This window comes from Kribbella yunnanensis (assembly GCF_039529655.1).
Taxonomy (GTDB): Bacteria; Actinomycetota; Actinomycetes; order Propionibacteriales; family Kribbellaceae; genus Kribbella; species Kribbella yunnanensis.
In genome coordinates, this window is the sequence record NZ_BAAANF010000005.1 from 72,672 (window position 1) to 118,042 (window position 45,371).

A 45,371-nucleotide genomic window follows, 5' to 3' on the forward strand; every position below is an offset into this window, starting at 1 on the left:
CCAGATGTCCGCAGACCTGACCTCAGTACTGCAGATCCACGGAGCCCCCGCTGCCACCCAGCGACAGTGATCATCCGCGAACCGGCATTTGGCTGGCTGACCCACGAAATGGTGGGTGGGCTAACCGCCGTGCGAGGGGCCCACCCACCATGAGATGGGCTGACCCACGAGCTGCGATCCCCTACCCCAGGAATCTGGCGGGCAGCGACCACCTGATGGGCTGCCCACCTCCTTGTGCAGGCTCGCGTAAGCACGAAGACCGTGCCCGAAGGTGGTGAGCGGGAACGGTTTGACGGATCACCTGTGCACGAACACCATGCACAGGTTGGGCGATCACCTGTGGACGAAGGCCGTGCGGGGTCGGCGGATCGGCGACCCACGAAGATCAGCACGGTGGGGTTCACAAGTGATGAAGATCGTTCACGGGCTGGCGGGGTCGGCGCCCCTTGAGGATCGTGCACGAGTTGGAGATCACCTGTGCACCAAGACCATGCACGGGGCGGCGGGATCGGCGAGGCATGAAGATCGTGCTGGCCGACAGGATCGGCGACTCACGAAGATCGTGCACAGGTTGGGGATCAGTTGTGTGCAACCCGAGCAGGGGTGGGGGTGATCGCCGGGGCACTGGTGTTGGTGCACGGGTGGCGTGGACGAGCTGAGTGTGAAAGGCCCCGGCGTACCGGGGCCTTTGGTCAGCGGACGGTGAAGCCGGCTTTGCGGAAGGCGTCGGCTAGGGAGCCTTCGTCCATGGGGGTGTCGGCTTTGGGGGTGGTCTTGGGGCGTGCGCCCTGGCCGCCGCGGCCGCCACCGCCGGGACCACGGCCGCCACCGCCTGGTCCGCGACCGCCCTGACCGCCGCCGCTGCGGCCGCCGCCACCAGCACCGCCGCGGTTCTGGTTGCCGGTCGACGGGCGGGCGCCGCCTACCTCGTCGTCCAGGCGGAGGGTGAGGGAGATGCGCTGGCGGGGGATGTCGACCTCGAGGACCTTGACGGTGACGATGTCGCCGACCTTGACGACCTCGCTGGGGTCTTTGACGAAGTTCTTCGACAGAGCCGACACGTGCGCCAGGCCGTCCTGGTGGACGCCGACGTCGATGAAGGCTCCGAAGGCGGCGACGTTGGTGACCTGTCCTTCCAGCTTCATCCCGGGCTTCAGGTCGGCGATCTTGTCGACGCCCTCGGCGAAGACTGCGGTCTTGAACGCCGGCCGCGGGTCCCGGCCGGGCTTCTCGAGCTCAGCCAGGATGTCGGTGACCGTCGGCAGACCGAACATGTCGTCGACGAAGTCGGCCGCCTTCAGCCGCTTCAACTCGGCCGATCCGATCAGCGACTTCACGTCGGAACCGGTCGCGTCCAGGATTCGCCGTACGACGGGGTAGGCCTCGGGGTGCACGCTGGAGGAGTCGAGCGGGTCGTCGCCACCGGGGATCCGGAGGAACCCGGCCGCCTGCTCGAAGGCCTTCGGTCCGAGTCGTGCCACGTCCTTCAACGCCGAGCGCGAAGCGAACGGACCGTTGACGTCGCGGTGCTGCACGATGTTGTCGGCCAGGCCCTGCGTGATCCCGGAGACCCGGGTCAGCAGCGGCGCGGAGGCCGTGTTGAGGTCGACGCCGACCGCGTTCACACAGTCCTCGACGACCGCGTCCAGCGAACGGGACAACAGGTTCTCGGCGAGGTCGTGCTGGTACTGCCCGACGCCGATCGACTTCGGGTCGATCTTCACCAGCTCGGCCAGCGGGTCCTGCAGGCGGCGCGCGATCGAGACCGCGCCACGCAGCGACACGTCCATCCCGGGCAGCTCCGCCGAGGCGAACGCGGACGCGGAGTAGACCGAAGCGCCGGCCTCGGAGACGACGGCCTTGGTGAGCTTGAGTTCCGGGTGCTTGGCGATCAGCTCCGCGGCCAGCTTGTCCGTCTCGCGCGACGCCGTACCGTTGCCGATGGCAATCAATTCGACGTTGTGCGCGGCGGCCAGTGCGGCCAGGGTGGCGATCGACTTGTCCCACTGGTTCTGCGGGACGTGCGGGTAGATGACGCCGGTGTTGACGACCTTGCCGGTCGCGTCCACGACGGCGACCTTCACGCCGGTCCGGAAGCCCGGGTCGAGGCCCATCGTCGCGCGGGTGCCGGCCGGGGCGGCGAGCAGCAGGTCGCGCAGGTTCGACGCGAAGACCCGGATCGCCTCTTCCTCGGCGAGCTGACGCAGCCGCATCCGCAGGTCGATGCCGAGGTGCACGAGGATCTTCGTCCGCCAGGCCCAGCGAACCGTGTCGACCAGCCACTTGTCGGCTGCGCGGCCCGCGTTCTCCACGCCGACCTTGCGGGCGATGGTGGTCTCGTACTCGGTCGGGCCGTCGGCCTCGACACCGGCCGGCAGCGGCTCGATGTTCAGCGTCAGCACGTCCTCCTTCTCACCACGGAACATGGCGAGAATCCGGTGCGACGGCATCTTCGTGAACGGCTCGTCGAACTCGAAGTAGTCCGAGAACTTCGCCCCGTCGGTCTCTTTACCCTCGCGGACGACCGAGGCCAGCCGGCCTTGCGTCCACAGTCGCTCGCGCAGCGCGCCGATCAGGTCCGCGTCCTCCGCGAACCGCTCGACCAGGATCGCCCGCGCGCCGTCGAGGGCGGCCTGCGCATCCGGTACTTCGGCGTTCACGAACACCGCCGCGGCCGCCAGCGGCTCCACGGTCGGATCGGCCATCAGCCCGTCGGCCAGCGGCTCGAGGCCGTTCTCCCGGGCGATCATCGCCTTGGTACGGCGTTTCGGCTTGAACGGCAGGTAGATGTCCTCGAGCCGCGACTTCGTGTCCGCCGCCAGGATCGACGCCTTCAGCGCGTCGTCCAGCTTGCCCTGGCTCTCGATCGACTCCAGCACGGTCTGCCGGCGCTCCTCCAGCTCCCGCAGATACCGCAGGCGCTCCTCGAGCGTGCGCAGCTGCGCATCGTCGAGCTCTCCGGTGACCTCCTTGCGGTACCGCGCGATGAACGGGACCGTCGAGCCCTCGTCCAGCAGCGCCACCGCTGCCCGCACCTGGTTCTCGCGGACCTCCAGCTCTTCGGCGATCCGCTGCTCGATCGACTGCACCACCACGTTGCTTCCCCTTCACCGACAACCGAACCAGCGAGCCCAAGACCCGCACCCCCATATCCTTCCCCATCCCACCCCCCACCCCGAAACCCGCCACCCCACCCTGTGGACAACCCGGACGCAGAACTCCCCGTGACCGTGGTGGGTCACGGGGAGTGTCGTACTCAGTTGGTCTTGGCGGGGCGCATGAAGAAGTAGGCGATCAGGACCGAGACGGCGACGATGCCGGCGGCTACGGCGAAGGAGAAGTGGTAGCCGTTGGTGAGGGCCTGGAGGGGGGTGCTGCCGGTGGTGTTGGTGGCGGCGAGGGTGGCGAGGACGGCGAGGCCGAGGGCGGCGCCTACCTCGCCCATGGTGCCGATCAGGCCGGAGGCGAGGCCGGCGTCCTCGGGCTGTACGTCGGCCATCGACAGACCCATCAGGGCGGGGAAGGCGATGCCGCCGCCCAGGCCGAGCAGGGTGAGTACGGGCAGGACGTGTACGACGTAGCTGCCGCCGACCGGGGCCTGGGTGAAGAGGACGAGTCCGGCGGTTACGAGCAGCAGTCCGGCGATCAGGGGGCGGCGGGGGCCGAAGCGGGTGACCAGCTTCTCGGAGTACCGGACCGAGAGGAGGCCCATCACCACAGTGGTCGGCAGGAACGCCAGTCCGATCTCCAGAGCGTCGTACCCGAGCACTCGCTGGAGGTAGAGCGAGCCGAGGAAGAAGATGCCGAACATGCCCGAGGCGGACAGTGCCTGCACCAGGTTGGCGCCGGACAGGTTGCGTGAGCGGAAGATGCGCAGCGGCACCAGTGGGTTGGCTGCGGTTGCCTCACGGACCACGAAGCAGATCAGCAGAGTGATCGTCAGGAGTGCCAGTGCGACGGTCCGTCCGGCAGTCCAGCCCAGCTCGGCGGCCGGCTTCACGATGGTGAACACTCCGAGCATCAGCGCCGCAGTGATCAGCACTGCGCCCGGTACGTCGGTTCCGCGGCCCATCCCGAGGCCCTTGTCCTTCTCGATCAGCTTCACGGCCAGGGCGACGGTCAGGATGCCGATGGGCAGGTTCACGAAGAAGATCCAGTGCCAGCTGATCGCCTGGGTCAGTACGCCACCCGCGAGCAGACCGATCGAGCCGCCGGCCGAGGCGACGAAGGCGTACATGCCGATCGCCTTGGCCTGCTCACGCGGCTCGGGGAACAGGGTGACGATCATGCCGAGGATCACTGCGGAGGTGAGCGCGCCACCGATGCCCTGGATGAACCGGGCGATGACCAGCACCTCCTGCGAGGACGCCAGCCCGCACAGCACCGAGGCGGCGGTGAAAACGACCAGTCCGGCGATGAAGATGTTCCGGCGGCCGAGCAGGTCGCCGAGTCGCCCGGCCAGCAGCAGCAGGCCGCCGAACGCGATCAGGTAGGAGTTCACCACCCACGCCAGCGAGGAGCTGGTGAAGCCGAGGTCGTCCTGGATGGCCGGCAGCGCCACGTTCACCACGGTGACGTCGAGCACGATCATCAACATGCCCGCGCACAGCGTGTAGAGAGCGAGCCAACGCGAGCGGCCGCCCTGCGTGGCCGGCGTGGTCGCCAGGGTGTCGGTCGTCGCGTACATCTGAGTCTCCTTGAGTCCTTCGAGAGGGCCTTTACACCCTTACGTCGAACCAAAGGGGCTCAGATTGACACGTCGCCCGAATCTTTTTCTGCAGACTCCGTACGGCGCTGTCCGCCGCTCAGCCAGTAGGCGATGAGTGCCGGGACCAGTCCGGACCCGATCACGAGCAGTGTCGGCACTGTCGCCGCCAGCGCGAACCAGGTGAGCAGGCCGATCACACCGCCCGCCACAGCCAGTGACCGCCGGAGCAGGAACAGATTGGCTTGCCGGAACAGGAGCTTCATCGTCGCGTCGGTACCCGCATCCCGCAGTACCGCGAGTCCGCTCAGATAGAGCCCGACGATCATTCCGGTCAGCGGAATCAGGATCGCGAGCGCGAAAATCCGCGCCGGCCCGCTAGCATTTGCCCAGAACGCGAGTCCGAAGGCGAGCATCACACCGCCGACGTACAGGGCGAACCCGGACATCCAGAACCGCTTGAACGCCCAGCTGAACTCGCGGAAGTACAGCCGCATCATCCCGGTCCGCTCCTGGCTGATCGCCTCGGGGAGGACCCGCTGCAGGGCGAACGCGGCCGGGAAGAGGGTGATGATTCCGGCGCTCAGCACCAGGAAGGTCAACTGCAGCAGGAGCAGATCGCCGACCACTGTCAGTTTCGCCAACACTGCGTTGGTCCGGCCGCCGGCCTGTTCCACGGGTTCGCCTCTCGTTGTTCACACGCATTACGGATAAGCCCAGGATGATCGTATGATCACAAACAATCATTCGAAACCACGGATCGACCAACGAATCGGGAACCGCACATGCTTGCACCGGAGCGCCACGAGCTGATCCTGCGGAGCCTGCGCCGCCACGGCCGGCTCCGGGTGGGCGAACTGGTCGCCGAGCTGGGCGTTTCCGCGATCACAGTACGCCGCGATCTCGCCGAGCTCGATGGTGCCGGGCTGCTCCGCCGAGTGCACGGCGGCGCGATCGGCACCAGCCCGACCGGCCAGAACACCGCCGGTGATCGGTTGACCATCGGCATCATCGTCCCGAGCGCCTCGACGTACTACACCGACGTGATCCGCGGCGCCGAGGCGACCGCAGCCCGGTACGGCGCCCGCCTCGTCCTCGGCGTCTCCGGCTACGACGCCGACACCGAGCTGGAGCGGATCGAGAAGGTGCTCGGCGTCGGCGTAGCCGGCCTGCTCATCAGCACCGCGTACGGCGACCGTGATGGACACCTTCTCGGCACCCGCCTCGACGACATCGACGTACCGGTGGTCCTGATGGAACGCGCCTTCGGATTCCCCGACGTCGCCCGCGAGTACGACCACGTCCGCACCGACCACGCGTACGGCGCGATGCTCGCCCTCCGCCATTTGGCCCAGCTCGGCCACCGCCGGATCGCCGTCAGCATGCAGCCGACCGTCACGGCCTACTGGCTCCGCCGCGGCCTCGAAGAAGCGGTCAGCACGCTCGGCATCGACATCTACGTGTCGGAGCTGGAGCTCCCGCAAACCGGCGACGACCCCGCCTCCCTCGCCCAGCTGGACGCCTTCCTGATCGAGTGCGAGGCGTTCAGATCCCGAGCCGTCCTCGTCCACTCCGACGAACACGCCGCCCGCCTCATGGAACGCGCCATGGAACGCGGCCTCCGCATCCCCGAAGACCTCGCCGTCGTCGCCTACAACGACGTCACCGCAGCCCTGGCCGTAGTCCCCCTGACCGCCATCTGCCCACCGAAATTCGCCCTCGGCGAGACGGCGTGCGACCTCCTCCTCCGCAAACTCCAGTCCACGCCGGGCCCGGTGCAGCATTTGTCACTGCTTCCGACGCTCAATCTCCGGTCCTCCTGCGGTGCCCAGAAGGTAAATTCAGCCCATGGACTACGAGCAGTTCAGGGTTGAGAGCGACAAGGTTCTTGAGGTTCTCGGCGACACGACCCTTCCGGCGACGCTGCCCGACGACATCGCCCGGCTGAAGGAACTGGCCGCCACGATCGACGACCCCAAAGACCGCTGGGACGCCGACGGCGACATCGAGAACATCGAGGCCATCATCCGCGCCGGCGAGGGTGCGGATGAGCCGCCGTGGTCGGAGGCGATGAACGAGGCAGTTCGGGCTCATGCTGCGGCCACCGACGACAGTGGCACGGTGGCCGAGCGCATCGCGCGAGCGTACGCCGGGATCGAAGCCATCGGCCGGATCGCTGACAGAGCCCCGGAGCACGAGCGGCACGCGATCAGCGAGATGAACGGGTCGCTGCTCATGCTGGCTGAGGCCCTGGAGCCCGACGCCGAGTGAAGGTCACCAGTTACCGGGAGCTGATGGCGGAGCAGGCCCGGGCCGCCGTCAGAGTTTCTGGTGCCCACCACTCCTCGTGGAACGGCAAGCTCGGTGTCACGGATCCCGCGCAAAAGATCAACGGCTCGGTCTCCTGGGACCACACCATCAATTATTCCGACAGCGCGGTCACTGGCCCGCTGAAGGACATGTTCGAGAACGCCCGGGTCCACCACCAGGACCCACTGGTGCTGCGGTCCTACCGTGAAGCGATCAAGACCGTCCATCACGAGAACACCCACGCCCTCGCGGCGGAGGGTACCGAGCACGTCGACGGCAAAGCGGCTTACCAGAATGCCGCTGAGCAGGCGCTCGAAGAAGGCATCACCGAGGTACACAGTTACGACAACCTCAATGCATACATCGACGAGCTCGGGCTCGAGGAGATCGCTCCGGGGATCAAGACCGCCGAGGCGCGGTCGACGTACCCGCACTACACGCCCGCGGCACGCCGTTTCGCCGAAGGCATCGGGCGGGAGTCCGGTGTGGAGCCGGCCGAGGTCGCCCGGCGCCTTGCTGTGGTCCATCCGGGGCAGAAGTTCCGTGCCGCGGCCGAGATGCTCTACGACAGCAGCGATCTGCCGGGGAAAGTGCCGGAATCGGAGCGGGAGGCGGCGATCGGGCGGATCGAGGCGGCGATGAAGCCGCCGATGGCCGGCTTGAAGGCGCTCAAGGAGGAGTCTGATCCGGACAAGAAGCGGCGCGAATCGGCCCGGGTCGGAGGTGCCTCGGTGCGCGCCGGCAGGGACGCGGTCCATGCGCTGAGCAAGGAGTGGAGTCAGCCGGCTCCAGAGATGCGGGTGGAGCGCGGAGTCGTGACCGAGCAGGATCGATCGAACGAGCAGGATCGGTCGAACGGGCAGGCGCCGCAGGAGGCTGGGCAACAGACCGCGGGCGGCGCGGAGCCTCAGGAGTTGCCGCCGGACCTGGCGGCCGCGGTACATGCGAGTCGTTCTGGCACGGAGCCGCTCAGTTCGGCGAGTCGGCTTGGTGAGGATCGGATGGGATCGCGCCGCTCGGGGAGTCAATCAGCGGAGCGCGGGCCTGAAATCGAGCGGTGATCGGGTTCATCGCGCGGAACTGTGATCGATCTGGTTCCGGAACTGATCGAAAGTGATCATTCGAAGCCTGAGGTCTTGACGAGGAAAGCCCTTTCCCATACTTTCGCTGCACTTGATGCGAAGGAGTTCCCCTGTGAGACGTTCCGTGGGACTGACGTTGCTGGCTGCGGCCCTTGCCGTCGTGGTCAGCAGTTGTGGCAGCGGGGTGATCGACAAGAGCACGGACGGCGTTGCGCCGGCCGAGGCCACCGGGACATTGCGGGTGCTGCTCCCGTCGTTCCCGCCCAGCAACGAGGGGCGGCAACAGTTCCAGAAGGTCGTCGACGACTTCCACAAGGCCTATCCGAAGATGAAGGTCGAGCCGGACTTCGCGACGTACAACAACCTGAACGAGAAGATGTCGACCTCGATCGCGGCGGGCTACCCGTACGACGTGATGGTCACCGGCGTCGGCTGGATCCAGCCGTTCGCGTCCAAGCGGATCTTCGCCGACCTCGGCGATTTCGGCCTGACGCCGGACGTGATCCGGGAGAAGAGCCTGGCGGCGCTGATCCCGGCGGTCACCTACGACGGCCGGATGTACGGCTATCCGCTGCTCGCGGACACTCGTGCGGTCGCGCTGCGCAAGAGCGCGTTCATCGAGGCGGGCCTGGATCCGGAGAAGCCGCCGACGTCGCTGGCCGATATCAAGGTCGCGGCCGAGAAGCTGACCAAGCGGGACAAGAACGGCAACATCACCCGGAGCGGGTTCGACCTCGCGTCGGCCAGTGGGTTCCGGCAGTCGTTCACGACGTTCCTGGCTTCGACCGGTACGACGCTCTACGAGAACGGCGAACCGAACTTCGACAACCAGGCAGGGCTCGACACCCTGCTGTGGATCAAGTCGATGATCAACAACGTGCAGCCGTACGGTCAGGTGAACGCGGCCCAGCAGCCGCTGGTCTACTCCGGCGAGGCCGCGATGGGGATCGTCGGCGGTGCGGTCGACTGCAGCACCGGCGGTAAGGGCATCGGTCAGAAGAACTGTGACGACCTGAAGTTCTTCCGCTTCAACAGCGGCAAGGAGATCGAGTACATGGGTGGCGACCTCGCCTCCATCGGTTCCCGCAGCCGGCACAAGCAGGCGGCCTGGTCGTTCATTCAGTCGCTGACCAAACCGGACACCCTGGACGCGATGGCCAAGCTGAACCGGAAGTTGCCGGCGTACAAGGACGCGGCCAACTCGCCGCAGGCGAAGTCCAACCCGCTGAGCAAGTTCGTCGCCGAGGGCCTGGACAAGGCCGCGAACGAGAACGAGGTCCCGCCGAACTGGCTCGAGATGCGGGGCAACTTCGACATCCAGCTCACCCAGGCGGTCCTCGGACAGAAGGATCCCGCGAAGGTGCTGCAAAACCTGGCAGGACAAAGCCGATGAGCACAACACTCGAGCGCCCGGCGCTCGCCACCTCGGGCAAGCCCGCGGTCGCCAAGGACAAGGGCACGCTGACCCGCAGCCAGGTCCGGACCGGCTGGGCCCTGCTGGCGCCGGCCATGCTGCACTCCGGCATCTTCATCGTGATCCCGGTGATCGCCGTACTGGTGCTGAGCCTGACCGACTACAGCTTCGGTGACACCTGGGCCTGGGTCGGCCTCGGCAACTACACCGAACTGTTCCGCGACGTCGACTTCCTGGCGTCGCTGTGGCACACCGTGCTGTACGCGCTGGTCGTGATCCCGATCTCGATGGCGATCTCGCTAGCGGTCGCGATCGGCCTGAACCAGAAGATCCGCGGGATCGGCTTCTTCCGGACCGCGTTCTACATCCCGACCGTCACCGCGACGGTTGCGGTGGCGACGATCTGGCTGTGGATCTACAACCCGGGCTCTGGTCTGGCGAACGGCTTCCTGAGTCTGTTCGGGTTCGCACCGAACCGCTGGCTGGCCGACCCCGGTACGGCGCTGGGCTCGCTGATGGTGGTCGGTGTCTGGCAGGGTCTCGGAACCAAGATCATCATCTACCTGGCCGCTTTGCAGGGGGTGTCTCGCGACCTGCTCGAATCGGCGGACATCGACGGCGCTTCGCGGTGGCAGAAGTTCCGCAACGTGACGCTGCCGGCGCTCGGTCCGGTGCAGTTCTTCGTGCTGATCACGTCGGTCGTCGGCACCTTCCAGGTCTTCGACCTCGTCTACGTGATGACGCGCGGTGGACCCGGTAGTGAGACGCGCGTGCTGGTGCTGGACATCTACCAGAACGCGTTCCAGGACCTCAAACTCGGCTACGCGTCCGCCGAGACCGTGATCATGATGATCGTGATCGCGCTCTTCATCGGCGTCGGACGCCTGCTCCAGAAGGCGGACACCAATGACTAGCGCCACGTTGCCGGCGGTCGCACCGGCCTCGACGAAGCCGTCGGCGCTCCGGCCGGGCCGGATCCTGCTGTACGTCGTACTGATCATCGGTGCGCTGTTGATGATCACACCGTTCCTGTGGATGGTGCTCACGGCGTTCAAGAGTGAGCTCGAGATTCTCAAGTTCTCGTGGTTGCCTGGTGAGCTGCGCTGGAGCAACTTCAGCGAGGCGATGCAGACCGCGCCGTTCCTGCGCTACTTCCGCAACAGCGCGCTGATCGCGCTGGGGGAGACGGCGTTCACCTTGGTCGTCTGTACGACGGCCGGGTACGCGCTGGCGAAGTTGCCGCTGAAGGGCGGCAAGTTCATGCTCGGCTACTTCATCGTGCTGCTGCTGGTTCCGTTCCAGATCATCCTGGTACCGCTGTTCATGATCGTGAAGTCGATCCCGCTGTTCGGCGGCAACAACATCATCGGCCAGGGCGGTATCGGCTGGCTGAACTCCTGGTGGGGACTCATCATCCCGCTCGGCGCGGCGCCGTTCTTCACCTTCCTGGCCCGGCAGTTCTTCGTCTCGCTGCCGGACGAGCTCGCCCAGGCGGCCCGCGTCGACGGTCTCGGTGAGTTCGGCATCTTCTGGCGGATCATGACCCCGCTGATCAAGCCGGCCCTGATCACCATCGCGGTCTTCCAGATCGAAGCCGCCTGGAACGGTTTCCTCTGGCCGCTGATGATCACCACCTCGGACGAGATGCGCCCACTCCAACTGGGGCTGGCGATCTTCTCCCAGAACCCGGCCGAGATCCAGTGGCCGTACCTGATGGCCGGTACGGCGCTCGCGACCCTGCCGATGATCGTTCTGTTCGTTTTCGCTCAGAAGCGATTCATCGAAGGCATGGCGAACGTCGGCATCAAGGGCTAGAAACTCAAACAGGTGCTCACCCCGCCCCGGGTGAGCACCTGCGAGTCCCCCCAACATCCGGCGATCCGAAGAAGCACCGAAGCGCCCCGCTGGCCCCCCACCGGCACGCTCACCCGTTTATCGTCACAGTCCGCCGACCGTTACAGGTCCGTACGGTTTTTTCGCCATTTCCCCGAACGTTTTCCCCCCCACCCCCACCCTTTTCCAGAAATCGTCACATCACGCACAGTCACGATGACCCTGGGTAGTCAAAAGTGGCGGAACGCAGAGGCACACCGCTTCGTGCCGTTGCAGGAGTTGGATCTCGCGCGTGCCACCGAGCAGGCGCTGACGATCAGCCGGTTCGATCGGCATCCGGAGTCGCACGGGTCTGGGGTGGATGTCGCCAGCGGGCGCGAGATTGCCGAGCTGATGGTCGAGCTGACTGCGGATCAGCCGGTGTGGGTTGGTGCGGCGCCTTGGATGGATGCGAGCGACGTACTGCATCTGATGCATCTGCAGGGGTTGGTGCCGTTGGAGGCCGGCGATGTGCCGTGGGACTTTCGGCTGGTTTGTGTGATCAGTCAATTGCTTGGGCGGACGCGGATGGGACCGACGACCTCGGTTGGTGAGATGGCGGCGTTGGTCGGGATTGATCAATCGGTCTATGCGATCCACGATGCGCTGGCGGATGCGCATTTCGTTCGCGACCTGTTTGATGCGCTGACAGACTCGGCGGATGGATGAGGCTGTGCGGGGCAACCAGGCGGTCTGGGAACGGGCTGCGACCAAGTACGTCAACGAGTACGACGAGATGCTGGATCTGGCTCGTGGTCGGTGGGAACTGTTTCCGCGAGAGCTGGAGTTGTTGGAGCCGGTGCTGTCGCGCGGGCCGGTGGTCGTGCATTTCCAGAGTGGGCACGGGTTGGATGACACTGCGCTGGTCCGGGCGGGGGCGCGGAAAGTGGTGGGCGTCGACTACAGCGTGGTGACGGCGGGTGCGGCGCAGCGGCGGGCGGCGGAGGTCGGCGTACCGTGTCACTACGTTGCTGCTGAGGTTCCCGGCGTACCGGTGCGGGACGAGTGTGCGGACCTGGTGTACACCGGCAAGGGCGCAGTGATCTGGATGCGCGATATCGACGCGTGGGCACGGGATGCGGCGCGGGTCCTGCGGCCTGGCGGCAGCCTGTTCGTGTACGACGCGCATCCCGCCGTACCGATGTGGTCGTGGGATGAGGACGAGCCGCGGATCCGCCCGGACCGGAGCTACTTCGCGGAATCGCATGTCAACGACACCTTCCCCGGCAACGGCGCGCGCGAATGGCAGTGGACGCTCGGACAGATCGTCACCGCGATCACGCGCGCCGGGCTGCGGCTCGACGTACTGGAGGAGTACGCCGAGCCGTTCTGGCGTCCGGACGACGGGTACACGGCTGCGGCCTGGTCCGGGCGCCTGCCTAACGCCTATGCCTTACTCGCTCACAAGTAGGACAGCAGCGCTGCCTCCTCACGATCGAGGTGCGCCGTCAGGAGAGCGACGATCCGGTCGATCTCCGGGAGCAGGTCGGGCTGCGGCGTGGTGAGGAGCTGCTCCAACTCCTCCAGGTGTACGGCGAGTTGGTCGTGCTCGGACTGCAGTACGGCGATCTCGTCGGCCAGCTCGGGGTGTTGCTCGAGCAGGGCCGGGAAGATGCCGCCCGACTCGCCGGTGTGGTGATGGTGCAGGCCTTGGCACAGCGTGAGGCAATTGACGCGCAGCTGCGCCCCGATCCCCGCCGTACCGGAGGTCGCGACCTCCTTGCGGATCAACGCGAGCTCCTGCCGGAAGACCGTATGGATTCGAATGAGCAGATCCGCGAACGAACCGCTCCCACGCGGCGGCCCGATCTGCTTTTGCGCAAGGGCGATCACGGGGATCGTCCGCGTCGTACCGGCCTGGTACTCACCCCAGCCCTTGTCCGCCTCGACGAGCCGGGCGAACACCTCGTCCCGCTCCGCGCCTTCGAGCGGGACGGCGTCCGCCTGATAGGTGAACAGACCTGTCTCGACGGTGACCTCGGGGTTGGTGAGCAGGTTGAGGTACCAGTCCGGGTGCTTGTCGGAACCGCCGGCCGACCCGACGACCAGCAGGCGGTCGCCGTCCGGGTAGTAGCCGATGAAGGCGGTGTGGGGCCGGCCCGTACGGCGGCCAGTCGTTGTCAGAAGCAACATTCGTTCGTCGGCGAACGCCCCGCTCAGCCGGCCGTTGTTCGCGCGGAACTCAGTGATCAGTGCATCGGTAAAAGGGTTCGGCATTCTCTTCTCTCGGTTGGGGATACTGCGCTGGTGCGGTGAGAGAAGACGAGGGCGGCCCGCGGGCGGCCCCTTCGGCGCTCAGAGAGCGACCGGGAACCCAACTCGTGAATGGCGCAAGGCCGACCCGGTAGTCACGTTCGCCAGCATACCCGCCGCCAGGGGCCACAATGGGCCGGTGACCTCATTGCGCGACCGCCTGGTCGAGGCCGGCGTCGAACTCCTCGAATCCGACGGCCTCGCGAACCTGTCCCTCCGCGCGATCACCCGCCGTACCGGCGTCTCCCACGGCGCTCCGCGCCGGCACTTCCCCACCCACAACGCCCTACTGGCCGCCATCGCCAGCACCGGCCTCGCCGACCTGGCCGCCCGCCTCCAGCTCCCAGCCGAGGGCTCCGTCGAGGACCGCTTGGTCGCGGCCGCCGAGCGCTATTTGGAGTTCGCCGCGGAACGCCCCGGGATGTTCGACCTGATCTTCCGGCACGACCTACTAGAAGGTGCAGGCGGGAACCTTCGCGAGCAATCCCTCCCGCTCCTCCGGACCTTCATCGACCTGGTCGCACAGTCGCACCCCACCGACGCACCCGCCCGAGCCGTAGCCCTCTGGACCAACCTGCACGGCCTAGCCACCCTCCGCGCCACCCACACCCTCGAACTCCTAGAGGACCTAGACGTGCCAGCCCTCACCCGCCACATCGTCCAAACTCACCTGACTTGATGTCACAGCACCGGGCTGCGGCGGGTCCTGGTGTGCGTGAACATGGGTGAACGAAAGGACATGAGATGAAGACCATCCTCGTCACCGGCGGCACCGGGCGTCTCGGGCGACCGACCGTCGAGCGGCTTCGTGCTGCTGGTCATACGGTTCGGGTGCTCAGTCGTCGTACCGGCTCGGGATTGATGACTGGCGACCTGAGCACGGGCGACGGGATCGCGGCCGCGGTTGACGGTGTCGATCTGGTTGTCCATCTCGCGACTGGTCTGGGGCGGCGGGATGTTCAGCAGACGCGCACACTGCTGAAAGCAACCCCGGCGTCCACGCACGTGATCTACATGTCGATCGTTGGTGTGGACGAGATCCCACTCTCCTACTACCGCTACAAACTCGAGGCCGAGCAGCTCGTGGAGGCGCATCCGGGTCACACGATTCTGCGTGCCACGCAGTTCCACAGCTTGTTGGACAAGATCTTCAGTCTGAAGCTCCCTGCGCTGTTCGCCCCCGCGGCGACCCTGCAGCCCATCGCCGTCGAGGACATCGCGGCACGCCTGACCGAGCTCGTCGCCGACCCCATCCCGGGCCGAGCCGCCGACATCGGCGGTCCGGAATCCGTGTCGATCCCCGACCTCGCCCGGACCTGGAAGGCCGCTCGGAACTCGCGTCGGCCAGTCGTCCCACTCCGGATCCCCGGCAAGATCTTCCGCGCGTACACCGCCGGCTCCGCGCTCGTCCCCGGACCGCCGTACGGGACGATCACCTTCGCCGACTACCTCGACGGCGGGGTCAGTCGACGTGCAGGACGGCCTTCCCGGTGATCCGGCGGTCCAGCAGAGCCTCGATCGCGGCTGGGGTCTCCCGCCAGGAGGATTCCAGTTCGACCTGACCGTCCAGGCGACCGGCGGCGAGTAGGTTGCACAGCCGGGCCAGGTCGGCGGCCACGCTCGACGGTTCGTCGAAGTTGTTGAGGGTGTAGATGCGGGCGCCGGGTGAGCGGGAGTACCACCCGGCGCGGAAGGTGATCGGCTGGTCGTCATCCTGAGTGGCGAGACTGACCACCACGCCATGCGATGCCAGGTGCTCAATGGCCTGCCCGAACACCGTGCCGCCGACCGACTCCACGATCAGGTCGAAGTCACCCTCGATCCGCTCAGTGACCACGTCCGCGCCTCGCAGGTCGGACGACCGACGTACCAGCGCTGTCACGTGCGCACCAGCCAACTGCGCAAGCTGTACGGCGAACCGTCCGACTCCACCTGTCGCACCCGTGACCAGCACCCGCTTGGCCAGCAGGAGCCCGCCGATCTCGAGCGACCGCAAGGCCGTGAGCGCGGCAGTCGGCAACGTCGCAGCCTGTACGTCGGCCACGCCCGCCGGGATCGTCGCCAACCACTGCGTTGAGATTGCGGCCAGTTCCGCCCAAGCGCCCTTCCGTCGTACCAGCCCCACAACCCGGGACCCGACCGCCGGCCCACTGCCATCAGCCGCAGCTTGCACCACAACGCCAGCCGCATCCCAGCCAGTGACCGCTCCCTCCGGCAACTTCGCCAGATCGAGCACCTCACCCTGGTTCAACGAGAACGCTCGAACCCGAATGATCGCTTGATCAGGAAGCGGCACCGGGTCGGCAACAGTGGTCAAACGAACAGACCGATCAGCCTTGACGAGAGCAAGCACCTTCCCGACGATAAGCCGGGTCACAGAGGTCGGCCACGCCCTTGCCCGGAAAGGCAACTTCCTCGTCCTGACATGTATTCTGACCGGCGCTTCTTCCGCCGAATCAGGGACACAGGGATGCCGACACACGAGTGGGCCACAGCCAGCGACGGATACGGCTCGCCCCGGCGCCCCTATCGGAAGGCTCAGCTGATCCTCGGCGTGGCCTTGCTGATATGCCTGGCCGTCGTCGTTGTGCGCCAGATGACCGGTGCGCCGGGTACCAAGAACTACAAGACCAGCGTCGATTGCCAGGTGAACACAGTCGGCTCGCAGGGCACCGTGACGATCAACGGCACCATCACCGGCGACTCCACGAGCTACTCGGTGACTGTCGACGTACTGGACGTAGCCTCGCAGCAGCGGATCGGCGGCCAAACCTTCGAAGTCCGCGGCACCAACACCTTCAGCGGAACCACCCCAGCCGAAGCCCCCATCGGCGCCTCAGGCATCGACTGCAAAATCACCAAGGTCGCCTAGCGCTCATGACCCAACCGAGGATGCGAATCGGCGCCGTCACCATCACCGCAGCCCCGCCTCCGCACACCCGCGACCTGGCCAGCTTCTACGAGCGCCTGCTCGGCTGGCGAATCGTCGACGAAGGACCAAAGGGCGGTTGGTTCCAGCTCCACCCGCCCGAAGGCGAGACGGACGGGACCCTACTCGGCATCAACATCGAGTCCGACGAGGAGCACGTGCGCCCGGTCTGGCCGAGCAAACCCGGCCACCAGAACGCGATGATGCACCTCGACATCGGCGTCGAAGACCTCGACGAAGCGGTCGCCTGGGCCCTGGAAGCAGGCGCAACCCTCGCCGACGCTCAACCCCAGGAGCACGTCCGCGTCATGCTCGACCCCCACGGCAACCCCTTCTGCCTGTGCCGCTGAACTGAAGAAGGGCCGGTCGCTGATGCGATCGGCCCTTCCTTTGTTCAGCCCCTGCGGGTGACCACGTCGTGCGTTGCCCAGTGGAAAGCTGGTCGGGTGGCCGCTCGGAGAGTGGCGGAGGATACGAGATTCGAACTCGTGAGGGGTTGCCCCCAACACGCTTTCCAAGCGTGCGCCCTAGGCCTCTAGGCGAATCCTCCAAGCGGAGAGGATACGCGAGAACGAGTTGACTTCGGAAATCGGGGCTCGTCTAGGGTCGGGTCATGGGTGCTCCGGATCCGAATGTCGTCCATCCGATGCCTGAGACTGAGCGGGTGGTGTTGCTGAAGGCGGTGGTGAAGTCGCCGTTGATCGAGGTGGGGGACTTCACGTACTACGACGATCCGGTGGATCCGACCGCGTTTGAGACCACGAATGTGCTCTATCACTACGGGCCGGAGCGGTTGCGGATCGGGAAGTACTGCGCGCTGGGCGAGGGGACGACGTTCATCATGAACGGGGCCAACCATCGGATGGATGGGCCGTCGACGTTTCCGTTTCCGATCATGGGTGGGGATTGGGCGGAGCATTTCGACCTGATCACCGGGTTGCCGGGGCGTGGGGACACGGTGGTGGGGAACGACGTGTGGTTCGGGTACCGGACGCTGGTGATGCCGGGGGTGACGATCGGTGACGGGGCGATCATCGCGTCCGGTGCGGTCGTGGTCGACGACGTACCGCCGTACGGGATCGTTGGTGGGAACCCGGCGAAGGTGATCCGGCGGCGGTTCGGGGATGAGGACGTGGAGCGGCTGTTGCAGATCGCCTGGTGGGACTGGCCGGCGGAAACGATCACGGCGAATGTTCGAGCGATCATGGCCGGCCAGATCGAGGACCTCGAGCAGGTTATCTAAGCAGGGTGGGCGCCAGGGCTCGCCACTGTTCGGTCGGCTGAGGGCCGGTGATGCCCGTGATCACGTTGATGGCGACGTGGTCCGCGCCGGCGGCCAGGTGTTCGGACAGCTTGGCCTTGATATCGGCCGGGGTACCCCAGGCGGCCAGGGCGTCGACCATGTGGTCGGGGAGCTCGGCTTGGTCTGCTGCGCTGAAGCCCTGGCGTTCGAGAGAGGCGGCGTACGCCGGGATCGTCGGGAAGAAGCTGATGGTGTCCCGAGCGATGGCGCGGGCCTTGTCCGGGTCGGTTTCCTGTACGACGAGGTGGCTCACCGCGAGCAGTTTGTCCGGCCCGAGCACGTTGCGCGCCTCGGCGGTGTACTCGGGCGTGATGAGGAACGGGAACGCTCCGGCCGAATGGTCGCGGGCCAGCTCCAGCATGCGGGGACCGAGGGCTGCGAGTACCCGGTGGTCGACGGGCACCTCAAGCTCTTCCAGGTACGCCGTGAGTCGCTCGATCGGGCGTGGTCCGTGCGCCCCGCCGAGGCCGACCGTGAATCGGCCAGGCGCGCTCGCCTCCAGAGCCGCGTACGTCGCTCCGACGTCGGCGGCCGGATAAGTCACGATCGCCAGAACCCCGGTGATGAACTTGATCGTTTTTGTCGCATCGATCAGGTCGGTGATCGTCTGCAATCCGGGCAGTGGGCCACCGGACAACCAGATGGCCGGGTAACCGAGTTCTTCGGCGGTCTGTGCGGCCGCGAGCGAATGTGGGCTGCTGTCCAGGCCGGTCGCGATGCCGAACCGGCCGAATTGATGATCTGTCACGTACTCAGCTTGCGGCGCTGCGGGTTCGCAGAGCCAGGGTGTTCGCTCACAGCGTGGGAGGAGCGGCCCGATTCCCGGTCGGCCGCTCGCATCCCGTACACTTTCGACTGGTTCCCCGCGTGGCGGTATCTCGCCCAACTCCCCCAGGGCCGGAAGGCAGCAAGGGTAAGTGAGCTCTTCCGGGTGCGCGGGGAATCCTCATGTCCAGGCCCGATCACACCAGGCCCGTGAGGGAGCCCCGATGAGCGACGAGCGCCGCTACCTGCAGGAACTGATCATCGCCGAGCTGGGTGTGCCGGCGTCCTTCGATCCGGAGGCCGAGATCGAGCGCCGGGTCGAGTTCCTCGCCGACCAGCTCCGCCGTACCGGCGCGTCGTCGTACGTGCTGGGGATCAGTGGCGGGGTCGACTCCGCGACCGCGGGGCGGCTGTGCCAGCTCGCGGTCGAGCGGGTCCGTGGTGAGGGCGGTCAGGCGACGTTCGTCGCGATGCGCCTCCCGTACGGCGTTCAGGCCGACGAGTCGGATGCGCAGCGATCACTGAAGTTCATCCAGCCCGACGAGACGCTCGTGGTCGACGTGAAGCCAGCCACCGACGCCATGGTGGAGTCGGTGCGGCACGCCGGGTTCGGGGAGCGCGAGGACTTCCACGTCGGCAACGTCAAGGCACGGCAGCGAATGATCGCGCAGTACACGGTCGCCGGCGCGCGTGGCGGTCTAGTGGTCGGGACGGACCACGCGGCCGAGGCGGTGATGGGCTTCTTCACCAAGTACGGCGATGGCGCGTGCGACCTGACTCCGCTGTCGGGGCTGACCAAGCGCCGGGTTCGCGAGATCGGCGCCCGTCTCGGCGCGGCTCCCGAGATCACCGGCAAGGTGCCGACCGCGGACCTGGAGACGAACAATCCCGGCGTACCGGACGAGGTCGTTCTCGGCGTCACGTACGACGAGATCGACGACTTCCTCGAAGGTCGTGAGGTCGACGAGAAGGCCGCGAGCACGATCATCGCGACTCACCGCCGGACGGCGCACAAGCGCGTCGTACCGCTCGCTTTCAGCTGAGGACGAAGCCGGTCACCAGTTGCGTGTAGGCGTCCGCCGCCTCGGCATGGACGAAATGCCCGGCGGCGGTAGCGGAGTAGTAGGTCCCGTCCGGTACGTCGGCCTCGAACCGCGCGATCTCCTCCGGACTGGTGACCGGGTCGCACGCACCCTTGATCAGCAACGCCGGCTGGGTGATCTGCGCGAGCAGTGGTAGCAACGATTCGAGGAACTCCGGAGTCTCGGTGATCACCTGTGAGAAGTGGCCGGACCGGGCGTGTAGCTCATCGGGGATCTCGGTGTCGGCGGGGAGCACCAGGTCCTGGGTGTCGGGGCCGAGGTAGATCTCCATCCGGCGGTCGCCCAGCTCGTGCAGGAGCGCGATCCGGTCGTCCCACATCTGCTTGGTCGCCGGGCCCTCATGTGGCGGGAGCTGTACGTCGGGCGCGATGCGCTGTGCTGCTCGAACCAGGGTCTCGGAGTTCAGCTGCACGTCCCAGGCTGGGTTCTCGAAGATGACCTTCGCGACGGAGTCCGAGTGGGCAACGGCGTACCGGAGTGCCAGGCGGCCGCCGAACGAGTGGCCGAGAATCGACCAGCTCTTCAGACCGAGCGTCTCGCGGAGGGCCTCGAAATCCGCGATCAGATCAAGCTCGGTGATGGGTCCGGTGAGTGGATCGGACTGCTGTACGCCGCGTTGGTCGGCGCCGATCACGTGGAGCCGCTCGGCCAGCCGGTCGCCCTGGAACGAGAGGAAGTCGTACGAGCCGGAACCCGGTCCGCCGTGCAGGAACAGCAGTGGCGGCGCATCTGCGGCCCCGCGACGGTCGACGTACAGCCTGGTACCGCGGACCTCGATCAGCATGCCCGGGAGCCTAGGCGCTCGGTGCATCGGTTGGCAGCTTCTGGTCAGGCGCTGTGGGCCAGCTGACGCAGGCGGTTGGCGAGGCGGGCCAGGCGGATGGTGGCGATGTTGCGGTACGCCGGGCGTAGGACCGTGGCGAGTGGGCCGGTCTGCTCGAAGGTGTGGGTGACCTGGCTGTCCGGGCCGATGGTCCAGGTGCCGACCTCGCGGAAGCCGGGGACCTGCCAGGTGATCTCGATGCGGTCCGCCTCGACAGCTGTGTAGTGCAGCTCGCCGGACAGGCCGGGGCGCACACGTAGCTCATAGTGGGAGCCCTCCGTCGCGGCCGGCGGGCCGTCGATGGCGAGGAAGGCCTCGTTCCACTCCGGCAGGGTGAGGGCATCCAGCAGAAGGTGCCGGATGGCGGTCGGACGGGCCGGGATGGTGTCGGTGGCTTGCTCCATGTCTATCTCTCCTGGGCGAATGCTTGGGCGGGGTCTCTGCGGCGGGCCAGGGCAGCGCCGGCGGGGAAGCCGTCGGCGACGGCGCGGAGGGTCGCGATCGTCTCGCTGAGCTCGCGGCCAGTGACCAGGCCGTCGATGGTCCGGTGCAGCCGGTTCTCCGCGGTGACAACGCGGCGGTGCAGCGCGCGGCCCTGGGCGGTCAGGCTCAGCGCGAGGTAGCGCCGGTCCACCTTGTCGACGCTGCGCTGCACCAGGCCCTGGGCAACGAGTCGGTCCACGAGGCGGCTGGGGCTGTTACCTGTCTCACAGACCAGCAGTCCGCCGAGTGCATTCAGTGTGAGTGGGCCGTGGTCGCGCAGGACCCGCAGAACCTCGGCCTGTGAGGGCGTGATCCCCAGCGGGCGCAGCTCTGCGGCGAGCAGCCGGTTGCCCTCGCGCTGGATCGCCAGCACGAGATAACGCAGCTCCTCCAGGACCTTCATGGCCAATAGATTACACGACACGTATGTCATGTCATCTATCTGGGTGCAGGAAGAGTGCCGGAAAAAGTCCTGCTGAGGTCATGGTCAATGCGACATCGGGACTGGCACAGTGTCTGCATGAAGGGTCTGATGCAGGACTACCAGCTGTCCCTGGACACCATTTTTCTCCGGGCCGAGCAGTTCTTCCCGGACCGGACCGTGCACACCGGCGGGCCGGCGCCGACCACGGTGACGTACGGCGAGTGGGCCGCGCGGACCAGACGCCTGGGCGGCGTGCTGGACACGCTCGGGATCACCGCGGACGGCCGCGTCGGTACCTTCGCCTGGAACTCGGGACGCCACCTCGAGCTGTACTTCGCCGCGCCGTGTACCGGCCGCGTGCTGCACACGCTCAACATCAGACTCTTCCCCGACCAGATCGTCTACATCGCGAATCACGCGGAGGACGAGGTCGTCTTCGTCGACCGCTCGCTGCTGGGGCTGTTCCTGCCGCTGCTCGACCGCCTCCCGCTGCTCAGACACATCGTGGTGATGGACGACCTGCCCGCCGGCGCACCCGGTGTCGAGGTGCCGGACGACTCGCGCTTCCACGACTACGAGGAACTGCTGGCCGCTGCCGAGCCGGTCGAGTTCCACGTCGAGGACGAGAACCAGGCGGCCGCCATGTGCTACACGAGCGGTACGACGGGGAATCCGAAGGGTGTCGTCTATTCGCACCGCTCCACCTGGCTGCACTCGATCGGTGTCCTCACGAACTCCGCCATCGGCCTGGCCGAGACGGACACCGTGATGCCGGTCGTGCCGATGTTCCACGCGAACGCCTGGGGTCTGGCCCACGCGGCGCCGATGGCCGGCTCGAGTCTGGTCTTCCCGGGACCGGACATGAGCCCGCAGGGCATCCTCAAACTGATGAAGGAGCAGGACGTCACGCTGGCAGCCGGCGTCCCGACGATCTGGCAGGGCCTGCTACCGCTACTCGACGGGGTCGAACTGCCCCACCTGCGGCGGATCCCGTGTGGTGGTTCCGCGGTGCCGCTGGCGCTGTCCGAGGCCTTCCGCGCCAAGCTCGGCAAGCCGATCCTGCAGGCCTGGGGCATGACCGAGACCAGCCCGGTCGCGACGGCTGCTCACGTCCCGCCGCGCTACGCCCACCTCCCCGAGGAGGAGCAGGCCCACTTGCGAGCCAGGCAAGGCGTCCCGATCCCCGGCGTCGAGGTGCGAATCGTCGAGCCCGGCTCGATCACCCCGCTCCCCTGGGACGACGAGGCCACCGGCGAACTGCAAGTCCGCGGCCCCTGGATCGCGGCCGACTACTACCGCCCCGACGCCGGCGTCCAGCTCAACACCGAAGACGGCTGGATGAAGACCGGAGACGTCGCGGCGATCGACAAGTTCGGATCAGTGCGCCTGGTCGACCGCACCAAGGACCTGGTCAAGTCCGGCGGCGAATGGATCAGCTCCGTCGAGCTGGAGAACCTCCTGATGGCCCACCCCGACGTCAAGGAAGCCGCCGTCATCGGCGTCCCCCACCCGAAATGGGACGAACGCCCCCTGGCCTGCGTCGTCCTCCACGAAGGCGCCTCGGTCACCGGCGCCGACATCCTCGACTACCTCCGCCCCCAGGTCGCCAAGTGGTGGCTCCCGGACGCAGTCGAATTCATCGAAGAAGTCCCGAAAACCTCAGTAGGCAAGTTCTCCAAAAAAGACCTCAGAACCCGCTTCGCCAACTACCACCTCGAGTAACAGGCTCACTCCACTTCTGCCTGGTCGGTTCGTACGGCGGTGGTTGCTCGCCGCTGCGGTCGGCTCACAGAGGGGTGTGGCTGGGGTCGCCTGTGGCTGGGCTGCTTGGCGAGGTGGGTTACCGAGGTGGGCGTTGCTTGGGGCTGACGGGCTTGGGTTGCGGTCGGGGGAGATGCGGCCTGTTGGGTGACCCGTCGCGGTGGTTTCTGCTGGTTCACGGATGCTGGCTGTCATCCTGCGGCACTAGGCATCCGTGAACCCGCTTGCCCGGGTGCCGTCTCGCTCCGAAAGGTGCAGGGTGGGGTGCATCTTGGGCCGGTCAGGGCGGTTATCGTCCCCATCCGCTGTGGGGTGGCCGGTCCGCCACGGGTAGCTGCCCGACTGCACCCACCGCGGGCTGCTGCCCGCAAGCACCACCGCGGGTGGCTGCCTGTAGCACCACGGGGCGGGCTGGCTTCCAGGCCTCCGCCGCGCCCAACAACCGGGGGCTTGGACAGGACATGGTGGGCAGGAACAGGTGACTTCTTGTTGACACCCACCATGCGGTCTCCACACCCCCGAGAAATGGCACCCCGGTCAGGCGAAGGCCGGAGCTGAGATGCGTGAGGCAATCGGGGATTGCATTGGTCGTAGAGGGTGGGCGGCGAAGAGGTTCCGGGTAGCGGAGTGGTGGGGTGGTTAGGTGAAGGGGACGCCTAGGTGGCGGTGTAGGTGGGTGAGGGTGGCGTTGATGAAGGTTGTGGGCCAGGGGGTGCCGGTTGCGTCGGCTAGGGCTTGGCCTCGGTGGAGCATTTCGTGGCAGAGGTATTGGTTGGCGGCGATGATTTCGGCGGGGTTGTAGGTGGCTGGTGGGACTGCTTCCAGGGTTGCTCGTTGTTCGGGTGACAGGAGGGCGTTCAGGCGTTTGGCGCCGCTGGTACGGCGGACTCCGCGTTCGGCGAGCATTAGGCGGATCAGGAGGTCGCGGACTACGCCGATGCCTTGGTTGGCGACTACCAGTTCGTCGCGGCCTAGGACGGTGACCAGGTTGCCTAGAAAGTAGAAGAACATCGGAACGACGTGTTCGGGCCAGTACGGCGTTCCTGGGCGACCGTGTTCGGCTGGTTGGTCGCCGTCGGGGAACAGGGTGCCGTCGCGGTCGAACAGTACGCGGACACCGTCGTACTGGAAGCGGTCGAACGACGTGAGCGGGTGCGCGATCAGGTCTACGTGGAGCCAGTCCGGGGTGATGCCGAGGCCGCCGGCTAGTCCGGGGAGGCGGTCGGTGAAGACGGTTGGTCCGGCGACTTCGTGCAGTACGTCGTCCCAGTGCTGTGAGAACCAGTCGATACTCGCGTCGGTCACCACCAGGTGGACGTCCAGGTCGCTGAAGCGGTCCTCGGCGCCGGTCGCGTAACTGCCGATCAGGTAGACGGCCAGTACGCGGTCGTCGGCCGGGAGGCGCTCTTGGGCGCGTTGGATCATCACGTCGTACCGCTCGTCACCGGAGCCCATCCGCTCACCCTAGGTGGGGCGGGACCGGCGCGCGGATCCGATCCGGGCGGCGGTGGTTTTGTCGGCGGGCGGCGCTAGGGTTGCGGCGTGGAAGCACCCCTTGCGTTGTACCGCCGGTATCGCCCGGAGACGTTCGCCGAGGTCATCGGCCAGGATCACGTCACCGCGCCGCTGCGGAACGCGCTGAGCAACAACCGGGTGAATCACGCCTATCTGTTCTCCGGTCCGCGCGGGTGTGGCAAGACCACCAGCGCCCGGATCCTGGCCCGGGCGATCAACTGCGAGAAGGGCCCGATCGCCGAGCCGTGCGGGGTCTGCAAGTCGTGTACCGACCTGGCTCGCGGTGGGCCGGGCAGTATCGACGTGATCGAGATCGACGCCGCGTCGCACGGTGGTGTCGACGACGCGCGGGATCTGCGGGAGCGGGCGTTCTTCGCGCCGGTCGAGAGTCGCTACAAGATCTACATCATCGACGAGGCGCACATGGTGACCACGCAGGGCTTCAACGCCCTGCTGAAGCTGGTCGAGGAGCCGCCGCCGCATCTGAAGTTCATCTTCGCCACGACTGAGCCTGACAAGGTGATCGGGACGATCCGGTCCCGGACGCACCACTATCCGTTCCGGCTGGTGCCGCCGAAGGTGCTCGGCGACTACATGGCGACGCTGTGCGAGTCCGAGGGTGTTGCGATTGAGCCGGCCGCGCTGCCGTTGGTGGTGCGCGCGGGGGCGGGGTCTGTGCGTGACTCCCTGAGTGTGCTCGACCAGTTGATCGGTGGTGCGGGGCCGGCTGGGGTGACGTATGAGCTGGCGGTTGCGCTGCTCGGGTTCACGCCGGATTCGCTGCTCGATGCGTGTGTGGATGGGTTCGCGGCGCATGACAGCAAGGCTGTGTTCGAGACTGTCGAGAAGGTGATCGAGACCGGGCAGGACCCGAAGCGGTTCGCGGAGGATCTGCTGCGGCGGTTGCGGGATCTCGTGGTGCTGTCCGCGGTGCCTAATGCGGTGGTGTCGGGGCTGATCGAGGCTGCTGAGGACCAGGGTGAGCGGCTGCAGACTCAGGCGGCGGGGATTGGTTCTGCTGAGCTGACGCGGGCTGCGGACATTGTTGCTGCCGGCTTGTTGGAGATGCGTGGTGCGACGGCGCCGCGGCTGCAGCTCGAGCTGATCTGCGCGAAGGTGCTGTTGCCGGGCGCGGACGATTCCACGAACGGGATTCAGGCGCGGCTCGACCGCATGGAGCGCCGGCTGTCCATGGGTGTTCCCGCTGCGGCGGACGCTGGGTATGTCGCTTCCGAGCCTGCCCCCGACGCTGCCTCCAGCCGAGCCGCCGCCCGCGCTGCCGCTGGTGGAGGAGCTGATGGTGGTGCGGCTCAGAGCGCGCCTGCGCAGGCAAGCTCTGGTACGGCGGGCGCTATCGCACCTGACCGTGGTCAGGTAGCCGGTGGTCCCGCCGGCGGCGATGTGGCAGGTGGCGCCGTGCCACCTCGCGCCGCTGCCGCCGCAAGTTCGGTGAGTGGGCCAGGCGGGGCCGGGACGGCTGCCGGGGCTGACGGGGGCCGCGCGGCTGACTCCGCAGCCGGAGCGCCCGATGGTGCGAGCGGTGGAGCAAATGCCGCAGGCGGAGTCCCAGGTGCTGCTGGTGGGCGGCAAGGGGCGTGGGGGGATGAGCCGGCGGGGGTGAGTTCGCAGGCTGCTGCGCCTGCGCCTGCGCCTGCGGCTGCGGCTGCGTCCGCGGCGGCTCCTGCTGCTGGTGGGGCGTCGGCGGGGGCTGTGGGGTTGGCGGATGTTCGGCGGTTGTGGCCTCAGGTTTTGGAGGCTGTTAAGGCTAAGCGGCGGTTCGCTTGGATCATGCTGAGCCAGAATTCGCAGGTTATTGCGGTTGATGACCAGACGTTGACGCTGGGGATGGTCAATGCCGGGGCGCGGGAGAGCTTTGCGCGGTCCGGGAGTGACGAGATTCTGCGGGAAGCCATGATCGACACGATCGGGTTGAACCGGCGGATCGAGGCTGTGGTTGATCCGTCCGCTGATCCGGGTGCGGGTGGTGGCGGGGTTGCTGCGCCGCGGGGTGGTGGGCCGCAGGGTGGGGCGAATTCGCCGGCGCCTGGTGGTTCGGTGGGCGGCGGAGGCGGGACGCCGGCTGGTGGATCCACGGCCCCTGCAGGTGGAGGCCCGGGAGCGAGCGGTGAGTTCGGTGCGGGTGGCGGAGCAGGTGCCGCGGGCGGTGGTGCGAGTGCTGCAGGTGGGGGTGCGGGTGCCGCAAGTGGGCGTGCGGGTGCCGCAGGTGCTGTGCCGGGCGGCGATGCGGCGGGTGGCGGGTCGGTTGGGGGAGGCGGTGTCTCGTCGACCCCCGCGGCAGTCGTTGTTAAGAGTGGAGCTGGTGCTGCTCGGTCGGGGAGTTGGGGGGACGAGGCGGGGGCTGTGGCTTTGCAGGAACCGCCGCCGGATCCGGAGTACGACGTACCGGAGCCTGAGGCGTGGGAGCAGAGCACACCGGCAGTAAGGGCTCCGGCAGCAGCGGCTCAGACGGTGTCGGTGCCGGCGGAAGCAGTGGCTGGCGGCGAGGGGGACCGAGGGCAGCAGGCTGCTAGTAAGCGGCGGGCGGCTGAGGCGGCGGTGGCGGCTGAGCAGGCTCGGCGTAGTGCGGCTGCGCCTGTCGTCGAGGCCAAGGCGTTGACGCCGGAGGAAGAGGCGGACGCGATCGGTGAGGACGATGTGGTCCTCGAGGAGGACTCGCGGTCGCACACGGATCTGCTGCGGGACACGCTCGGGGCCGAGATCATTCTCGAAGAAACCAACGGGACCAGGTGAGAAAGCACCTCGTCGTGTGACGATCGAGGGGTGCCAATCGATGAGCAGGTCTTTGTTGCGTTCGTTCTGACGACGTTGCTGGCGATGGTGGTGCCGGGGCCGGACATGTTGTTCGTGCTGGGTTGTGGGATCCGCGGCGGCGCCAGGGCCGGGATCCTGGCCACGGCTGGGGTCGCCACCAGCGAGATCATTCATGTGGCGTTGGCCGCGGCTGGGTTGGTCGCGTTGTTCCACGCGGTGCCGGCTGCCTTCACGGTGACCCGGATCGTGGGTGGCGCCTATCTGGTGTTCATGGGGATCCAGTTGATCCGCAAACGAGGCAAGGGCTTCGACGAGAACGCGGAGAATGCCGGTGTGTCCGGTCGGCGGGCCTACTCGATGGGGCTGCTGACCAATCTGATCAACCCGAAGATGGTGACGTTCACGCTGGCGTTTCTGCCGCAGTTCGTCGACCCGTCGCGGGGCGCGCTGTGGGTGCAGTTCGCGATCCTCGGGGTGGTGCTGGTCGCGCTCGAGTTCCTGGTGGACGGAGCGGTCGGGGTGACCGCCGGGCGGATCGGCGGTTGGCTGCGGACCCGGGAGAAGGCCCGGCGGCGGCTCGATGCGACTACCGGTGGATTGTTCATCGGACTCGGTGCGCGATTGGCGCTGCAGCGGTAGTTGTCCACCGGTTACCCACAGTGTCTGTGGGTAACCGGCGCAGGTTTCCACACGTTCCACAGGGGTGTGGGTGAAGCTGTCCACAGCCCTGTGGAAAACTTGGGGAGACTGGTCGGTTTCCGGGGGATCGAGGGGTTGTCGGGGTGACCGGCTAGGGTTGGTGGGAATTCGGTGGCGGCTCGACGAGGAGATCGCGTGTTCGACGGTGGCGGTGCTGGTGGTTTCGACATGTCCAACCTGCTCGCGCAGGCTCAGGCCATGCAGGACCAGCTGATGAAGGCGCAGGCCGACCTGGAGACCCAGGAGGTCGCGGGCTCGGCCGGTGGTGGGTTGGTGACCGCGTTGGTCTCGGGCACCGGTGAGCTGCTCAGCCTCGACATCAAGAAGGAAGCTGTCGACCCCGACGACACCGAGACGCTGGCCGATCTGATCGTGGCCGCGGTCCGGGACGCCTCGGAGAACGCGAAGGCCGCTGCCGCACAGGCGATGGGCCCGCTGGCCGGTGGCCTGCCCGGTTTCGGTGGCCCGGCCGGTGACGAGCCGAGCTCTGAGCTGCCCGGTGGCGGGATCGGTTTCACCAAGCCGTCCGGTCCGCCCGGCCAGAACCCGGTCTGACGTGTACGAGGGGGCCGTTCAGGACCTCATCGACGAGCTCGGCCGGTTGCCGGGCGTAGGGCCGAAGTCTGCCCAGCGGATCGCGTTCCACCTGCTGGCGTCCGACGAGACCGACGTACGGCGGCTGGCGCACGTGCTGGTGCAGGTGAAGGAGAAGGTCAAGTTCTGCGAGATCTGCGGCAATGTCGCGGAGGAGCCGCAGTGCCGGATCTGCCGGGACCCGCGCCGCGACCTGAGCCTGATCTGCGTGGTCGAAGAGGCCAAGGACGTGGTCGCGATCGAGCGGACCCGCGAGTTCCGCGGCCGCTACCACGTGCTCGGCGGGGCGATCTCGCCGATCGAGGGCATCGGGCCGGACGAGCTGCGGATCAAGGAACTGCTGCAGCGGCTGGCCGGTGGCGAGGTCATGGAGATCATCCTGGCCACCGATCCGAACCTCGAGGGCGAGGCGACGGCGACGTACCTGAGCCGGTTGCTGCGGCCCATGGGCTTGCGCGTGACCCGATTGGCTAGTGGACTTCCAGTAGGCGGTGACCTCGAGTACGCCGACGAGGTCACACTCGGACGGGCGTTTGAAGGGCGACGATCGATCGATGACTGAATCAACCGATATGGCAGAGCGCACGCTGAGCATCGGCTCGGACGACCTGACCGAGTTCGCGGAACAGATCGCCGACCAGGTGCAGAGCTTCCTGATCTCGGTGCGCGACATCGCCGCGCAGCCGGACGAGGACGGCGTCGACGAGGGACTCGCCTCGTTGCCGTACCTGCTGCTCGAGGTCAGCCAGCTGCTGCTGGCCGGCGGCCGGCTGGGTGCCTTCGAGGACTTTGTCCCGGAGGAGCGCTTCGAGTCCGACGCGGGCCCGGATCCGGATCTGGACGCGATGCGGGACCGGCTGGCGGTGCTGTTCGAGGGCCTCGACGAGTACGCCGAGGTCTTCGACCCGTATGCCGCGCCGCCGGAGATCACCGTGAACCGGCTCTCCGACGACCTGACCGCGATCGCGACCGACCTCGTGCACGGCCTGGCGCACTACGAAGAGGGCCGGATCGTCGAGGCGCTGTGGTGGTGGCAGTTCTCGTACGTGTCCACCTGGGGCGCGGCCGCGAGCGCCGTACTGCGGGCGATCCAGTCGCTGATCGCGCACGACCGGCTGGAGCCGGCCCACGACCCGGAGACCGAGGCCACCGACCGCGAGCTGGTCGAGGTCGCCGAGGAAGCCGTCCAGCGCCGGTAGTCCGCGCGGTGTCGGTCTATGAGGTGATCCGGCGGCTGCCCGATATCGGAGCGGTCCGCCGGGTCAGTCGCGCGCTCGCCGTCCTCGATCTGGTGCTCGGCGGGGACGACGACATCCTGCCGTTCTTCGCGTTCGACGCCCGCTGGTCGGAGACCGAGGAAACCGCGTTGATGCGGGACGGTTCGGGCAACGAGTACTCGATCGTGTTCTCGCCTGATGGTGCGTTCGTGTACGGGTTCGACCACGAGTCGCCGATGTCGCCGTACGCGAACGGCAGGAAGGTCTGGCCGGGACTGCTGGACGGCATCCCGGAGGTCTTCCACGCGGCACGCGACGAACCGGCGTTCTGCGATGAGGGTGTCCCGCGCGCGACTGTCTGCTTCTGGCGAACCATCACCGACGACGCCTGGCGAACCGGCCCGGTGGAGGTGAACCGCGATGGGGCGAACTACCTGTTCGAACTCCTCGCGGACGGGCGCCCGGAGGCGTACCTGTCATTCGCCGAGGACTACTTCGGTGTCGAACTCGACATCGAGCCCATCCGCCACATCTACGCCCTGATGCCACTCACCGAGTACGTCGTAACCTCCCTCAACCGCGAACGCCGCCTCCCCGACCTCGCCGAAGGAATAGCCGAAATCGGCTACCCCCGCTCATGACCGTCATGCGCTCCGCAAACGTCCGCTAGTCCGGGAGCATGGGGACGGTTAGGCCTTGGTCTCGGCCTAGGAGGATGCCTCGGGTGATGGCGTTGGTGCCGAATTTGTCTTTGACCTGGTCGAGGGCTGCGTCTAGTTCGTTGTTGGCGGCTTTGTCGAAGGGGAGGGCTAGTTGGAGGGCGGCTTCGTTTTCCAGGTTGCCTACTGAGATGCCGATCATGGTGAGGCCTTGGGTGGTGATGAGGGGCTGGGCGGCGGCCAGTAGGGCGCGGGCGGTGATGAGGACGGCTCGGGTCTGGTCTGTTGCTTGAGGCAACGTGTGGGAGCGGGTGGCGCGGGTGAAGTCGTCGAAGCGGAGGCGGAGGGTGACGGTGCGGCCGGAGCGGCCGGCGGAGCGCATCCGGCGGGTGATTCGGTCGACGAGGCCGGCCAGGATGGCGTCGAGGGTTGCCGGGGATTTCGGGGAGCGGCCGAGGGCGCGTTGCGAGCCGATTGATCGTCGGCGCTTGCCGACCTCGATCGGTCGGGGGTCGCGGTTGTGAGCGAGTGCGTGTAAGTGGCGCCCGGAGGCTCGGCCGAGCATGGCGACCAGCGCGGCCTCGGGTAGTTGGGCGACATCGCCGACCTTGGTCAGGCCGCGGGTCCGCAGCTTCTCCGCGGTCACCTCGCCGACGCCCCACAATCGCGAAACATCCAACGGATGCAGGAACTCCAGCTCGTACGCCGGGGGCACCTCGAGCAGCCCGTCCGGTTTGGCGATCCCACTCGCGACCTTCGCCAGGAACTTCGTCCGCGCCACCCCGACCGTGATCGGCAGCCCGACCCGCGCCAGTACGTCGGCACGCAATCGGCGCGCGATCTCGACCGGCGTACCGGAGATCTTCGCGAGACCGCCGACATCGAGGAACGCTTCGTCGATCGACAACCCCTCGACCAGCGGCGTGGTGTCCTCGAACACCTTGAAGACCGCCCGGCTGGCCTCCAGGTACGCCGACATGCGCGGCTCGACGACGATCGCCTGCGGGCAGCGCTGCCGGGCCTGGCCGCCGCTCATCGCCGTCCGCACGCCGAGCGCCTTGGCCTCGTAGCTGCAGGCGAGCACGACGCCGGCGCCGACGATCACCGGGCGGCCGCGCAGGCGCGGGTCGTCCCGCTGCTCGACCGACGCGTAGAACGCGTCCAGGTCGGCATGCAGGATTTTCGCCGTGTCCGCCGCCACGAACATATGTTCGCATACTCTCACGCGATCAAGATAGGGAGAAATCCCGAGGCGCCGCACGACTTTGTCAGGACAGAATCATCGTCATGGACCTGACGGCGTACCGCGATCTCTGGCGAACCCCTGGTGTGATGACGCTGCTCGCGGCAGCGCTGACTGCCCGGATGCCGGTGATGGCGACGATGGTCCCGCTGGCGTTCCTGGCCAAGGACGCCTCTGGGAACTTCGGCTGGGCCGGTGTGGTCGCAGGTGCCTACTCCATCGGTACGGCGGTCGCCAGCGTCGTCTGGGCCCGGATGGCGGACCGACGGGGCGCGCGCCGGGTCGTGATCGTCACCGGGATGGCGTGGGCGCTGATGATGGCCGTGACTGCGGTACTGCCGTACAGCTGGTACCGCGTGCTACCGGTTGCGGCCGCTCTGGCCGGTCTGTGCGTCGCGCCGGTCGCCTCGACCTCCCGGGCCGCCTGGCCGCGGTTGGCGCAAGGCGGTCGGCTCCGGGTCCTCTACGCGCTCGATGCATCGGCCACCGAGCTGCTGTTCGTTGTCGGGCCGATGCTCGGCGCAGTCATCGTCAGCATCGCCAGTCCGCGGGCCGGTCTGTTGTCCTGTGCGGTTCTGGCTGCCGCTGCGATCTGGTGGTTCGGGCTGAAGCAGCAGTCCACAGCTACCAGTCTCCCGGCGGACACCGAGCGGCCCACTGCCAAACAACTGCTGCTGCATCGCCACCGGCTGCCGTTGGTGCTCGCGTTCGCCTGCATGGTGACGGGCTTCGCCGCGATGTCGCTCGGCATCGTCGCCTTCGCGGATGAGCACGGCAACCGGCTGATCGCGGGCATCCTCGAGACCGTGGCCGCGCTCGGCAGCCTGATCGGTGGACTGGTCGGCGGAGCGCTACCGGGTGGCCGCGACTCCTACGTCTGGAAGCGGATGCTGGTCTTCACCGTGCTGATCGCCGGCTGTTTCTTCGCGACCGCTTCAGTGGTCGCCCTGGCGATCGGACTCTTCGCGTCCGGCTGTCTGATCGCACCGACGGTCGGTGCGCTCTACGAGCGGCTCGGCGCGATCACCCCGGCCGCTGCCCGGACCGAGATGTTCGGTTGGGTGCTCAGCGGCGGGATGCTCGGCTCTGCGGCCGGTTCGGCTATCGGTGGTGTGGTGGTCGAGACCTTCGGCGTCCGTTACGCGTGGGCCCTGATGGCAGTCCTCGGCGTGCTCGGCACACTCGCCGTACTGCGGGTGCCGCCCCATCGGCCGGCCGAGTCCACACTCGAGAGTGCTCCGGTCGCCGCGTAGTGCACCTTGTAGCCCGCCTCGAGAGTGCCGGAAAGCCCAGCGCACAAAGAGACGAGCTTGAAGGAGCGCCGGTCGAGTGCGGTGCCCTGTCCGGCGCGCACCGGGTGGATCTGCAACGTCACATCGTCCAGCAGCCGCCACCGCAGCAGCGAGCGGATCAGAGCGAGGCTCCCGATCACATGCAGGTCCGGACCGGGCACCTGCTTGAGAGCGGCGAGCACCCGGCGCGGATCGCCCTTCAGGACTTCGCTGTGCGGCTGGTACGCCACCGGGGTCGACGCGAGCACGAGCTTGCGGACGGACCGCAGTCCCGCGACCGATCCGGCGTACTGCTCGTAGGTACGGCGGCCGAGCAGCACGGTGTTCGCGCCCGCAGCCAGTTCGTCGATCACACTGCCGAGTGCCGGTGCTGGCAGCCAGCGCTCCGGCCGGTCCACGATCCCGTCTTCCGACATGCACAGGTTGGCAATGATCGCTCGCATCCGCGTCTCCTTGGTCGTCTACAACCTCGATGCAGGGAGTGGGCGGAAGGTTGCGGCTCAGTGGCGGCCGCGATGGATCTCGGTCTCCAGGGCGTCCAGCCGGTTGTCCCAGAACTTCCGGTACCGGTCCAGCCACCCGTCGATCTCGCGCAAGGGTTCCGGGGCGACGGCGTACAGGCGACGCGTCCCGGCCACGGTAACCGTGGCGAATCCGTTGTCGCGGAGGACGCGCAGATGTTGCGAAACGGCCGGTTGACTGATGCCGAACTCCGCGTTGATCGTCGCGGCGATGCTGCCGGCCGGCAGTTCGCCGTCGGCCAGCAGCTCCAGGATCCGGCGCCGGACCGGGTCGCCGAGGATGTCGAACGCGTGCACGCCGGCCATTGTTTCAGTGATGACTTATATGAACAAGTGGTCCACTCCGCCGGAGGCCTTCCGGCTCGGCCGGGCCGGCACGGGCGAACCTCCCGGCGCCCCGGCGATTCCCCGCAGCATCCGCCCGAGGTCTGGTCGGCCGGTAGGCAACGACGAGGTCACGGCTAGAATGAGCCCCGAGACTACGCCTGGTGCAGTGCCGCACGGCGTACCGCAACCAGTGGTTTTGAGGAGACACAGCTGTGGGACGCGTCGTGCACAAGTACGGCGGTTCTTCGGTCGCCGACGCCGATTGCATCAAGCGTGTGGCCCAGAGAATCGTCGCTACGAAGAAGGCCGGCAACGACGTGGTCGTCGTCATCTCGGCCATGGGTGACACCACCGACGAGCTGATGGACCTGGCCAAACAGGTCTCTCCGCTGCCGCCGCCGCGCGAGCTCGACATGCTGCTCACCTCGGGTGAGCGGATCTCGGCCGCCCTGCTGGCGATGGCGATCGCGAACCTCGGCTACGAGGCGCGCAGTTTCACCGGCTCCCAGGCCGGCGTGATCACCACGTCCGCGCACGGGAACGCCCGGATCATCGACATCACTCCCGGCCGCCTGGAAGAGGCGCTGGCCGAGGGACATGTCGCGATCGTGGCCGGGTTCCAGGGGGTGGCGCAGGACACCAAGGACATCACCACGATGGGCCGGGGCGCCTCCGACACCACCGCGGTCGCGCTGGCCGCCGCGCTGGAGGCCGACTACTGCGAGATCTACACCGACGTCGACGGCATCTTCACCGCGGACCCGCGGATCGTGCCGGCCGCGAAGCACATCCCGAAGATCTCCTACGAGGAGATGCTCGAGATGGCCGCCTGTGGCGCCAAGGTGCTGCACCTGCGCTGCGTGGAGTACGCGCGGCGTTACAACGTCCCCGTTCATGTGCGTTCCTCCTTCTCGCAGAAGGAAGGCACCTGGGTTGTCGATGCGAAGGAACTCGAACAGATGGAACAGGCGATCATCTCCGGCGTGGTCCAGGACCGCAACGAGGCCAAGATCACCGTGGTCGGTGTACCGGACAAGCCGGGTGAGGCGGCCCGGATCTTCCAGACCGTCGCCGGTGCCGAGACCAACATCGACATGATCGTGCAGAACGTGTCGGCGGTCGCGACCAACCGGACCGACATCTCCTTCACGCTGCCGCGCGTCGACGGGTCCCGGGCGATGTCCGCGCTGGCCCGGATGAAGGACGAGGTCGGCTACGAGCAGCTGCTGTACGACGACCAGATCGGCAAGGTCTCGGTGGTCGGGGTCGGCATGCGTTCGCACCCGGGCGTTTCGGCGAAGTTCTTCTCAGCGCTCGCCGACGCCGGCGTGAACATCGAGATGATCTCCACCTCGGAGATCCGGATCTCGGTGGTGGTGGACGAGAATCTGGTGGATGCTGCCGTGACCGCGGCGCACACCGCATTCGATCTGGACGACGAGCACACCCAGGCTGTCGTGTACGGAGGAACTGGACGGTGACCCCTGTGAGCGCTGTGGAGAACACGATCGACGACCGGACAGGTCTGCCATCACTGGCGGTGGTCGGCGCGACCGGCGCCGTCGGCACGGTGATGCTGGCCCTGCTCTCGACCCGGGAGAACGTCTGGGGTGAGATCCGGCTGATCGCCTCCGAGCGCTCCGCGGGGAAGCAGTTGCTGGTCCGCGGCGAAGAGGTCGAGGTGGTCGCGATCAGCGAGGCCGCCTTCGACGGCATCGACGTCGCGATGTTCGACGTACCGGACGAGGTGTCGGCGCACTGGGCGCCGATCGCGGCCGCGGCCGGTGCCGTCGTGGTGGACAACTCGGGCGCCTTCCGGATGGACCCGGACGTCCCGCTGGTGGTCCCCGAGGTGAACGCCGAGGCGGCCCGCAACCGCCCGAAGGGCATCATCTCGAACCCGAACTGCACGACTCTGTCGATGATCGTGGCGATGGGCGCACTGCACCACCGCTACGAGCTCGAGCAGCTCGTGGTCGCGTCGTACCAGGCAGCCTCCGGCGCCGGTCAGGAGGGCATCGACGCCCTCTACGACCAGCTCACCAAGGTGGCGGGCAACCGCGAGCTCGGGAAGACCCCAGGCGACGTACGGCGTGTTGTCGGCAACGGGCTCGGTCCGTTCCCGGCGCCCTTGGCGCTGAACGTCGTACCGTGGGCCGGGTCGCTCCGGGACGGCGGCTGGAGCTCGGAGGAGCTGAAGGTCCGCAACGAGTCCCGCAAGATCCTCGGCCTGCCGGACCTGAAGGTCTCCGCGACCTGTGTCCGCGTCCCGGTCGTCACCACGCACTCGCTGTCGGTGCACGCGCGGTTCGCCCACGAGGTCGACGCCGATGGCGCCCGTGAGGTACTGCGGGATGCCCCAGGCGTGCTGCTGTTCGACAACCCGGCCGAGGGCGAGTTCCCGACCCCGGCCGACGTCGTCGGCACCGACCCGACCTGGGTCGGCCGCGTGCGCAAGTCACTCGACGACCCGAACGCCCTGGAGCTGTTCGTCTGCGGCGACAACCTGCGCAAGGGTGCCGCCCTGAACACCGCCCAGATCGCCGAGGTCGTCGCAAAGGAGTTCGCCCCGGCGCAGCGTTGAATCGGATTAGGGCTGAGACAGTGCAGCTGTCGCGCCGATCGCTACTGGCAGGGAGTCTCTCGGTGGTGGTGCCCCTGGCTGTGAAGCCGGGGGCTGAACCGCTTGCGGCGCTGTGGGCGGTGAACGACGGCGAGAAGATCGAAGCCGACGACTTGGCGAATCCGAACAAGCAACGCAACAGCGCTTGGGACGGTCACACTGCGCGCGTTTTCGGCGCGCGCAATGAGGTGGTTGCGTTCCAGCTTGTGGCGCAGGCCGGTGCCGGCGGTATCGGCGCGCTCGAGGTTCGGTTGCCGGTACTGCGGCAGGTGGGTGGGCCCGGTGTGATCCGGTACGCACCGCCGGCCGCGGATCCGTCGTACACGATCGGCCGGCAGATCCAGGTCTTCTCCGAGCGTTGTATGAGCATTCGCGAGAAGTCCAACGCGGACTGGATCTATCTGCGTGATTCGCCGGCCGAGCCGCCGGACCCGTTGGGAAACAAACCGGTTCAGCTCGTTCCGGAGAATGCGGCCCACGGCGGGTTTCCGCTCTCCGTGCCGGCTGCGACCAACCAGGTTTTCTGGTTCGACGTCTACATTCCGCGGCATGCGCCGGCGGGGATCTATCGCGGCCAGATCGAGGTGCGCGCGGATCATCAGGTCCGGGTCGTGCCTGTCGAGTTGACGGTCTTCGCGTTCACGCTGCCCGATCAGAACAGCATCGACGCGATGTTCTACTACGAGGGTTCACAGGTCGAGCTGCGGTACGGACGCAATCTCGATCCGGTGTTCCACCGGTTCGCGCATCGCCATCGGGTCGAGTTCGTGGACGGCTACGACATCGCGAAGGCCAGTGCCGCCCGATCACGTTTCACCGGCGCGGATTTCACCAAGGCGAACGGGTACGAAGGCCCTGGCGAGGGCGTTGGGAACAACCTCGTCCCGCGCACGTTCTACGGTCCGGAACCGGATTTCGACACCCCCGAGAAAGCCAAGGCCAACGCGCCACTGTGGACCGATTGGCTGGCGCACAATCTGCCGGGGAAGACGACCTTTCTGTACATGCCCGACGAGCCCGGGGCCGAAGAGTTCGAGTACATCCGCTCGTTGTCCGCAGCCGTGCGGGAGTCAGGCGCGCCGCTGCCGATCTTCGTCACCCACGCGTACGACGCCGGTCTGGGTGACGCGATCGACATCTGGGCGACGGTTGCCGATCTGTACGACTCGAAGGCCGCGGACGTACTGCGCAAGCAGGGCCGGGACATGTGGTTCTACAACGGTCAACGGCCGAACATCGGCTCGGTGGTGATCGAGTCGCCGGCCACCGATCCGCGCGCCACAATCTGGGCGGCGTTCAAGCACGACGTACCGACGTACTTCTACTGGCACACCAACCACTGGCGGCACAATCGGCAGGTGCTGCCGGGTCGCGAGCGGAACCAGAACGTCTGGGTGGATCCGGTCACGTTCCACAACAAGCGTGGCTGGTGGGCCAACGGCGACGGCGTCCTGATGTACCCGGGGGAGGACCTCATCTACCCCGACCAGAACCGGGGCATCGCCGGCCCGATCTCGACGATCCAGCTCGCCAACTTCCGCCGGGGCATCCAGGACCACCTGTACCTGACGATGGCGCGCGAACGCGGTCTGGACGACCTCGTCGATCGGACGGTCGAGCAGATCGTCCCTGCCGTCCTCGACGAGGCCGGCCCGCGCGTCTCGTTTCCCCAGCAGGGCAACGACTACGAACGAGCCCGTCTCAAACTCGCCTTGGCCCTCTCGAAGTCATAGCCAGTTCTCCCGCGCGGCGTGCAGGGCGAGCTGGAAGCGGGTGCTGGCGCCGGTGCGGTTCATCAGCCTCTCCAGGTAGCGGAAGAACGTCCGACGGCTGATCCCGAGCGTACGAGCGATGGTGTCGTCCGCAGCGCCGGTTGCAAGCAAGGCAAGCAGCCGACGCTCGATCGGCTCCAGCCGGTCGTCCTCCGTGCCCACCGAGGCGTGCAGTGGCAGCGCATTGCGCCAGCACAGCTCGAACATCCCGATCAGCGCGGTCAGCAGGCTGCTCGGCCGGATGATCAGCAACGAGCGGTTCACGTCGGTGTCGCGCACCGACATCGACACGAACGCCATCGAGCCGTCGATGATGGTCAGCTTGGCCGGTACGTCGGGCAGTACGCGCGCCTGCTCGCCGGCTTCGACACAGGGCAGGATGTTCTCGGTCAGGTACCCGGGCACCTCGACCGACTCCGGTGAGTACACGACCCGGTAGGCGACGCCGCGGCTGAGCTGCTCGATCTCCTCCTGGTTCGGTCCGCCGATGTAGTACGGCGGGGAGTCGATCGCGAGGATCTCGCGCTGCGCACTGCCCTTGATCTGGTGGATCCGCTCGACGATCGCGCTGCCGGTGACGACCTCGATCAAATGCGTGGTCGACTCGTTATGCACGGTACGGCGGAACTCGTCGTACGCGTTCAGGACTTCGATCCGGGCCTGTTTGAGCTCGGACTCGCGGCGCAGCGTCATCGCCTCCAGACCGGCGTCCGGAGGCACTGGCAGGAAGCGTGAGTGGTCGGACCCGGACCGGCGTGCCAGGCCCGCCTGGACCAGCCCGCCGAGCACGGTGTCGATCGCCGCCGACCGGTCCGGGACGCCGTCGTCCAGCTCGGTGATCGACGAGGGCCCGATCCGCAGCAGATGCTGGTAGACCTTGATCTGGTCGTCGGTCAATCCGAGCACGCGCAAATGATCGGCACGCTCCGTGTCCGTGCTGCTCACGACTCGTCCCTCCCTTCCGAAAGCCGTCACCGTCCGCTACCGCCTCTCCAGCCTAGGTCGGGCACTCCAGCGCGATCCGCACTGTCCGTGTCCTGGTGAATGCAGGCAGCGATCTTTGTTGTTCTGTCAGCATTCTTGTGCCGTGTCACCATCCGGCCACCATTTCCGCGCAGTTGTGAGCGAGAATTGAGGTCCAGCAGCCCGGCGACGGACCACCTGAGCGCCGCCGGGCTGCTGTTCCAATTCTGGCGGTTGTTCGCTGTTCCGTCAGCGGAGCCCGTTTCGGTTGGGTCTCGATCCCGGCGTATCGGTGCCCTCGCACTCCCGTGCCATCACCGGCCGTGTTGGAGGGTGTACAAACTGTGCATCTCCATCGTGAGGCCGATGAGAAGGAGAGCCCGATGCGACCGGTGCCGCGCCACCCAGCCCGCGCTGCCGTCCGTCTCGGTTCTGCCGTCCCCGGTGCCCGTCGTTCGACGGTACCGCCTTCCTGTGCGGCCTCTGGCGCGATGACCGCCGCCCTGGTCATCGTGCCCCGTGTGAGGTCCCAGGTGGTGCTGAGCGGTGCTCCGTGGATGGTGAGGCTGTCCATGGGGATGCGGGGACACGACGTCCACCGCGCGGCTCGCCCCGGCCACAAGGCACCCCTGGGACCCCGCCCGTAGGCGGTATCGCGAACTTCAGGGTCGCCCCGTACGTCGTACTGGTGAATTGACCGGGATTTGACCTTGTTCACTGGTGTTCGCCGAGGCTGCTGACGAGCATCGGCGCTGTGTCATTTCCATGCGCTGGAAGGCGTTTTGGTGCCTGCGAGCCGTCAAATGTATATTCCGGATAACGATCGAAGCCGACCGGAGCGCCGGTGGCCGGTTCGATCGGGGCGCGACGCCGGTAGCCGTGCGTACGTCGTTGCTCACACTGGAGGACCGTTGTGTCATCGGCGCCGGAGCCGATCCGCTACTCTCTTCCCGGTCTGCGTGGCCCGGTCAAACGAACACCAGCGGCTGAACGTGGACAGGACTTTCATGGCAGAGAGAGGCGTCGCCTGAATGAACGCGACTAGCGTCGACGAGGCATTCAACCCGTCGGTGCATGTGTACGAACCGCACAAGGCCGGTCTGCCGCCCTTGCGCCCGTACTTCAAAGCACTCTGGGAACGCCGCGTGTTCGCGGCGGAGATGTCGCGCACCGGTATCCGTGCGGCCAACACCAACACCTTCTTCGGGCAGATCTGGTTGGTCATCAACCCGTTGCTGCTCGCCGGGGTGTACTACCTACTCACCGACATCATCGCGGGCGGTGCCGCCCGTCAGGACTCCGGCGCGATCTTCGCGCATATGTGTGGTGGCCTGTTCGCCTTCTACTACTTCCAGGGCGCGGTCACGACCGGCGCCGGCAGTGTGGTCGGCGGCGGCAAGCTGCTGATGAACATGGCCTTCCCGCGGATGCTGCTCCCGCTGTCGGCGCTGCGGACGGCCTTCTTCCGCTTCCTGCCGACGATGGGTGTGTACGCGGCCATCCACCTGCTCACCCGGCAGCCGTTGCACTGGGTGATGCTGCTGGCACCGGTCTTCCTGATCCTGCTGACGATGTTCGCGGCCGGGATGAGCATGATCTTCGCGGCCGTGCAGGTGTACTTCCGCGACACGTCCAGCTTCCTGCCGTACTTCATGCGGATCTGGCTGTACCTGTCGCCCGTGCTGTGGTTCGCCGAGAAGGCGCCGGCGAAGTTCCAGGACTTCATCCAGTACAACCCGCTCTACTCCCTCCTCGGCGGCTGGACCGATCTGCTGGTCCGCGCCAAGATGCCGGACGCCGAACTGTGGATCGGCGGCGTGGCGTGGGCGGTGGCCGCGCTGCTGGTCGGTTCGCTGTTCTTCATGTCGAGGGAGCGTGAGTTCGCTGTCCGTCTCTGAGGCCGAGAAGAAGACCATGTCAAACGTCGACTCAAGTCCGGCCGTCAAGGTCCAGGACGTCTCCATCACCTACCGGACCACGTTCGAGCGGGTGCCGACCTTCAAGAGCGCGATCGTCCGGTTCGGCCGTGGCGAGCGCGCGGTCCGCGAGGTCAAGGCCGTCCAGAACGTCTCCTTCGATGTGCCGCACGGCAGCACGATCGGCATCATCGGCGCCAACGGCGCCGGCAAGTCGACGCTGATGCGGGCGATCGCCGGCATCCTGCCGCCGACCTCGGGCCGGATCGAGGTGCACGGCCGGGTCAGCACGCTGCTGTCGCTCGGCGTGGGCTTCAACGCCCAGCTGTCCGGCAAGGAGAACGTCGTCCTCGGTGGTCTCGCGGCCGGCCTGACCCGCAAGCAGGTGCAGGAGCGGTACGAGGAGATCGAGGCCTTCGCCGAGCTCGGTGAAGGCTTCATGGAGATGCCGATGCGGACGTACTCGTCCGGCATGTTCGCCCGGGTCGCCTTCGCGGTCGCCGTGCACATGGACCCGGACATCCTGCTGATCGACGAGGCACTGTCGGCCGGTGACGCCAAGTTCAAGACCAAGGCCGCCGACAAGATGAAGGAGCTCGTCACCAACAGCCGGACGATGTTCCTGGTCAGCCACGCGATGAGCAGTGTCCGCGAGCTCTGCAACGACTGCATCTGGATCGACAAGGGCAAGGTGATGATGCGCGGCGAGCCCAAGGAGGTCATCGACGCGTACACCCACTTCCTCAAGGTCGGCGCCGCCGAGGCAGTTTCGCTCGAGGACCTCTGACGATGCCTGGCAGGACAGCGCCGGACGTGGGCATCATCACGACCGGCCACGACGTCGCCGATGCGCGTCTGCACAAGATCACCGCGGCCCTGCAGCACCGCGACCTCAGTGTCGAGCTGTGGGGCCTCGGCGAGCCTGAGGGTGGTCCGGCGGGCGCTGTCGTGCACGCCGGTCCGCGCGGCAACCTGGTGCAGCGGCTGGCCCGGACGGCGGTGCTGCCGTGGCGGACCAAGGCCAAGGTGGTGATGACGGTCGACCCGGACATGATCCCGGTGACGCGGCTCGTCACCACGTTGCGGCGGCGCAAGATGGTCGCCGATGTGCACGAGGACTACACCCGCCTGCTGGCGGACCGGGCCTGGGCGAAGGGTCCGGCCGGACTGCCGGCCCGGATGATCGTCCGGGCCAGCTCCAAACTGGCGGCCGGCGCCGACCTGACAGTTGTCGCCGATTCCCACCTTGCCCCGCACGAGGCGAAACAACGCCTGGTTGTGCAGAACTTTCCCTACATTCCGTTCCTCGCGCCGACGCCGCCCACGGGCACGCCGCGCGCGGTGTACGTCGGGGACCTGCGCGCCAGCCGTGGACTGTTCGACATGGTCGAGACGGTCGCCGCGGCTCCGGACTGGTCGCTGGACCTGGTCGGACCGGTGGCGCCGAGCGACCGTGACGAGTTGGAGGTCCGGATCAACCGGGCCGATCTGGCCGGGCGGGTCCGCCTGCACGGCCGTCAGCCACCGGCTGACGCATGGCGGCTGACCCAGGGTGCCTGGGCCAGCCTGGCCATGTTGCAGCCGACCCCGGCGTTCGTGGAAGCGATGCCGTCGAAGATCTACGAGTACCTGGCCAGCGGTCTCCCAGTGCTGTCCACCCGGTTGCCACGGCAGACCCGGGTGATCGAGGAGTCCGGTGGCGGAGTCCTGGTGGACTCGGTGGCCGAGGCGTCGGAGACGTTGCGACGCTGGTCCGCGGACCCCGGTGAGCTGGAGAAACTGCGCGACCACGCGATCCGGTGGGCGGCCGCCAATCTGCCCACCACGACGCCGTACGACGAATTGGCCGACGCAATCCTGAACCTGCTGAGAGCATGACTCCTGAGAGGACGGGCATGACCGACCGCCCACACATGTTGTACGTCGCCTGGGGGTTTCCCCCCTGCCGGGGTGGCGGTGTGTACCGGGCGCTGGCAACCGCGAACCGGTTCGCCGCGCTCGGCTGGAAGGTGACGGTGCTGACGGCCGAGCGTGAGACCTTCTACCGGTTCACCGGAGCCGACGCGACCCTTGAGGACAGGGTCGACCCCTCGGTCGAGGTGGTCCGGGTGCCCTTCGACTGGCCGGTCATGGAGACCGACCTGCGCCGCTGGCCGAAGGCCCGGGCGCGCAACCCACGGTTGTGGAGCAAGTGGCGCAACAAGCAGGACCTGATCCCCTTCCCCGAGCACGGCTACGGCCCCTGGCGCTCGGTGATCGAGGAGGCCGCGGACCGGATCCACGCCGAGAACCCGGTCGACCTGACCGTCGCCACGGCGAACCCGCATGTCGCGTTCACGGCGGCGTACCACCTGCACGAGAAGGCGAACGTGCCTTACGTGATGGACTACCGCGACGCCTGGCTGCTCGACGTCTTCAGTGGTAACCGGCTGCACGAACCGAACAGCCGGGCCGCGAAGTGGGAGAAGAAGCTCGTCGACGCCGCTCAGGAGGTCTGGTTCGTCAACGACCCGATCAAGGAGTGGCACGTCGAGCTCTACCCGGAGCAGGCCGGCAAGATGCACGTCGTGGCCAACGGCTTCGACCCGGAGCTGGTCCCGGACACCCAGGACCGGGGCGCGGTCGTCGATCGCCCGCTGACCTTCGGGTACGTCGGAACCGTGTCGCCCAAGGTTCCGTTGCAGGACTTCGTCGACGGCTGGAAGATCGCCGTCGAGCAGTCCGAGGAGCTGGCCGACGCGAAGGCCAAGATCCACGGCTACCTCGGGTACTACGCGGTGCCGCGGCCGGACATGCTGGCCGCGATCAACTCGGGTTCTGCGGAAGGCGTCAGCTACGAAGGCCCGGTCGGCAAGGCCGAGATCGCCAAGGCGTACGACGAGTTCGACGTCCAGCTGCTGATGCTGGGCAAGGGCAAGTACGTGACCAGCGGCAAGGTCTTCGAGTACCTGGCGACCGGATTGCCGGTCGTGTCGGTCCACGACCCCGAGAACGCGGCATCCGACGTACTGCGTGGTCATCCGCTCTGGTTCCCGGTCACCGACGTGACGCCGGAGGCCATCGCAGCAGCGTTGATCGAGGCTGCGCACGCGGCACGCACGGCCGACGAGGGGATTCGCCAGAAGGCGCGCGAGTTCGGCGCCGGCTACCGGCGCGACCTGGTCATGGACCCGCGCATCGAAGCGCTTGCCGACGTCGTGAAGAAGAAGAGCGAGGTGCACGCATGACACAGCAGAAGGTTGTGCTGATGAGCACCAAGCGGCTGAAGCCGGACTACTTCGACACCATCCGCGAGGACCTCGGGGGTGGCGACGATCTGGTCCTGGACGTGATCGGCTGGCTGGCGCCGATCGACGTCGTCGACGACAAGGTCAACACGTTCACGCTGATCGGCCCGGGCCGGATGCCGACCGCCGAGGACGAGTACGACGACTTCGACGACGATGACGAGTACGACGAGGACGCGGAGGACGACGGAGACGAGTTCGACGAGTCGCCGGATGCCGTGATCGCGCCGGAGTCCGTCTCGGACCCGAAGTCCGTCACCGGTGACGAGCTGACGCCGGCCGCGGCCGAGCAGCACGCCGACGGTGACCACGGTCATGGCCACGGACACGGTCATGGTCACGGCCACGGGCACCACCCGAAGAAGCGGCCGGAGCCGATGCCGTGGGGCACGGCCCGGGTGAAGCAGGCCGTGCGCTGGCGCTACCGCAAGGTTCGCCGCAAGGTCGGCCGGGCCGCGAACAAGATCGGTCCGGTGAAGTTCGTCCGGACCTCGCGGACCAGCAAGAACCTCAGCAAGGCCTACTGGAAGCGCGTTCAGAGCCGTCCCGACGTGCGCGAGTTTCTGGCGCAGGCCGATGTCGTCATCGCGCTGGACGCGAACGCGATCTGGGCGGGCTGGCACCTCGGGCAGGAGCGGCCGGACCGGCCGGTCGTGCTCGGTCTGCCCGCCGCTCGCCGCGAGCTCGACCAGCTCAAGGTTCCGGCAGGTCGCTGAGGTCATGTCCATGACCGGCCATCTGCCG

Annotated in this window: 44 protein-coding genes, 1 tRNA gene and 1 other RNA gene; 31 read left to right on the plus strand and 15 right to left on the minus strand. The window is 67.2% G+C overall.

The genetic code is table 11. From position 1 onward, the window contains the following. Window positions 1–692 precede the first annotated feature (692 nt). The 3 genes from ABD231_RS09070 to ABD231_RS09080 all read right to left on the minus strand — a co-directional run bounded on the left by ABD231_RS09070 (window position 693) and on the right by ABD231_RS09080 (window position 5,382). Complete coding sequence (locus ABD231_RS09070; protein ID WP_344148029.1) at window positions 693–3,095, minus strand: Tex family protein; 2,403 nt, start codon at window positions 3,093–3,095, stop codon at window positions 693–695. Window positions 3,096–3,256: 161 nt separating this feature from the next. After that, the gene (locus ABD231_RS09075; protein ID WP_344148032.1) at window positions 3,257–4,687 is read right to left on the minus strand and encodes an MFS transporter; all 1,431 of its coding nucleotides are present in this window, start codon (window positions 4,685–4,687) and stop codon (window positions 3,257–3,259) included. A gap of 59 nt (window positions 4,688–4,746) precedes the next feature. Then, window positions 4,747–5,382, minus strand: a complete 636-nt coding sequence (locus ABD231_RS09080; protein ID WP_344148035.1) for a DUF624 domain-containing protein — start codon at window positions 5,380–5,382, stop codon at window positions 4,747–4,749. Between the two features lie 108 nt (window positions 5,383–5,490). On the opposite strand from ABD231_RS09080, the gene ABD231_RS09085 reads away from it, so the two are divergent. The 8 genes from ABD231_RS09085 to ABD231_RS09120 all read left to right on the plus strand — a co-directional run bounded on the left by ABD231_RS09085 (window position 5,491) and on the right by ABD231_RS09120 (window position 12,794). After that, window positions 5,491–6,579, plus strand: a complete 1,089-nt coding sequence (locus tag ABD231_RS09085) for a substrate-binding domain-containing protein (RefSeq protein WP_344148037.1) — start codon at window positions 5,491–5,493, stop codon at window positions 6,577–6,579. Continuing rightward, a complete protein-coding gene (locus tag ABD231_RS09090) occupies window positions 6,554–6,976 on the plus strand; it encodes a hypothetical protein (protein ID WP_344148040.1) in 423 nt (140 codons plus the stop codon). Before ABD231_RS09085 ends, ABD231_RS09090 begins: the two co-directional genes overlap by 26 nt. Continuing rightward, window positions 6,973–8,076 carry a hypothetical protein gene (locus tag ABD231_RS09095; RefSeq protein ID WP_344148043.1) on the plus strand — a complete coding sequence of 368 codons (1,104 nt, stop codon included), beginning with the start codon at window positions 6,973–6,975 and terminating at the stop codon, window positions 8,074–8,076. The genes ABD231_RS09090 and ABD231_RS09095 overlap by 4 nt, the downstream gene beginning before the upstream one ends. Window positions 8,077–8,209: 133 nt before the next feature. Further along, window positions 8,210–9,490, plus strand: a complete 1,281-nt coding sequence (locus tag ABD231_RS09100) for an extracellular solute-binding protein (RefSeq protein ID WP_344148046.1) — start codon at window positions 8,210–8,212, stop codon at window positions 9,488–9,490. Continuing rightward, window positions 9,487–10,425, plus strand: coding sequence for a carbohydrate ABC transporter permease (locus ABD231_RS09105; RefSeq protein WP_344148048.1), 939 nt, complete (start codon window positions 9,487–9,489; stop codon window positions 10,423–10,425). The genes ABD231_RS09100 and ABD231_RS09105 overlap by 4 nt, the downstream gene beginning before the upstream one ends. Next, complete coding sequence (locus ABD231_RS09110; RefSeq protein WP_344148051.1) at window positions 10,418–11,326, plus strand: carbohydrate ABC transporter permease; 909 nt, start codon at window positions 10,418–10,420, stop codon at window positions 11,324–11,326. Before ABD231_RS09105 ends, ABD231_RS09110 begins: the two co-directional genes overlap by 8 nt. A 12-nt stretch (window positions 11,327–11,338) precedes the next feature. Then, window positions 11,339–12,052, plus strand: coding sequence for a hypothetical protein (locus tag ABD231_RS09115; protein ID WP_344148054.1), 714 nt, complete (start codon window positions 11,339–11,341; stop codon window positions 12,050–12,052). Beyond that, window positions 12,045–12,794, plus strand: coding sequence for a class I SAM-dependent methyltransferase (locus tag ABD231_RS09120; RefSeq protein WP_344148057.1), 750 nt, complete (start codon window positions 12,045–12,047; stop codon window positions 12,792–12,794). Before ABD231_RS09115 ends, ABD231_RS09120 begins: the two co-directional genes overlap by 8 nt. On the opposite strand, the gene ABD231_RS09125 is transcribed toward ABD231_RS09120, so the two are convergent. Then, window positions 12,785–13,600, minus strand: coding sequence for a nitroreductase/quinone reductase family protein (locus ABD231_RS09125; protein WP_344148060.1), 816 nt, complete (start codon window positions 13,598–13,600; stop codon window positions 12,785–12,787). The genes ABD231_RS09120 and ABD231_RS09125 overlap by 10 nt on opposite strands. Before the next feature lie 175 nt (window positions 13,601–13,775). Between ABD231_RS09125 and ABD231_RS09130 the strand changes: the two genes are divergently transcribed. Then, window positions 13,776–14,315, plus strand: coding sequence for a TetR/AcrR family transcriptional regulator (locus ABD231_RS09130; protein ID WP_344148063.1), 540 nt, complete (start codon window positions 13,776–13,778; stop codon window positions 14,313–14,315). 65 nt (window positions 14,316–14,380) lie between these two features. Next, complete coding sequence (locus tag ABD231_RS09135) at window positions 14,381–15,130, plus strand: SDR family oxidoreductase (RefSeq protein WP_344148066.1); 750 nt, start codon at window positions 14,381–14,383, stop codon at window positions 15,128–15,130. On the opposite strand, the gene ABD231_RS09140 is transcribed toward ABD231_RS09135, so the two are convergent. Then, entirely contained in the window at window positions 15,099–15,989 is an 891-nt protein-coding gene (locus ABD231_RS09140; protein WP_344148069.1) for a zinc-binding dehydrogenase, read from the minus strand. The two genes, ABD231_RS09135 and ABD231_RS09140, sit on opposite strands and share 32 nt — an antisense overlap. Before the next feature lie 117 nt (window positions 15,990–16,106). Here ABD231_RS09140 and ABD231_RS09145 point away from each other — a divergent pair, with 117 nt between their 5' ends. Both ABD231_RS09145 and ABD231_RS09150 read left to right on the plus strand, forming a co-directional pair. Then, the gene (locus tag ABD231_RS09145; protein WP_344148072.1) at window positions 16,107–16,508 is read left to right on the plus strand and encodes a hypothetical protein; all 402 of its coding nucleotides are present in this window, start codon (window positions 16,107–16,109) and stop codon (window positions 16,506–16,508) included. Between the two features lie 5 nt (window positions 16,509–16,513). Beyond that, window positions 16,514–16,915: a VOC family protein gene (locus ABD231_RS09150; RefSeq protein ID WP_344148075.1), complete on the plus strand. Its 402-nt coding sequence runs from the start codon at window positions 16,514–16,516 to the stop codon at window positions 16,913–16,915. Between the two features lie 112 nt (window positions 16,916–17,027). Here ABD231_RS09150 and ABD231_RS09155 read toward each other — a convergent pair. After that, a tRNA-Ser gene (locus tag ABD231_RS09155) sits at window positions 17,028–17,115 on the minus strand. A 63-nt stretch (window positions 17,116–17,178) separates the two neighbouring features. Between ABD231_RS09155 and ABD231_RS09160 the strand changes: the two genes are divergently transcribed. Continuing rightward, entirely contained in the window at window positions 17,179–17,808 is a 630-nt protein-coding gene (locus tag ABD231_RS09160; protein ID WP_425554160.1) for a CatB-related O-acetyltransferase, read from the plus strand. Here the strand turns inward: ABD231_RS09160 and ABD231_RS09165 are convergent. Further along, window positions 17,801–18,616, minus strand: a complete 816-nt coding sequence (locus tag ABD231_RS09165) for a TIGR03620 family F420-dependent LLM class oxidoreductase (RefSeq protein WP_344148081.1) — start codon at window positions 18,614–18,616, stop codon at window positions 17,801–17,803. The genes ABD231_RS09160 and ABD231_RS09165 overlap by 8 nt on opposite strands. A gap of 106 nt (window positions 18,617–18,722) precedes the next feature. On the opposite strand from ABD231_RS09165, the gene ffs reads away from it, so the two are divergent. Next, window positions 18,723–18,819, plus strand: an RNA gene (gene ffs, locus ABD231_RS09170) — signal recognition particle sRNA small type. Window positions 18,820–18,857: 38 nt separating this feature from the next. Further along, on the plus strand, window positions 18,858–19,676 hold the full coding sequence (gene nadE, locus ABD231_RS09175; RefSeq protein WP_344148084.1) for an ammonia-dependent NAD(+) synthetase: 819 nt from the start codon (window positions 18,858–18,860) through the stop codon (window positions 19,674–19,676). On the opposite strand, the gene ABD231_RS09180 is transcribed toward nadE, so the two are convergent. From ABD231_RS09180 to ABD231_RS09190, 3 genes are read right to left on the minus strand one after another with little or no spacing between them, the layout of a single operon-like run. Then, window positions 19,669–20,520 (minus strand): alpha/beta fold hydrolase, encoded by an 852-nt coding sequence (locus ABD231_RS09180; RefSeq protein WP_344148087.1) that lies wholly within the window; start codon window positions 20,518–20,520, stop codon window positions 19,669–19,671. The genes nadE and ABD231_RS09180 overlap by 8 nt on opposite strands. A gap of 44 nt (window positions 20,521–20,564) precedes the next feature. Then, window positions 20,565–20,963 (minus strand): SRPBCC family protein, encoded by a 399-nt coding sequence (locus tag ABD231_RS09185; protein WP_344148090.1) that lies wholly within the window; start codon window positions 20,961–20,963, stop codon window positions 20,565–20,567. A gap of 2 nt (window positions 20,964–20,965) precedes the next feature. Then, the gene (locus tag ABD231_RS09190; RefSeq protein ID WP_344148093.1) at window positions 20,966–21,445 is read right to left on the minus strand and encodes a MarR family winged helix-turn-helix transcriptional regulator; all 480 of its coding nucleotides are present in this window, start codon (window positions 21,443–21,445) and stop codon (window positions 20,966–20,968) included. Between the two features lie 117 nt (window positions 21,446–21,562). On the opposite strand from ABD231_RS09190, the gene ABD231_RS09195 reads away from it, so the two are divergent. Next, complete coding sequence (locus ABD231_RS09195) at window positions 21,563–23,188, plus strand: long-chain fatty acid--CoA ligase (RefSeq protein ID WP_344148095.1); 1,626 nt, start codon at window positions 21,563–21,565, stop codon at window positions 23,186–23,188. Window positions 23,189–23,866: 678 nt separating this feature from the next. Here the strand turns inward: ABD231_RS09195 and ABD231_RS09200 are convergent. After that, on the minus strand, window positions 23,867–24,682 hold the full coding sequence (locus tag ABD231_RS09200) for an aminoglycoside 6-adenylyltransferase (protein WP_344148097.1): 816 nt from the start codon (window positions 24,680–24,682) through the stop codon (window positions 23,867–23,869). 87 nt (window positions 24,683–24,769) lie between these two features. Between ABD231_RS09200 and ABD231_RS09205 the strand changes: the two genes are divergently transcribed. The 6 genes from ABD231_RS09205 to ABD231_RS09230 all read left to right on the plus strand — a co-directional run bounded on the left by ABD231_RS09205 (window position 24,770) and on the right by ABD231_RS09230 (window position 30,665). Beyond that, window positions 24,770–27,493 carry a DNA polymerase III subunit gamma and tau gene (locus tag ABD231_RS09205; protein ID WP_344148100.1) on the plus strand — a complete coding sequence of 908 codons (2,724 nt, stop codon included), beginning with the start codon at window positions 24,770–24,772 and terminating at the stop codon, window positions 27,491–27,493. A gap of 30 nt (window positions 27,494–27,523) precedes the next feature. Further along, window positions 27,524–28,153, plus strand: coding sequence for a LysE family translocator (locus ABD231_RS09210; RefSeq protein WP_344148103.1), 630 nt, complete (start codon window positions 27,524–27,526; stop codon window positions 28,151–28,153). 195 nt (window positions 28,154–28,348) lie between these two features. Beyond that, the gene (locus ABD231_RS09215; protein WP_344148105.1) at window positions 28,349–28,768 is read left to right on the plus strand and encodes a YbaB/EbfC family nucleoid-associated protein; all 420 of its coding nucleotides are present in this window, start codon (window positions 28,349–28,351) and stop codon (window positions 28,766–28,768) included. 1 nt (window position 28,769) lies between these two features. Continuing rightward, window positions 28,770–29,369, plus strand: a complete 600-nt coding sequence (gene recR, locus ABD231_RS09220) for a recombination mediator RecR (protein WP_344148108.1) — start codon at window positions 28,770–28,772, stop codon at window positions 29,367–29,369. After that, window positions 29,362–30,006, plus strand: coding sequence for a DUF5063 domain-containing protein (locus ABD231_RS09225; protein ID WP_132175992.1), 645 nt, complete (start codon window positions 29,362–29,364; stop codon window positions 30,004–30,006). The genes recR and ABD231_RS09225 overlap by 8 nt, the downstream gene beginning before the upstream one ends. Before the next feature lie 8 nt (window positions 30,007–30,014). Beyond that, complete coding sequence (locus tag ABD231_RS09230) at window positions 30,015–30,665, plus strand: hypothetical protein (RefSeq protein ID WP_344148114.1); 651 nt, start codon at window positions 30,015–30,017, stop codon at window positions 30,663–30,665. 25 nt (window positions 30,666–30,690) lie between these two features. Here ABD231_RS09230 and dinB read toward each other — a convergent pair whose 3' ends face one another. Continuing rightward, window positions 30,691–31,908 carry a DNA polymerase IV gene (dinB, locus tag ABD231_RS09235; RefSeq protein ID WP_344148117.1) on the minus strand — a complete coding sequence of 406 codons (1,218 nt, stop codon included), beginning with the start codon at window positions 31,906–31,908 and terminating at the stop codon, window positions 30,691–30,693. A 62-nt stretch (window positions 31,909–31,970) separates the two neighbouring features. Between dinB and ABD231_RS09240 the strand changes: the two genes are divergently transcribed. After that, window positions 31,971–33,179 carry an MFS transporter gene (locus ABD231_RS09240; protein WP_344148120.1) on the plus strand — a complete coding sequence of 403 codons (1,209 nt, stop codon included), beginning with the start codon at window positions 31,971–31,973 and terminating at the stop codon, window positions 33,177–33,179. Here the strand turns inward: ABD231_RS09240 and ABD231_RS09245 are convergent. Then, window positions 33,065–33,661 (minus strand): dihydrofolate reductase family protein, encoded by a 597-nt coding sequence (locus ABD231_RS09245; RefSeq protein ID WP_344148123.1) that lies wholly within the window; start codon window positions 33,659–33,661, stop codon window positions 33,065–33,067. The genes ABD231_RS09240 and ABD231_RS09245 overlap by 115 nt on opposite strands. Window positions 33,662–33,718: 57 nt before the next feature. Beyond that, on the minus strand, window positions 33,719–34,036 hold the full coding sequence (locus ABD231_RS09250) for an ArsR/SmtB family transcription factor (protein WP_425554161.1): 318 nt from the start codon (window positions 34,034–34,036) through the stop codon (window positions 33,719–33,721). A 242-nt stretch (window positions 34,037–34,278) separates the two neighbouring features. On the opposite strand from ABD231_RS09250, the gene ABD231_RS09255 reads away from it, so the two are divergent. The 3 genes from ABD231_RS09255 to ABD231_RS09265 all read left to right on the plus strand — a co-directional run bounded on the left by ABD231_RS09255 (window position 34,279) and on the right by ABD231_RS09265 (window position 38,422). After that, window positions 34,279–35,547, plus strand: a complete 1,269-nt coding sequence (locus ABD231_RS09255) for an aspartate kinase (protein ID WP_344148129.1) — start codon at window positions 34,279–34,281, stop codon at window positions 35,545–35,547. A 5-nt stretch (window positions 35,548–35,552) separates the two neighbouring features. Then, on the plus strand, window positions 35,553–36,650 hold the full coding sequence (locus ABD231_RS09260) for an aspartate-semialdehyde dehydrogenase (RefSeq protein WP_344148132.1): 1,098 nt from the start codon (window positions 35,553–35,555) through the stop codon (window positions 36,648–36,650). A 62-nt stretch (window positions 36,651–36,712) separates the two neighbouring features. Then, window positions 36,713–38,422 carry a DUF4091 domain-containing protein gene (locus ABD231_RS09265; protein ID WP_344148135.1) on the plus strand — a complete coding sequence of 570 codons (1,710 nt, stop codon included), beginning with the start codon at window positions 36,713–36,715 and terminating at the stop codon, window positions 38,420–38,422. On the opposite strand, the gene ABD231_RS09270 is transcribed toward ABD231_RS09265, so the two are convergent. Next, complete coding sequence (locus tag ABD231_RS09270; protein ID WP_344148138.1) at window positions 38,417–39,406, minus strand: helix-turn-helix domain-containing protein; 990 nt, start codon at window positions 39,404–39,406, stop codon at window positions 38,417–38,419. The genes ABD231_RS09265 and ABD231_RS09270 overlap by 6 nt on opposite strands. Window positions 39,407–40,455: 1,049 nt before the next feature. Here ABD231_RS09270 and ABD231_RS09275 point away from each other — a divergent pair. Genes ABD231_RS09275 through ABD231_RS09295 form a run of 5 tightly spaced genes read left to right on the plus strand, consistent with a single transcriptional unit; the run spans window position 40,456 to window position 45,343 of the window. Then, entirely contained in the window at window positions 40,456–41,322 is an 867-nt protein-coding gene (locus ABD231_RS09275) for an ABC transporter permease (RefSeq protein ID WP_344148141.1), read from the plus strand. A gap of 16 nt (window positions 41,323–41,338) precedes the next feature. Then, a complete protein-coding gene (locus ABD231_RS09280) occupies window positions 41,339–42,127 on the plus strand; it encodes an ABC transporter ATP-binding protein (RefSeq protein ID WP_344148144.1) in 789 nt (262 codons plus the stop codon). A gap of 2 nt (window positions 42,128–42,129) precedes the next feature. Beyond that, complete coding sequence (locus ABD231_RS09285; protein WP_344148147.1) at window positions 42,130–43,218, plus strand: glycosyltransferase; 1,089 nt, start codon at window positions 42,130–42,132, stop codon at window positions 43,216–43,218. Between the two features lie 17 nt (window positions 43,219–43,235). After that, window positions 43,236–44,567, plus strand: coding sequence for a glycosyltransferase (locus tag ABD231_RS09290; RefSeq protein WP_344148150.1), 1,332 nt, complete (start codon window positions 43,236–43,238; stop codon window positions 44,565–44,567). Beyond that, a complete protein-coding gene (locus ABD231_RS09295) occupies window positions 44,564–45,343 on the plus strand; it encodes a hypothetical protein (protein WP_344148153.1) in 780 nt (259 codons plus the stop codon). Before ABD231_RS09290 ends, ABD231_RS09295 begins: the two co-directional genes overlap by 4 nt. Window positions 45,344–45,371: the final 28 nt, after the last annotated feature.

Coding starts and splice junctions, on each gene's coding strand:
- ABD231_RS09075 (WP_344148032.1), bottom strand. CDS start 4,687: ATGTACGCGACGACCGACACCCTGGCGACCACGCCGGCCACGCAGGGC.
- ABD231_RS09085 (WP_344148037.1), top strand. CDS start 5,491: ATGCTTGCACCGGAGCGCCACGAGCTGATCCTGCGGAGCCTGCGCCGC.
- ABD231_RS09090 (WP_344148040.1), top strand. CDS start 6,554: ATGGACTACGAGCAGTTCAGGGTTGAGAGCGACAAGGTTCTTGAGGTT.
- ABD231_RS09105 (WP_344148048.1), top strand. CDS start 9,487: ATGAGCACAACACTCGAGCGCCCGGCGCTCGCCACCTCGGGCAAGCCC.
- ABD231_RS09110 (WP_344148051.1), top strand. CDS start 10,418: ATGACTAGCGCCACGTTGCCGGCGGTCGCACCGGCCTCGACGAAGCCG.
- ABD231_RS09120 (WP_344148057.1), top strand. CDS start 12,045: ATGGATGAGGCTGTGCGGGGCAACCAGGCGGTCTGGGAACGGGCTGCG.
- ABD231_RS09125 (WP_344148060.1), bottom strand. CDS start 13,600: ATGCCGAACCCTTTTACCGATGCACTGATCACTGAGTTCCGCGCGAAC.
- ABD231_RS09135 (WP_344148066.1), top strand. CDS start 14,381: ATGAAGACCATCCTCGTCACCGGCGGCACCGGGCGTCTCGGGCGACCG.
- ABD231_RS09145 (WP_344148072.1), top strand. CDS start 16,107: ATGCCGACACACGAGTGGGCCACAGCCAGCGACGGATACGGCTCGCCC.
- ABD231_RS09150 (WP_344148075.1), top strand. CDS start 16,514: ATGACCCAACCGAGGATGCGAATCGGCGCCGTCACCATCACCGCAGCC.
- ABD231_RS09160 (WP_425554160.1), top strand. CDS start 17,179: ATGGGTGCTCCGGATCCGAATGTCGTCCATCCGATGCCTGAGACTGAG.
- nadE (WP_344148084.1), top strand. CDS start 18,858: ATGAGCGACGAGCGCCGCTACCTGCAGGAACTGATCATCGCCGAGCTG.
- ABD231_RS09180 (WP_344148087.1), bottom strand. CDS start 20,520: ATGCTGATCGAGGTCCGCGGTACCAGGCTGTACGTCGACCGTCGCGGG.
- ABD231_RS09185 (WP_344148090.1), bottom strand. CDS start 20,963: ATGGAGCAAGCCACCGACACCATCCCGGCCCGTCCGACCGCCATCCGG.
- ABD231_RS09190 (WP_344148093.1), bottom strand. CDS start 21,445: ATGAAGGTCCTGGAGGAGCTGCGTTATCTCGTGCTGGCGATCCAGCGC.
- ABD231_RS09195 (WP_344148095.1), top strand. CDS start 21,563: ATGAAGGGTCTGATGCAGGACTACCAGCTGTCCCTGGACACCATTTTT.
- ABD231_RS09200 (WP_344148097.1), bottom strand. CDS start 24,682: ATGGGCTCCGGTGACGAGCGGTACGACGTGATGATCCAACGCGCCCAA.
- ABD231_RS09225 (WP_132175992.1), top strand. CDS start 29,362: ATGACTGAATCAACCGATATGGCAGAGCGCACGCTGAGCATCGGCTCG.
- ABD231_RS09240 (WP_344148120.1), top strand. CDS start 31,971: ATGGACCTGACGGCGTACCGCGATCTCTGGCGAACCCCTGGTGTGATG.
- ABD231_RS09245 (WP_344148123.1), bottom strand. CDS start 33,661: ATGCGAGCGATCATTGCCAACCTGTGCATGTCGGAAGACGGGATCGTG.
- ABD231_RS09275 (WP_344148141.1), top strand. CDS start 40,456: ATGAACGCGACTAGCGTCGACGAGGCATTCAACCCGTCGGTGCATGTG.
- ABD231_RS09280 (WP_344148144.1), top strand. CDS start 41,339: ATGTCAAACGTCGACTCAAGTCCGGCCGTCAAGGTCCAGGACGTCTCC.
- ABD231_RS09285 (WP_344148147.1), top strand. CDS start 42,130: ATGCCTGGCAGGACAGCGCCGGACGTGGGCATCATCACGACCGGCCAC.
- ABD231_RS09290 (WP_344148150.1), top strand. CDS start 43,236: ATGACCGACCGCCCACACATGTTGTACGTCGCCTGGGGGTTTCCCCCC.
- ABD231_RS09295 (WP_344148153.1), top strand. CDS start 44,564: ATGACACAGCAGAAGGTTGTGCTGATGAGCACCAAGCGGCTGAAGCCG.